Below are 57,671 nucleotides of genomic sequence, written 5' to 3' on the forward strand. Positions count from 1 at the left end.
TAGAATTACGAGGGCCTGGAGAGGTATTTGGCTTCCGTCAATCCGGCTTGCCAGAATTTGCGATCGCAGATCTAGTAACAGATGGGAATGTCTTAGAGGTTGCCCGTGAAGAAGCTGCGGCAATCTGGCAAATCAAAGACTGGCAGTTATTACCTGAATATCAACCATTAACAGCCAAGTTGCAATTAGGCGAACAAGATAATCGTTATTTTGATTAACAGATTATCAATACTTTCAAAATGATGACAAGGAGTGGAAATAATAATGAGAATTGCAGTAGATGCAATGGGCGGAGATCACGCACCACAAGCCATTGTGGAAGGAATCGCTCTAGCACAAAAAGATTTCCCTGAGTTGGAATTTGTTCTTTACGGTAAAGAATCAGAGATCAAAAAATATTTGACAGACGAAAAAAATATCACAATCGTCCATACTGACGAAAAAATCAATAGTGATGACGAACCAGTTAAAGCGATCCGTCGCAAGAAAACTGCTTCAATGGTTTTAGCTGCCCAAGCAGTTAAAAATGGGGAAGCAGATGCGATTTTTTCAGCAGGAAATACAGGAGCCTTACTAGCAGCTGGCTTGTTTATTGTTGGACGCATCAAAAACATCGAACGCCCTGGACTAATGTCCACATTGCCAGTTATTGGCAAAGAAGGCGAAGGGTTTGATATGCTAGATTTAGGTGCAAATGCAGAAAACAAACCAGAGCATCTTTTACAATATGGTATTTTAGGGTCATTTTATGCAAGAAAAGTTCGTGGTATCGGACGACCTCGTGTCGCATTGCTCAATAATGGGACGGAAGAGACTAAGGGCAGTGAATTGACAAAACAAGCCTTTGAACTTTTGCAAAATGAAACAAGCTTGAACTTCATTGGCAATGTGGAAGCGCGTGACTTACTAAATGGTGTGGCAGACGTCGTAGTAACCGATGGTTTTACCGGAAATGCAGTGTTGAAATCCATTGAAGGCACAGCGATGAATATGATGACCTTATTGAAATCTGCCATCTTGAATGAAGGCATCAAAGGTAAAATGGGTGCATTACTGCTAAAAGACGGTTTGCGCTCTTTGAAATCTGAAATGGACTATTCAAAACATGGAGGAGCTGTTTTATTTGGATTGAAAGCACCAGTTATCAAAACGCATGGTGCAACTGGACCAGATGCAGTTCGCTATACGATCCGTCAAATCCATACAATGCTTGAAACCAATGTTGTAGGACAACTGGTGGAGCAATTTGAGAAAAAAGAGGACTAAATTTTCTACGAATTGACAAGCTGATGGAGAAAAAAGGGTGGACATTCCAAAAAATTGTCAGTAAAATTAGCTATGGTGAAGAAAACGTAGTAGTTCTAAGAATTGTGGGGGTGAAAAAATTGACGCGCGAAGAAGTATTTAATAAGGTAGCTAAAATCATTTCAAATCACTTTGAAATGGATACAGACAAAGTGACAGATGAATTGAACATTAAAGATGATCTGAAAGCTGATTCAATTAGTATCATGGAATTTGTTCTTGAACTGGAAGATGAATTCGGTACAGAGATCTCTGATGAAGATGCTGAACAAATCGAAACAGTCGGCGGTGCCGTGGATTATATCAGCAAACACTTGAAATAAATTGAATAAATACACATCAACTGATGAATGAATTGGCAAAAGCCAATTTCAACTCAAAGCCAAGAAGTCAGAAATAGTTTAGCTATTTCATGGTTTCTTGGCTTTTTCAGTCATAATTATTTAAATAAAAGAGTTTTTTTAAAGAGAAGAAATATGTCACAACATTCGATAGAAAGAGGTAGTTTCACAACATATCTATTTCGTATGTATTGTATAATTATGCTTTTATAAAATATGACACCTCTTAGGTTAAAACTGTTTTTTATATAAAAAGTGATTTTTGCAGATTTTTATAATGATTCTTAATTTATAAAAATAGTAGGATAAAGAGAAGGTTAGCCACATACCTCATTTTTTTTAATCTTCTTTAGGAGCTGACATAGCTACGTAAGATTTTTCAGACAATTCTGGCAACAGTGTGAAATAATCTTGCAATATAAAACGGTTTTCTATATAATTATTAATAATTAATTACACACTCCTTAGAATGCTACTTATTTAATTTTTTTTTGCTAAGTTGTTATTCAGTGTAGGATTATTTTTTTTATTAAAAACTTCCATCGAGGGAGCAGAGAGGGGTATTCGATTGTCAGATAACCAATTATTAGATGTTCAGAACCTACACACAGGCTTCCGTCTAAAAGATGAATACTACGATGCAGTAGACGACGTTTCTTTTACTTTAGATAAAAACGAGATCTTAGCCATCGTTGGTGAGTCTGGTTGCGGGAAAAGTACGTTAGCTACAACGATTATGGGATTATTAGATCCTAACAATACAAAGATCACAGGGGAGATCATGTACAATGATTTAAATTTAATTGAATTAAATGAAACATTGTATAACAAGATCCGCGGAAATGATATTGGGATGATTTTTCAAGATCCATTATCTGCACTAAACCCTTTGATGAGAATTGAAGACCAAATCAAAGAAGGTTTGTCTTACCATACAAAAATGACTGCTGAGCAAAGACAAGCACGTGCATTAGAATTACTAGAACAAGTAGGGATTCCGAATCCTGCACGAGTTGGACGTCAGTATCCTCATGAGTTGTCAGGTGGGATGAGACAGCGGGTGATCATCGCGATTGCGATTGCATGTAAGCCACCGATCATTATCGCGGATGAACCAACGACTGCCTTGGACGTAACGATCCAAGCACAGATCCTTGACTTACTGAAAGATTTACAAGAAGAAACTAAAACTGGGATCATCTTGATCACACATGATTTAGGTGTCGTAGCTGAAATGGCGGATCGTGTTGCTGTGATGTATGGTGGACAATTTGTTGAAGTTGCAGGAGTCAAAGAGTTATTTGAAAATCCAAAACACCCATATACACAATCATTGCTAAATTCGATTCCACAAGAAGGAAATCACGAGGCAGAGTTACATGTGATTGAAGGCGTAGTCCCTTCATTAAAAAATATGCCACGAACAGGTTGCCGATTTGCGCCACGGATTCCTTGGATCCCAGCAAGCGCTCACGAAGAAAATCCAGTCTTGCATGAAATCGCACCGAATCATATGGTACGTTGCTCATGTTATAAACATTTCCACTTTAGAGACGAAAAAGGAGAGGTGTAGATGTCAGAATTAATTACAATCAAAGATTTGAAAGTTCACTATCCTATTCGCAGTGGGTTTTTCAACCGAGTAACAGACCATGTCTATGCAGTAGACGGTGTCGATTTTATTATTGAAAAAGGAAAAACATACGGACTAGTTGGAGAATCAGGTTCTGGGAAGTCCACAACCGGAAAAGCGGTTGTCGGCCTAGAAAAAGTGACTTCTGGCCAAATCATGTATGAAGGAAAAGACGTCACGAAAAGAAGTAACCGCAAAAAAATCGGCTACAACAAAGACGTCCAAATGATCTTTCAAGATTCAATGTCTAGTTTAAATCCTAAAAAACGAGTACTGGACATTATCGCTGAGCCGATCCGTAACTTTGAACGCTTGAGCGATCAGGAAGAAAAGAAAAAAGTCAAAGGCTTATTGGACATCGTTGGGATGCCAGAAGATGCGTTATACAAATATCCTCATGAATTTTCTGGTGGACAAAGACAGCGTTTAGGGGTTGCCCGAGCAGTAGCAACGAATCCTAAATTGATTGTTGCTGATGAACCTGTATCTGCCCTAGACTTATCTGTTCAGGCACAAGTATTGAACTTTATGAAACGCATCCAACAAGAATTTGGTTTGAGCTATTTATTCATCTCTCATGACTTGGGTGTCGTAAAACACATGTGTGACAACATCGCGATCATGTACAAAGGTCGATTTGTTGAAATCGGTACACGAGAAGATATCTATAATGATCCGCGCCACATCTACACAAAACGCTTACTATCTGCGATTCCACGAATTGATGTAGACAATCGGGAAATACAAAAACAAAACCGACGAAATGTTGAACGTGAGTATATCGAACATCAAAAAGATTACTACGATACAGCAGGGCGAGTGTATGATTTACGTACACTAACCACTACACACAAAGTAGCGTTGAAAGATGGAGGTGCTAGCTAATGTGGAAAACGATTCTACGAAGAGTTCTTTTGATGATCCCACAAGTGATCATTCTTAGTGTGTTGATCTTTATGCTAGCGCAAGCCATGCCTGGAGATCCGTTTACAGGATTGATCAACCCAAACCAAGATCCAGCTGTGATCGAGCAGATGCGTCAGGCAGCGGGCTTGAATGATCCTTGGTATGAACAATATTTCCGTTGGGTCGGAAATGCCTTACAAGGTGATTTTGGACAAAGTTTCTTGTATAAGCGTTCGGTTTCCTCTTTGATTGGAGAACGAATCGTCAATACTTTATATTTATCTATTTTAACTGTTATTATTACGTACTTGATTGCTGTACCACTAGGTATGTTAGCTGGTCGATACCAAAATTCGATTTTGGACAAAGCTGTTGTTATTTATAACTTCTTCAGTTTTGCTGTTCCATTATTCATTTTCGGTTTGATCATGTTGTTTGTTTTTGGCTATCGTTTAGGTTGGTTCCCAACAAGTGGTTCTCAGACTTTAGGTTTCCAGGGAGGATTTTTCGCTCAATGGATGGATCGATTGCAATACATTCTATTACCATCGATCACACAGGCCTTTTTAGCCACAGCAGTAACGATCCAGTATTTACGAAGTGAAGTCATTGATTCGAAATCCTTAGACTTTGTACGTACAGCTCGTTCCAAAGGGGTGCCGACAAACAAAGTATTCAGTCGTCACATTTTCCGTAATGCAGCATTGCCGATGGCATCTCAAATGGGGTATGAAATTACTTCATTGATTGCTGGTTCTGTCGTTATCGAAAAAATCTTTGGTTATCCTGGTGTCGGAAAATTGTTTATTGACTCAATCGGTCAACGTGATTATACCGTAATCACAGCCTTAGTCTTGATTTTAGGAATCGCAACGCTCGTCGGAACACTGCTGTCAGATATTATCATGAGCATTGTTGATCCGCGTATACGAATCCAATAAAAAAATCAAACAGAAGGGAGAATCGATCATGAGTGATAAAAACAAAGAAGTTGCGCAAGAAAGTATCCCACCAATGGGTATACGAATGATTGCACGAGAATTCAAAAAAGATAAAGTAGCCATTTTTTCACTGGCTTTGTTAGTTGTTTTACTATTAGTTATTTTTATCGGGGCAATCTTTATTGACCAAGATAAAGTAATGTTTGTTAGTATTTTTGATAAGTATGCTGAACCTGGCGCCATCTCTTCTCAAGGATCAAAATTCCTTTTAGGAGCAGATGAAGGTGGACGTGATGTCTTCGGTCAATTGATTATCGGAGCAAGAAACTCTGTGATGATCGGTTTTGCGATTACGATCATTACGTCGATCATCGGAGTAGGACTTGGAATTCTTTCAGGGTTTTATGGTGGGATCATTGATAACGTATTGATGCGTATTGTTGATTTTATTATGATTTTACCGATCATGTTGATCATTATCGTGTTTGTTTCGATCATTTCGCGCTATAACGTTTGGTCATTTATTTTTATCATGAGTGCATTTTATTGGGTTGCTAAAGCCCGATTATTCAGAAGTAAGACGTTATCAGAAGCTAGACGTGATTATGTCAGTGCTTCAAAAACGATGGGAACAAGTGATTTCAAAATCATGTTCCGTGAAATCATGCCAAACCTTAGTTCATTGATCATCACCAACTTAACAATGAACTTTGCGGCAAATATTGGGATCGAGACCACTTTGACTTTCTTAGGCTTTGGATTGCCAGCTAATGTACCTAGTTTAGGAACATTGATCGGTTATGCAAGTAATGGTGAAGTTTTAGTGAATCGACAATGGATTTGGTTACCCGCGTCAATTCTAATTTTAGTGTTGATGTTGAGTATAAACTACGTTGGACAAGCATTTAAGCGCTCTGCAGATGCGCGACAACGTTTAGGATAAGAGAAGTGAAGGGGGAAAATAGGATATGAAGAAAACGATTTTTGGATTTGTCACACTGCTATCTGTGGGAGCATTAGCAGCGTGTGGAAATGGCGGCGGAACTAGCTCGTCAGGTAATAATTCAGCAGATAATGGGGATAAAAGTGAATTGACTTTCCCATTAGCTACAACGAATAATGATGAAGCAATCGAAGATGGACAGCTAGATGTGGCAGTAGCAACAGATAGTCAGTTCAAAGGATTATTCCAATGGGAATTTTACCAAGATGCCTTTGATGCAGCGTTTATGGCGCCTTCACATGAACCATTGTTTACAAATGATGATAACTTCACGATTACAAACGATGGAGCAGCCTCATTAGAATTAGATGAAGATGCAAAAACAGCAACAATCACACTTAAAGACAACGTAAAATGGTCTGATGGTGTCGATGTCACAGCAGATGATGTTATTTTCCCTTATGAAATCATCGGAAACTCTGAATACACTGGTATCCGTTACGATGATACATTCCGTAACATCGTTGGTATGGAAGAATATAACAGCGGTAGTGCAGATACGATTTCTGGAATTACAAAAGTAGATGATAAAACTGTTAAAATCGAATATAAAGAAATGAACCCAAGCATGCTTCAAGCAGGTGGTGGAATTTGGACATATGCAGCACCAAAACACACACTTGAAGGAATTGCTATCAAAGACATGGAATCAAGTGATCAAGTTCGTAAGAACCCTGTGACATTTGGTCCTTACTATATGAGTAACATCGTTGCTGGTGAATCAGTAGAATTCTTACCAAATGAATACTACTGGAATGGTACGCCACAATTGAAGAAAATCACAATGAAATCATTACCAACAGCAAGTGCAACAGAAGCATTAAATTCAAAATTATATGACATGATTTTCCAAATGCCAACAGATACGTATGACACATACAAAGATATCGCTGGTTATACGAATCTAGGACGTCAGCAAACTTCATACACTTACTTAGGTTTCAAACTAGGTAAATGGGATGCTGAAAGTGGAAGTGTAGAATATGATCCAAACTCAAAAATGGCTGACAAAGCATTACGTCAAGCAATGGGCTATGCTTTAGACAATGCGGCAGTAGGTGAACGTTTCTATGCTGGTTTAAGAAGCAATGCAACTTCATTGATTCCACCAGTATTTGAAAGTTTCCACGATGCAGATCTAAAAGGCTTCACTCAAGATCTTGATAAAGCCAACAAATTATTGGATGATGCAGGATATAAAGATGTTGATGGCGATGGTATCCGTGAAGACAAAGATGGTAACAAGTTGACAATCAACTTTGCGTCAATGGCAGGTGGCGAAACAGCACAACCATTAGCAGATTACTACGTACAACAATGGAAAGAGATTGGTTTAGATGTTCAATATACAACAGGTCGTCTGATCGAATTCAACTCATTCTATGATCGTTTGGAAAATGATGATCCAGAAATCGATATCTACCAAGCAGCTTGGAGTACAGGAACAGATCCAAATCCAAGTGGACTATGGGGTGCAAATGCTGCGTTCAACTACACTCGTTTTGAGTCAGAAGAAAACACAAAATTGATCAATGATATCAATTCAAGTGCAGCATTTGATGCAGATTACCAAAAAGAAGCTTACAAAAAATGGCAAGAATACGCATTTGAAGAAGCTTTTGCTATTCCAACATTGTTCCGTAACGAAGTATTACCAGTAAACGACCGCGTAAAAGATTGGAATTGGGCATATGATGCTGTCAATCCATGGGCTGTTGTATCTGTAACTTCAGATTCACGTTCATAATCAACAAATAATAAAACCGAATCAGTTCGAGATAGGATTTTCCTATTCTCGGCTGGCTCGGTTTTTCTGTGTGAAGTATATGGATAGAGTGAGGTTTGACAAGTATTCATAATAAAATGCGACGATCTCACTCCAATAGAAAAGAGATGAGATCGTCGCTCAAGCGTTGCGTTGATTGATCTGTTGAGAGGGAGTGGTTTAGTATTGTACTATTTTAAACATTTTGTTTCATACTTTATCTGTTCTCTAAGGTTGTGCTACTTTAGCTAAGATAAATAGTAGCTAAAAATGATTCTTTTCTTTTATTGTTTTTATTGCTTCAACCAACTCAGTCTCGATTTTACTTTTTGAGCGTAGCAAGCCAATTATTTCATTTAACTGTGTAACGATTTTTATTATACCGACAAAAACAACAACAAAAATAAAACTAGTTACTGAAAAAATTTTAATCACCAACTTACATTATATTTTGACGATATCCTTTGTCAGTTAACGTCACTCAAATGGTTTCTGTACTTTCGTGACTAGACAAAAAATCGTGGATGTTGATTATTCTAACTAATAAATTGGAAATCATGATCATCGATGCGTCAATGCTTATGATCTCGTATGTAACAGCAAAAGCAACTAATCTGATATTGTATAGTGTATTACCTCCAGCTCCCACGGCAAGTGTATCATAGAAGTTATGGATAGACTACTTAGCCCCTATTTATTATTAAGTGTTGGCGAACAACTAAAGGAAGAGACTTCTCAATAGGATAAACATACGACGATCAGAAAACAAAGAGAGCATCTAACGGATTTCGTGTCTGCTAGTCTTAGTTTATTTTTTTTATAGGAGGTTTATTCATATCATTCATAAAGCTTTTCATACCTTTTGTCTCAACCATTTCATATTTTATAAAAAACCAGTATAATAAGGAAGTATTGAAAAAATAGCCATAAAGGAATGTGGGAAATGGACAATCAGCTAACAAAAGAATTGAAAGAAAAGTATAGCATCGTTTTTCACGATTTAAACTTACTTGAACAAGCTTTTACCCATTCATCCTATGTGAATGAGCATCGCAATTTGCAACTATCCGACAACGAACGTCTTGAGTTTTTGGGAGATGCTGTATTAGAGTTGATGGTTTCTGAATATCTGTATCGTTTGTATCCAGATATCCCAGAAGGAAAATTGACCAAAACTCGTGCAGCTATCGTACGTGAAGATAGTTTGTCCAAATTTGCCAAGGAATGTCGTTTTGATCAGTACATCCTGTTAGGAAAAGGTGAGGAGAACTCAGGCGGACGAACCCGTCCAGCGCTTCTTTGTGATCTGTTTGAAGCCTTTTTAGGAGCGTTGTACCTTGATCAAGGATTTGACGCAGCACATGCGTTTATTGAAACGGTGATTTTTCCGAAGGTGCGTGCCGGTGCTTTTTCCCATGAGATGGATCATAAAACAAGATTACAAGAAGTATTGCAAAAAGCTGGAGACGTGTTGATTGAATATCGTTTGATCAATGAAGAAGGTCCAGCACACGAACGTATTTTTTGGATCGAAGTATACGTGGATGATCGGTTGATTGGAACTGGACAAGGAAAATCGAAAAAACTAGCAGAACAAGCTGCTGCTGAGAATGCTTTAGCAGCACTAAGTAAGTGAGGGAAAGACTTCGTGTATTTAAAACGCATTGAAATAGCCGGCTTTAAATCATTTGCAGATAAAACAATCATTGAGTTTGAAAATAGTGTCACAGCGGTCGTTGGACCAAACGGTAGCGGAAAAAGTAATATTACTGAGGCTATCCGTTGGGTACTAGGAGAACAGTCTGCAAAAAGCCTTCGTGGTGGGAAAATGCCGGATATTATTTTTGCCGGTTCTGATTCCCGTAAACAATTGAATGTCGCTGAAGTAACCGTCATATTAGACAACTCTGATCATTACTTGCCACTAGAGTATAGTGAGATCAGTGTAACACGTCGTTACCGTCGGACAGGTGAAAGCGACTTTTTCATCAATAAACAACCTTGTCGTTTGAAAGACATCCAAGAATTATTTATGGATTCTGGCTTAGGGAAAGAATCATTTTCGATCATCTCTCAAGGAAAAGTCGAAGCGATTTTTAGTAGTAAGCCAGAAGACCGACGAGGGATTTTTGAAGAAGCAGCTGGAGTCTTGAAATACAAACAGCGCAAGAAAAAGGCGGAGCAAAAGCTTTTTGAAACAGAGGATAATCTAAGCCGTGTCCAAGATATCATCTATGAACTTGAAGAGCAATTAACTCCTTTGGCCGCCCAGAGTGAGGCTGCGAAGGAGTTTTTACGATTAAAAGAAACATTGACTAACACAGATATCTCTTTGATGATTGCTGAAATCAAAGCGGCAAAAAAAGAGTGGGATGAACGACAACTACAATTAGATCAGTTCAACCAATCACTAACATCCTTAACGACACAGATCCAAACAAAGGAACAGTTATTAGCCGAAAAACGCAAACAAAATAACCAGGCCGACCGTATGATCGAAAAAAATCAACAAACGTTATTAGCGTTGTCAGAAAAATTAAAGCAAACAGAAGGACAAAAAGAAGTATTACTTGAGCGAACGAAGCATACCCAAAAGAGCTCAAAAGAATACCAAGCTTCTTTAACTGAAGTGCAAGAAAAAGTGGCTCATTTTGAAGAATTACAAGCGACTTTGACCCAAGAAGTCAGTCAAAAAGAAGCAGAGATCCGACAGGCTGAAAAAGCACTGATGAGTACGCAACAAGAATTGGAAAAATACCAAAAATCAACCAAAGAATTGTTGGCAGAATTACGCGATCAGTATGTCGATCTGATGCAAGAACAAGCAACTGTCGGCAATGAATTGAAGTACTTGGAGCGTCAATATGTTCAAGAGACATCTAAAAGTCAGCAAACACTAGCCAAACAATCGGAAGTGGAAGCGAATGTTGCGGAAATGTCCGCCAAGCAAATCGAGTTGACAGAGCGACATGAAAAGCTACAACAAGCATTGAATGAGGTCAAAGCGTCACTTGAAGTTGTGCAAACAAAAGGAAAACAAGCACAAGAGCGCTTGGCAAAAGAACAGCCCAAAATGTATCAACTGATGAACCAAGTCCAACAATTACGGGCACGTCAGAAAAGTTTACAAGAAATCCAAGAAAATTACTTTGGCTTCTATCAAGGTGTTCGTTTGATCTTGCAACAAAAGCAACGCCTCTCTGGGATCGTTGGTGCGGTTGCTGAATTGATCGATGTTCCAGCTGATTATACATTGGCAATCGAAACAGCTTTGGGTGGTTCAGCGCAACATGTCATTGTTGAAAATGAAGGCGATGCACGTCAAGCGATCACTTATTTGAAACAACAAAAAGGCGGACGAGCAACGTTTCTACCATTAACGACAATCAAACCTCGTCAATTACCTGCACATATTTTTGCACAAGCGCAAACAGTTGACGGGTTTATCGGGATCGCTAGCGAACAAGTGACTTATCCCGAACAGATCCAGACAATCGTTCACAATCTATTAGGGACGATTCTATTAGCAAAAGACTTAGCAAGTGCCAATGCCATTGCCCAACAGATTCGTTACCAGTATCGTGTGGTCTCACTAGAAGGTGATGTCATGAATGCCGGTGGTTCAATGACTGGTGGGGCGACGAAGCGAGGCAATCAAGGAAGTTTATTTGCACAAAATCAAGAATTAAAACAATTGACGAGTGAGTTTCAACAAGCGGATCAGGAGTTGCAAAGTCAAGAAAAGAAAGTACAAGCATTGCAACAAGAAGTCACGGTTTTGGCAGAAGAACAAGAACTTCTGCGGACACAAGGGGAACAGTTACGCTTTGAAGAACAAGAAGTAGCAAATCAACGACAAAATGTGGCCAACGAACTCACTCGTTTTGAAAAAGAACAGCAAATCTCAAGTTATGAAACGCGTGAACTGCAACAATTCATGGAGAATTACCAAAAACAACAGGCAGAGCTTTTGGCAAAACAGCAAGAACTAGAAGTACAACGCCAAGAGATCGATGCTGAAATCAGTTCATTGAGTCAAGAAAGTGACAAGATGGAAGAACGTCGCGCGCAGATCCAGGAAAAACAAGCACAGGAGCAAGCCTCATTAGCCGTATTGAAAGAGCAATACAATCACTTACAGATCCAACTACGTGGCGCACGCGTACAAAAAAATGAGGCATTAGCCAAACAAGAAGGACTAGAACAACAACTGCATGCATTGACTGCGGACTTCTCTGATCACGAACTGACAGAAGAAAGTTTAGATAAACGAATCGCTGATTTAGCGACAGAAAGAGATCGCTTAAAAGCTTCTCTAGAAGACGCCAAACAGTCACGTGAAGAAATGCAAACGACCATCGATGCGTTGGATGCCGATCTATTAGCTGAAAACCGTAAACAAAAAGAACTTTTGACAGAGCAGTCACAGTTAGAGGTCCAAAAGAATCGTGCGGAAATGATTTTGGACAATCATCTGAATTACCTGCAAACGGAGTATCAGATGAATTATGAAAAAGCCTGTGAATCTTATGAAGAAACAACGGATGTAGCGAACAGCCGGGTAGAAGTTGCTTCGTTGAAACAACAAATCGATCGTTTAGGCACAGTAAATCTAAACGCCATTGAGCAGTATGAGCAAGTGAATGAACGTCATACCTTTTTGGCTGCGCAACGGGATGACTTATTATCGGCTAAGGATCAATTATTTGAAACAATGGATGAAATGGATGATGAGGTACGGACTCGTTTCAAAGAAGTTTTTGAAGCAATCCGCCAAGAATTCAAAATCGTTTTCCCAAATATGTTTGGTGGCGGTCGCGCAGAGCTTGTGTTGACTGATTCGACTGATTTGTTGCAGACAGGGATTGAAATCGAAGTTCAGCCTCCAGGTAAAAAACTACAAAGTTTAAGTTTACTTTCAGGAGGAGAACGTGCATTGACTGCGATTGCGTTGCTCTTTTCGATTATTCGTGTCTGCCCTGTACCGTTTTGTATCCTTGATGAGGTCGAAGCTGCGCTAGATGAAGCCAATGTCAAACGCTTTGGTCGCTATCTCAGCGAGTTCCAAGACGATATACAGTTTATTGTAGTGACGCATCGTAAAGGGACGATGGTTGCTGCGAATGTCTTATACGGTGTGACCATGCAAGAGTCTGGGGTTTCAAAAATCGTCTCTGTCCGTATGGAAGACATCAATGAAGAAGGAAGAATGAGTGAAACGAAAGTGTAGGGGACGAAATGATCAAATTAATCGCTATCGATTTAGACGGAACACTATTGAACGAAGAAAAGAAAATCTCATCTGAGAATAAACAAGCTTTGGCTCAAGCAAAAGCACAAGGGGTAAAAATCGTTTTATGCACGGGGCGTCCGTTAGCAGCGATGGCTCACTATTTACAAGAATTAGGTTTAGTCGAAGAAGGCGATTATAGCATTACCTTCAACGGTGGCTTAGTCCAGAAAAATGATACTGGTGAAATCATCGAGAAAAAAGCGATGTCTGTGTCTGATATCCATCGTCTTTATGCGTTGGCACAAGAACTAGACTTACCGTTAGACGTCTTATCAGATAATGTCGTCTTGCAATTACCTAGTGCGCCTCAAAAGCAATCGATGTACAATGTATTAAACAACTTATTGCAATTCCAACCAGCAGTACTAGCTGATATCACAGATGAGTTTGTGTTGAACAAAGCAGTCATTGCCTATGAGCAAGAAGAACTAGATGCAAAAATCAAGGAGATTCCAAGCGCTTATTATGAGTCGTATGAAATTATCAAAACGCGCAATGTTTTATTAGAATTTATGCCAAAAGGTGTCACTAAGGCATATGGTATTTCTTTATTAGCAAAAGATTTAGGACTTGAACGTAGTGAGATCATGGCAATCGGAGATGAGGAAAATGATCTACCGATGATCGAATACGCAGGACTTGGTGTAGCCATGGAAAATGCGGTGCCTTTTGTCAAAGAAGCCGCTGATCATGTCACAGCAAGTAACATCGAACATGGGGTAGCAAAAGCGATCCAACAATTTGTTTTAGTGTAAAGGAGGTATACTATGGGATTTTTTGATAAGATCAAACGAGCCTTTACTGGTGAAGAAGCACCAGAAGAAGTAGAAGTACAAGAGAAATATGATAAGGGTCTAGAAAAGACCCGTAAAACGTTCGGTGAACGAATGAATGAACTGTTTGCGAATTTCCGTACGGTCGATGAAGATTTCTTCGAAGAATTGGAAGAAACATTGATCGGTGCAGATGTCGGCTTTGAAACAGCCATCAAGATCACTGAAGCGTTACGCCAAGAAGTGAAGCTAAGAAATGCCAAGAAACCAGCTGAGATCCAAAATGCGATCATCGAAAAATTAGTTGAGCTTTATGAGCAAGAAGGCATCGATGAAGTCAATACATTGAACCTCCAAGAAGAAGGATTGACAGTGATCCTCTTTGTTGGTGTCAATGGTGTAGGAAAGACGACGAGTATCGGTAAATTAGCACATCAATACAAAACGGAAGGCAAAAAGGTATTGTTAGCCGCAGCAGATACCTTCCGTGCGGGTGCGATCGATCAGTTAGTCGTTTGGGGAGAACGTGCAGAAGTTGAAGTGGTTCGAGGCAAAGCTGGTGGTGATCCTGCGGCAGTCGTTTACGATGCCATCGAAAAAGCCAAAGAACAACAAGCAGATATTTTACTTGTTGATACAGCTGGACGTTTGCAAAACAAAGTCAATTTGATGAACGAATTAGAGAAGATCAAACGTGTGATCCAACGAGAATTACCAGAAGCACCACATGAGATCTTACTTGTGCTAGATGCGACGACAGGGCAAAATGCCATGGTCCAAGCGAAACAGTTCAAAGAAACCTCTGATGTGACAGGGCTAGTTTTAACAAAATTAGACGGTACAGCTAAAGGTGGAATCGTCTTAGCCATTCGTAATGAATTGCACCTGCCGGTCAAACTTGTTGGTTTGGGTGAAGGCATCGATGATTTAGAAGCTTTTGATCCAAATGACTTTGTCATCGGTCTATTTAAAGGCTTATTGAAAGAAGAATAAACAGTATATGAGCATAAGTTTATCTAAAGAGCTTGTAACAAAGGTGTTCAACTTCAAGAAATAAAAAAGAAGCCACGGGAATCGTTCTTTAAATTTCCGTGGTTTTCCCTTTATTTTTGAAGAGGTTCCGTTTGTTTCAGGCTCTTTTTTCTCCTTCCAATGGACTAGCGATATTCAAGGAACAATATTTCGAATATAAACCAAAAATGAACCAGCGATTTTTTTGACTGTCCTATCTGGCTATGTGCCATCTTGTTGTTCAGTTTGGAGTCATTTTCCTACAATATCAGCTGTTTTTTTAAAAAAACACCCCTTTTTTCTCATTTTCAAACAATTTCATTCTTTTTCTTGGCGGTTTTTACTATAATGAAACATATGAATTGGAGGACATTTAACCATGAACTATAAAGAATTATTACTGCATCCTCGTTCACTACCATTCATTAGTCAAGCCCGTTTTGGGGTTGAACGTGAAGGGCAACGTGTGAACTTCTCTGGAAAGTTGGCAACAACCGATCATCCTGAGATTTTTGGGGATCGTACGTATCATCCATACATCCAGACAGATTTTAGTGAAACTCAAGTCGAATTGATTACTCCGGTCACGGATTCTATCAACGAACTTTTTAAATACTTGGAAGCAATCTACGACGTTGCTTCACGCTCAATGGCAGATGATGAAATGATCTGGCCTTTAAGTATGCCTCCGGCTTTACCTGAAAAAGACGAAGAGATCATGATTGCGAAGCTTTCTAATTTTGAAGATGTCTTGTATCGTCGTTATTTAGCAAAGGAATATGGCAAACGCAAGCAAATGGTCAGCGGCATCCATTTCAACTTTGAGTTTGGTGATGATCTTTTACAATCCTTGTTTGTACAACAAACAGAGTTTACCGACTTTGCAGCATTTAAAACAGAATTATATTTTAAAACAGCACAGAACTTCTTACGTTATCGTTGGTTGATCACTTATTTGTTTGGGGCGTCACCTCTAAGTGAAGACCACTATTTTGTCGGCAAGCCAGCACCAGCAGAACCGGTACGCAGTATTCGTAATAGTTCCTATGGTTATACGAACCATCCGAATGTCAAAGTATCCTATGCGTCAATGCAACAATATTTAACCGATATTGAAAAAATGGTGGAAGAAGGTAAGTTATCCGAAGAAAAAGAATTCTATGCACCGATCCGTTTTCGTGGTGGAAAACGTGTAGCTGATTTAGCAAAATCAGGTATTCGCTATATTGAACTGAGAAATATTGATTTAAATCCTTACGCACGTGTAGGGATCAGTCAAGCACAAGTTCAGTTTTTACAATCGTTCTTAATGTATATGCTATGGATGGAACATGACGTAGCAGTCGATGCATGGGTCGAAGAAGGCGAGCAGCGAAATGAACACGTGTCGTTAGAGAACCCTATGGATCAAACTGCTTTTTATGATGAAGGAATGCTGCTTCTTCAAGGCATGAAAGAGATGCTTGTAGCTTTAGGACAATCCGAACGCCTACCATTGATCGATGACATGATCGCACAATTGGATGAACCACGTGAAACATTGGCAGGCAAGATTTATCAGCAAGCACAACAAACAAGCCAGCATGACTTTGCTTATACTTTAGGAAAACAGTATGAAGAAGAAAGTCATGAACGTTCGTATCAATTAGCGGGATTTCGTGACATGGAGCTGTCGACACAGATTCTGATGTTTGATGCGATCCAAAAGGGCATCGAAGTAAAGGTCATAGATGAATCAGATCAATTTTTACGTCTACAGCATCAAGAGCATATCGAATATGTGAAAAATGCCAATATGACAAGTAAAGACAGCTACATTGTGCCATTGATCATGGAAAATAAAACAGTCACTAAAAAAGTGCTAAAAGAGGCCGGATTCCGTGTACCTGAAGGAGCCGAATTTACTTCAATCGAAGAGGCTTTGAACGCTTATCCACGATTTGCAGAACAAGCCTTTGTTATTAAACCTAAATCGACAAATTATGGGTTAGGGATCACGATCTTCAAAGAAGGAGCATCTTTAGAAGATTACCAGGCTGGTTTAGCAATCGCTTTTCGTGAAGATACTTCTATACTGGTTGAAGCATTCATGCCTGGAACAGAATATCGCTTCTTTGTGATCGATGGGCAAGTAAAAGCGATCTTACTTCGTGTTCCTGCCAATGTTGTGGGTGACGGAAAACGGACGGTGGAAGAACTTGTCGCTGAAAAAAACCTAGATCCATTAAGAGGCAGTCACCATCGTGCACCATTGGAATTGATCCAGTTAGGTGAACTTGAGCAGTTGATGTTAAAAGAGCAAGGACTAACCATCCATTCTGTACCTGAAAAAGATCAAATCGTGTATTTACGCGAAAATTCCAATATCAGTACAGGTGGCGATTCAATCGACGTAACAGATGAATTTTCAGACGCGTATAAACAAATTGCCCAACAAGCAGTGGAAGCCCTAGGAGCGAAAATCAGCGGCATCGATTTGATCATTCCTGATAAAGATATCGATCCTCAAACAGATGACCAAGCCTATGGCATCATTGAAGCAAACTTCAATCCAGCGATGCACATGCACGTTTACCCATTTGCTGGCCAAGGCAGAAGACTGACAATGAATGTCTTAGAGCTGTTGTATCCTGAAGTGATCAACAGACAAGAAGAGACTAAATAAATCATGAACCTGTAGGACAAAAAAATCATCCACATCACTAGATTTATCTAGTTTGTGAATGATTTTTTGTTTTGCCACAGGTACATACGAACGCTGACAAATTTTGATTAGAAACTCAAAGAATCGAGTGAACTTTTAGAAATTATTTGAATAATCGGTCCCAAAAGCTTTTTTTCTTTGGTTGTTCTTCTTCTTGTTTCGTTGGATATTTTTCTTCTACGTCAATAACGGGCTCATTCACCGCTTCTTTGGCCGCAATCAGTAGACCAATACTTTGCGGATCTTCAGAAACATGATCGTTTACAACCGTGAATTTCGTTTGATTTTTCGTTGCCAATTGGATGTATTGATTCTGGATATCCAGGGGTAAGGTCCCGTTTATCAGAATAAATGCTTCTGGTCGTTTCTCTAGTTCTTGTAGGAACTTTTCTTTATTTGTCGGCTCATTCATTTCAGCAACGGTCATACTGAGGTAGCAACGTTCACGAAAGGTACCTAGGTATTTATGCTGTTCTTCTGGGTTGACCAAGGGCGTGCCATACATTCCTTTGTCCAAATGATTTTTCAATTCATCTGATGCCATCCAATTTCCTCCTTTGTTGTTTTAAGTCATTATAACATAGAGGTTGTGACAGAAGCATTTTGACCTGATCAGTAAGCTAGAAAATTGAAAAATAGTTTTTCATATTTTGTCATTTTCTAGCTTGGTGTTGAAGGTTAGCTTTTGGATCACCGTGTAGCCAGGTTGTGAGAAAGTCGTTTAGCTCCAAGCATTAAGGCAGAAATTGAGAAATAGCTTCCCACATTTTTAAGGTCAGAAACAAAAATGAATTTTATTTTTGTATCGTACACGTATTCTAAAATTTATAGGGATTGCTCTTATTTCATTAAAAAACGGTTGCTTTTGTTCAATGCTTCACTTAGAATAAGAATGAGAATTATTCTCAGTTAGCGAGGTAAAGGGAAATGCGCGTGGGTCGCTTGATGGTTTTGTTAGTTATTTTAAGTATATGTTCGCTATTTATTGGCGTGTCTCGAGTGGAATTCATGGAGATTATCCGATTTGAAGGACAGAGTATGCAATTGTTGTTGGCGACACGTTTTCCGCGAACGATCTGTTTAGTACTGGTAGGGGCAACGAGTAGTATTTGTGGGTTGATCATGCAACATCTGACTCAAAATAAATTTGTTTCACCAACGACAGCTGGCACGATGGATAGTGCGAGATTGGGTATCTTAGTGGTGATGCTCTTTTTACCGAATGCTTCTTTGTGGATTCGTTCAGCAACTGCATTTTTATTTGCGTTTGCAGGTACGCTCTTATTTTTATCTTTTGCACGATTTTTTCCACAAAAAAATCAGCTGATGTTACCATTGATCGGCGTGATGCTAGGAAATATTATCGGCTCTGCTGCAACATTTTTCGCCTATCAGTTTCAGTTAGTACAAAATATGTCTTCATGGCTACAAGGAAATTTTGCAACAGTCATGCGGGGAAATTATGAATTATTGTATGTAACGATTCCTTTATTACTTATCTTATCTTTTTTTGCCTATCAATTTACGATCGTAGGCTTAGGTGAATCGTTCGCAGTGAATTTAGGGATGAATTATCGCAACATGCAACTACTAGGGATTGGCCTTGTTTCTTTAGCCAGTGCGATCACTTTGATCATGGTTGGGACGATTCCTTTCTTGGGAGTGATCATTCCAAATATCACAGCAAAGCTCTATGGGGATCAGGTACATAAAACGTTAGGAATTACCGCCATTTTTGGTAGTATCTTTTTGCTTATCTGTGACATGATCGCTCGTCTTGTGATTTTTCCTTATGAAATCCCAGTCAGCGTCATCGTAGGGATCATCGGTGGTTTGATTTTCCTTTACTTGTTAGTAAGGGGGCGCAAACATGGGTAAAAAGATCACTGGTCTATTTTTTATTTTGTCTCTACTCGTGATTGGCGTGACGATCGGCTATTTGACTATCAACACGTATGGTAATTGGGCTTTTGCATGGGCCTTACGAAGCAAAAAAATCATGGCGTTCATTTTAGTGGCACTCGCGACAAGCAGTGCGACCGTTAGTTTCCAAACGATTACCCAAAATCAATTTTTGACACCTTCTGTGTTAGGACTCGATTCCCTCTATGTACTTGTTCAAACCCTCCTCTTTTTCTTGATTGGTGGGGTGACGATGCTTCAGCAAACAGGCACAGCCTTTTTCTTAGTCAACGTGGCATTGATGGTTGGCTTAAGCCAGTTATTGTTTTTCTTTTTATTACGAAAAGAAGCCCCTAACTTATTCTTATTATTGATGACGGGGATGATTTTAGGGACACTTTTCAATAGTATCAGTACGTTTTTACAAGTGGTGATGGACCCGAATGAATATGATTTGTTGCAAGGGAAGTTATTTGCTAGTTTCGGTAATGTCCAGACTGCCTACCTCCTACCTGCTGCATTGTTGATTGGCTGTTGTTGGGTGTTCCTTTTTTATAAAAAACATTTTCTGGATGTCTTTCATCTAGGGAAGGATCAAGCAACGAACCTTGGGATTGAGACAGAGCGTTTTCAATTTTCTATTCTTTGTTGTGTCAGCTTGTTGACAGGAACAGCCACTGCTTTGGTGGGACCAATCACCTTTCTTGGATTTATTGTCGCAAACGTCAGCTATCGTTTGTTTGCAACGTATCGTCATGGTGTTTTGCTACTAGGAAGTTTTTTGATTGCTTTCTTGTTTTTGACTGGGGGACAATTGATCGTTGAGCAAGTGTTTGGGTGGAACACGACGGTCAGTGTGGTTGTAGAGTTCACAGGGGGTATTTACTTTATTACAAAATTGATTCGAGAAAGGAAGGAACTGGGATGATCAATTTGAATAGTGTCGAGAAGTCTTACCAAGGAAAAACGGTCGTCGAGGCCTTGCAATTGGAAATCTCGGATCAACAATTGACAGCCTTCATCGGTCCAAACGGCGCAGGAAAGTCAACCGTTCTTTCTATGATCAGTCGTTTGATTCCTAAAGATGCAGGTGAGATCTACTTGGATCACAATGAAGTAAAAGCTTGGAAGTCCAAAGAGATGGCAAAAAAACTAGCTATTTTGAAACAATCTAATGAGATCAGTATGAAAATCACAGTCGAGGAGCTTGTATCGTTCGGGCGTTTTCCTTATTCGAAAGGAAAGCTGACAACGAAAGACCATCAGATCATCGAAGAATCACTCCAGCATCTAGGGTTGGAAGAACTGAAGGACCAAACGATCGACACGCTTTCTGGGGGTCAGTTGCAACGAGCGTATATTGCGATGATTCTTGCGCAAGATACTGATTACATTTTGCTGGATGAACCACTCAATAATCTCGATATGAATTTTGCGGTACAAATCATGCAAATTTTAAAGCGCCTTGTACAAGAATTAGGAAAAACGATCATCATTGTGTTACACGATATCAACTTTGCAGCGAGTTACGCAGATGAAATCGTCGCAATGAAACAAGGGAAGTTATTTAGACAAGGCAAAACGAACGATATTATTAAAAAAGAAGTACTAGATCAATTATACGAAATGGACATTCGAATCTGTGAAATCGAAGGACGCAGATTTTGTCTTTATTTCTAAAAACTACGAAGGAGCGTCAAAATGAAGAAAATAGTTTTAGGATTTTTAGTCATAGCATCATTAGGATTAGCAGCATGTGGAAATAACGAAGCACAAACGAGTGAAACAACAGCATCAAGTACTGTCGCAACGGATACAATGTTGACAGTCAAAGATAGCAATGGTGAGTCTGTAGAAGTGCAACAAAACCCTGAGAAAGTTGTAGTGTTCGACAATGGATCATTAGATACGCTTGATGCATTAGGTGTTGGAGACAAAGTCATAGGAGCGGCAACTAAAAATTTACCTGCTTACTTAGAAAAATATCAAGAAGTTGAATCTGCTGGAGGAATCAAAGAACCAGATTTGGAAAAAATCAATGAGATGCAACCAGATTTGATTATTATTTCCGGTCGTCAAAGTGATTATCAGGAACAGTTGAGCCAAATTGCCCCAACACTATATTTAGCAATGGATGCAGAAAAGCCATGGGAATCGATGCAAGAAAATGTGACAACATTGGCAAAGATTTTTGATAAAGAAAAAGAAGCAGAAGAAAAATTAACAGATTTAACGAAACAAATCGATGAAGTGAAAGAGAAAGCCAGCGCGCTTGATCAAACAGCTTTAGTTACTTTAGTGAATGAAGGGCAACTTTCAGCATATGGTTCAGGTTCACGTTTCGGACTCGTTCATGATTTATTTGGCTTTAAACAAGCCGATGATCAAATCGAGGCGTCTACACATGGACAAAGTGTTTCTTATGAATATGTTTTAGAGAAGAACCCAGGGATTTTATTTGTGATTGATCGTACCAAAGCAATTGGTGGAGATACAAGCAACGATAACGTAGCTGCCAATGAATTAGTGGCACAAACAGATGCCGGTAAAAATGATCAAGTAATTTCATTGCAACCAGATGTATGGTATTTGAGTGGTGGTGGACTTGAATCAATGAACTTGATGATTGAAGATGTCAATCAAGCGCTAAAATAATTTTTCAATGAATAACTAAGAAAATGAGCCTGGTACATCAGTCATCTTGCATCCTACAACTGAATAAACGGTGTTCCAGAAGTAGCACCTTCAAAAATAAGCCGAGAAACCCAAAATTTGAAAAACAATTTTCGGGTTTCTCGGCTTATTTCTCGGAGCTAGGCACTTCTATCACAACCTCTGATTCAATGGGTGATTGTTTGATCGTTAGGAAAATCTAGTGTAAGGGTAAATTCATTATCGACTTCATAAGGATCGATTCGTGGGGTTGTATCATGGAAAAAGTGAGCAAGCCATTGTCGGAACATAAGATCGCCTCCTTTGATTTGATTAAAGGATACAAGGCGAACCTTAGAGAAAGCTTAAAGCATAGAATCAAGCATGTGTTTCGGCTAATGCTTGATAATTGACGATCTTGACTTGACGATAAAAGTCAGCTGGCAGTTTTGACCAACGTTTCAAAAGTTGATAAAAATAACTATCTTCCGCTTTGATTTTGTACTCACTTAAAATCAATCCGAAGTAGTTTGGTTTTTTCTTTGCTAATTTGTGATAGATCGACAATGCTTTTTCTTTGTCTTCATCAACAAATAGTGTTTTGACTTCAATATAAGATCCTTCAATGTTCTGTGTTTCTTCAATAAAGTAAATGCTTTTTATATACTCTGTCATAAGTAAGACCTCCAGCGCTTGTTTAGTTGTTAAGATAACAATAGCTAAAATTTGTTAATAAATCGTGAACAAATAATTATTCTTTTTCAGCAATTGTTTAAGTTTTTTCGCTTATCTATAGTTAATCTGTTATTTTAAGGAGATATTAAGTTTTGTCTTGCTTCTTTCCGTGAATTTCGATACAGTAATTTAAACTAAAGAAAAAGGTAGGGGATGCACATGGAATTATTGATCAATCGAAACTTAGTGTTTGCAGAAAATCGTGTCATAGAAACGGAACGTCTGATTTTAAGACCAATCACATTGGAAGACGTAGAAGATATATTTGAATATGCCCATGATGTAGAAACGACCCGCTTTGTTTTCCCTCGACATCAGTCGATCGAAGATACAAAAATCAGTGTTGCGAATTTTTTTATGGCATCACCGCTTGGAAAATATGCTATTGAATGGAAAGAAAACCGCAAGATGATTGGTACGATCGATTTGCGGATACAAGAAGGCGATGATACGGCTGAATTAGGTTACGCTTTAAATAAAAAGTATTGGGGAAAAGGAATCATGCCGGAAGCTGGAAAAGCGCTTCTGAAATTGGGCTTTGAAAAAATGGATCTCGTAAGGATCTTTGCTTATCATAATACGAAAAATAGTAAATCGGGACGAGTGATGGACAAGTTAGGAATGAGAGAAGAAGCTGTGATTCCTGAGGCAAAACGAGAAAAAGGAGAAATTATTTCAATCGTTCTTAAAGGAATTACCAAAAAAGCTTGGTTGGAAGGTCACCCAAAAACAAGTTAGTTGCAACTTCGTACAAAAATCATTAAGCTAAAATTGAGGTGATTAAGATGGAATTTATCGTATCAAAAGAAGCGGAAGAACTGCTTCGTGGAAAAGTGAATGACAATGAACAATTATTGCTAGATGTAGAAGACGGAGATGGACCATTTGCGAATAGCCGGATCACTTGCCAAATCGATACTTCTTTTCGTCTGATTATTGTAGAAAAAGAAACATCGGCAGATCTAAGCTTATATTCTGAAGTAGTCGATACCCAAATGGGACCAATCAAAATCAAGAAAAGCGCACTCGTTTATTTGGATAATCCGACGACGTTAGCAGTAGAACCAACTTACAAGAGTCTGCAACTGAAAGGACCAGGAGGAATCATCAAAAATAACCTCCAAATCGTCACATCAACTATCTAAGATTTAGAAGGAAAAAGAATGGGAAATTTAGCGATCATCAGTGACTTACATGTGGATATCAATCAATTTGGCGAAGCTGAATTAATGCTCTTATGGGAAGTCTTACAACAAAAAAAGATTACTCGGCTTCATTTGGCTGGGGATACCGCCAATAAAGTCGATCGTTGTGTCGCAGTCGCTGAATTTTTTGCAGAGCGACTACCAACGACTTTCCATTTTGGCAATCATGAGTTAGCCGATGTTACTGGCGAAGCAATGATCAGTCATTTTCCAGACGTCCATTTTTTGAATGAGCGCTATATTCCATTAAATGAGAAAACCGTGTTATTAGGCATCAACGGTTGGTATGATTACCAATTCTCAGAAGAAAAAGACGTGAAGAAAATCGTTCGGATGAAGCGTTTGTACTGGTATGACCGCTTGATTGAGCGAGATGGAACGGATCTAGAAGTGAATGATCGAGTAGTAGAAGCAACACGATCATTATTGAATACGCTACACAAAAAGAAAATGAATGTGATCTTATCAACACATTTTGTCCCAAAACAAGAATTCATTGTTTACCAAAACGCGCCTTATGAACGTTGGAACCAACTCAATGCGTTCTTAGGTTCAGCTTCATTTGGAAAACTACTCGATCAATACGATAATCTTCAACAAGTTGTCTTTGGGCATACGCATCGACGGTTTGAGGATAAAGTACTCCAAGGAACGACGTATAGTTGTCGGCCGTTTGGCTATTATTACGAATGGCAATTGACACGAGATTTTATCGATAAATATCAATTGATTGATCGTTACAATCCAATGAAATTACGCGTATTATTACGAACGCATCGTCCAGAATTTAAAGAATACCAGTTACAACATTTAAAAAAAGAGTTTGAACAAGCAGTAACAGTGATTGCTTACTGAAAATTTGAAGACCACCAAGTATCGATTTAGATGACACTTGGTGGTTTTTCATATATTTTTTGGTTTTACTTCATCGATCGTGTAATCTAGCGTTACATCAGATAATAAGCTGCCAACTTCTTTTTTCAATTCACTTGTCTAAATGGATTCTTAATCGTTTTTTTGTCTTACTTGTGTCCATAATGATTAAATTCTCTCTTTGATGTACAAACTACGACCCTATCCTACCCTTATTTAGGGGGATATACGATAAGAATATTCTTTGTTACTCTATAGTAGAAACTGCTCCGAAGCGAATGGTTATACACTTCGGTTTTTTGTATTGATTTATCTAACCGAGATTTTATTCTTATTTTTGATAAAGGTAAAACTTATCATGCCAATCACGAAGAGTACCAAGCCAAAAAGTAAAGTATGAGTGATGCCGATTGGCTAAGGTGCCACCTGTCCTTGATTAAAAACAAGTATTGAAGATATCCGATAAACAAAGAAACTGGCATCAAGATGATTTAAAGGATGTTAAGCCAATCAGAGGATGATTTTAGCTTTGAAATCAATAAAAAACGGAAATCTAAGGAATTGCTTCCAAAGATTTCCGTTTTTATAGTACTCATTAATTTTATGCCATAAATAATGCTTTGTAGACAAATACTGCTACAACACCGGCACAAATTGGTGCAACAACTGGAACCCAAGCGTAATCCCATTGTGAAGAACCTTTATGTTTCAATGGTAACAACGCATGAACCAAACGAGGTGCAAAGTCACGTGCTGGGTTCAATCCAGGGCCTGTAGGACCACCTAGTGAAGCGACCAATGTCCAAACTAAGAAACCAAGAGCTAAGTGAGCTGTTCCTAAGTTATCTTGGAAGAAAGGTGCTTTTGTGATACCTAACGCGCCAAAGAATAAAACGAATGAACCGAAGAATTCGTTGACGAAACCATTGAATTTAGAACCAACACTGTTGATAGTTGAGAAAGTTCCTAAGACATGGTTTACATCTTCAGTTTGATCATAGTAAGGTTTATAACAAGCGACCACGATCAATTGTCCAAGAGCTGCTCCAAGTAATTGTGCAACGATATAAGGCACGACTTCTGCCCAAGGGAATAAACCATTAGAGGCTAAAGCGATCGTAAATGCCGGATTGATATGATTTCCGCTAATGCCACCAAAAATCATTGCTGGCATCATCACACCAAAACCATAACCAACAGCAATCAGCATCCAGTCACTGCCATATCCTTTTGTTCCTTTTAAATCTACGTTTGCGACAGCACCATTACCTAAAACGATCAATAATGCTGTACCAAGTAGTTCCGCCGCTAGACGGGTCATAAGTGAATAATCCATAATACCCTCCATTGATTTATTGAAATATAAAAAAGAAACAACAACACAGCGGGTGAAGTGTTCCGTAAGAGGTGTACTTCTGTTGTCGTGATAAGTGCAAAATAAAAAACGACTTCTTTATAGAAAGAAATCCGAGCAACAGTCGACACATTGATAAAACCCTATGACACAAAACACCAACCCTAACTATAAATATATCAAAAATAAATAGTGAATTTTATCAAATATTGTTGCTATCAACAAACATTTTTTGAAAATTTCAGAAAAAATGAAACTGAAATGGAACGAATAATCGCACTATGCACGATGAGTGAATCGTCTACAAAAAGAAGGGGATTACTGTAATTGAATGCCTCCTTAGCTTGTCTGTTTTGGTGTTTCAATAAGGATTATATGCTACAATGAGGAAAATAGTCGCGATAAGGGGTGAAGTCGTTGTATTTGTCTTCTGAGTACTTAAAACGTTTTGACAAAGACTTATATTACAAGGTGCTCTTACTCGAAAGCTTTGAGGATCAGGTAGGGCACACAGCGGCACAACTTGCACAAAAGGTTCAACTAGACGCACGAAGTGTAACCAGATATTTAGCTGAATTGATCAAAAATTATCAATTATTCAGTGGAAAAGAGCAATCTTTATTTACGAAGAATCATCGATCGGGTTATCATTTCTATGATTCTCTGGATCCTATTGAACGTGAACGCTTTTTGATTTACCTCGTGCAAAGTACGCTTAAATACCAGCTATTGCACGACATTTTTTTTGAAGAATTTCATACGCTCTATCAATTCTCACAAAAGCATTATATTAGTGAGTCAACTGCTCATCGGAAAATCAATGATTGGAAAGAACAATTTTCGAGGTATGGTATCCAACTCAAAAGAGGAAGCTATATTGCGTGTGGGGAAGAAGAAATCATTCGATTATACCTACATATGACTTTTTGGCAGTTATTTCGTGGTAAAGTTTGGCCCTTCGAAACTATTCCACAACAGGACGTCAAACAAATTGCTGACCAGATTTTACAGTTTTTTGATGTTCGGTTGAATGAGATCAAGAAACGGCGATTAGAGTATATGTTAGGTGCATTTTTCTTACGTAAATCACAAAAACATTTCGTGGTTTTAAATAATAAAAAACGACAGTTGATTGAAAAAAATCCACTCTTTGAAGCATTCAGTCAGTGGATGGCGCCTTTTTTTCCAAACTATTTCCAAGGGAAAGAAGAATTAGGTGCACTATTTCTAGTGCTGATGACCAGAGAAGAATACTATCAATCGTCAGGAATCCGTAAGCAGATTTTTGCTCTTCACCGAAAACAACAAACCGCTCCTTTTATAGCTCTATTAGAAATGAAGAATGCGTTAGCAGCATACTGCGAAGAAAAGCAGTTGACCGAGGAATCATTCACCAAAGAAGCAGAGAACTATTTGCTAAGTAGTCATCTGTTCGCGTACTTGTTTCCTCATGCGAAGGAAATGGTTGATGGGGAAGGTAGCAATTTTTCTAGACACTTCGTTAGTGAAAATGAGTCATTGAAACAATGGTTGCTGAATTTTTTCAATCGTGCAACACAACGTGCAGACGAGTGGGTCTATGAGAATGCGACTTTCTTGATGCGAAGGTATCTAACCGTGTTAAAAACGATGCGTGTTTTTGATCGACAATTACCAAAAGTCACTATTTTACTGATGACGGACTTTCCTCTTTTTGAAGAAGAATTACTAAAAGAAAACCTAAAGCACTTTTTCAGAGAGGAGTATCAGTTGTACTTTTTACCAGCGGATTATCGAGGAAGAGAGGTCGATCTATTACTATCCACAAGCAAGATCCATCGCAAACCTTGGGCGGATCTAGACTATTTCATCGTCACAGATGAACTTGAACTCTCGGATTATATCCGTTTATTTGATAAAATCAAAGAAATCCAAATAAAGAAAGAGAGAAAAAATCATGACATTTGAAGAAGTATTGCCACAGTTAAAAACAGGTGCAAAGATTATTAGAAAAGGTTGGAGTGGATTTGAATTATATGTTGTTCTAGTATCCGATGATGAATTTGATGGTTGTCCAGTAACGCCTTATTTTCTGATCAAAACGAGCGACGAAGGATTTTCTAGCTTTGCGCCAACCGTTTGCGATATTCTAGCAGAAGATTGGATGATCGTTGAATGACGAATCATTATCCGGACTTAGCGAGTCAAGTCGTCTTTGTGACAGGTGCCGCTCAAGGAATCGGTGCTGCACAAGCAGAAGCTTTTTTAAATCAAGGAGCGAAAGTATTTGGTGTGGATTTGAAATTAGGTAAGATGGAAGAACTAGCCATAAAATATCCTACGCATTTTATCTCATTTATCGGTGATATTTCACAAAAAGAAGTGATTGAACAAGCGGTCACTACGTGTCATGAAAAAGTCGGCGATATTTCAATCTTATTGAATACCGCAGGGATTCTTGATGGCTACAAGCCTTTATTAGACACAGACGAAACACTTTGGGATCGGATCTATGAGGTCAACGTAAGAAGTCTCTTTCGATTAACAAAACAAGTGTTGCCTGATATGCTCGAAAAGCAAACGGGAACGATCATCAATATGGCCTCCATTGCAGGTATGGTGGCTGGCGGTGGTGGGATCGCGTATACGAGTGCCAAACATGCCATTATTGGGTTCACAAAGCAGTTAGCCCTTGATTATGCTGCGCAAGGGATCCGTGTAAAAGCCATCGCACCAGGCGCCATCCAAACACCGATGAATGCAGCTGATTTTGCAGGTGACGGAGAGATGGCCAAATGGGTCGCAGAAGAAACGCCTGTTAAGCGTTGGGCACAGCCGGAAGAAGTGGCAGAATTGACGTTATTTCTTGCGACGCCTCAAGCGAGTTATATCCATGGAGCAATCGTTCCAATCGATGGTGGATGGTTGCTTAAATAGCTGAAAGAAGAATAAGTGGGGGAAACGTATGAAAGTGATCGATTGGTTGATGCCTCTTGGAATGGTTAGTGTAGTTGCTTATTTTGTACATGTGTTTCTTGGGCAATACCTTTGGGAATCATATGATCCAATCACGACAGACATCAGTTCTTTAACCGCCGTTGGTGCGCCAAATGCGAATTTATTGAATATGATCCTGCTTATCTATGGTATAGGCTTTTTACTGTTTGTCATTGGAATGGTCGTGAACGCCTTTGAAAAGTATCATGGGATGACTCGGATCGGTTATCTGATTTTTCTTGTGATGGCAAGCACTACACTGGTAGGCTATAAACTATTTCCATTGACAGGCGATAAGGCGGATATGAATTTCCAAAATACGATGCATATTGTTGTGACGATCATTGTCGTATTTACTACTATATCGTCTTTATTCCTTATTGGATTTGGTTATCTTAAACAAGAAAAACTACGTACGTTAGGAAAAATATGTATTGCTACCGCCATATTGATCACTTTTTTTGGCGCATTGAATCCAATTGGAATGGCACAAGGATGGAATATTTTAGGGTTGACGGAGCGAATGGTGATCTTCCCACTGCAAGCCTTTGTTTTCTTTCTGTCCTTCATCTATACGACGAATAATAAGCTGATAGTGAAAAATGAAATGGTATAACTGGATGATTATAGAAGTGTCTGGCTATGAGAATAAGCGATATCCGCCAAAAAATAGTTGCTCTATTTAGCGGATATCGCTTATTTTTAAAGTTTTTCTTTTTTATCCTATTAATTTTTTAAACTAATTTTTGAATGTTGAATCGTAATCTTTTTCTTAAAGTAGTGCCAACATAAGCTGCTCCCGTACTTTTGAGCAACTCTGGTAACAAGAAGGGGAAGAACCCACTCAATAGAGCAGTTTGAATAGACAAATGACTACTAAACGATAACCAAAGAGTTCCTATAGATAAAGCAAGAAGAGAGCCAAATAGATTGGCACACCAAGCATGGAAAAAGCGAGAATTAGTCTTCTCAATCCACCAACCAATTACGAAAGACTGAAGAATAAAACCAAAAAGGTAGCCACCAGATGGTCCGAATAAGATGCCCATTCCCCCAGTCATGCCAGAAAAGACGGGAAGTCCGATCAAGCCTAATAAGAGGTACATACAAACTGCGAGAGTACCAGCACGTTTCCCAAGAAACGTGGCGGTCAAGCCAATCGCAAAAGTCTGACCAGTAAGTGGAATCAATCCTAATGGAATAACAAATTGTGAGAGAACTGCAATGATTGCAGCAAATTCGGCAACGAGTATAAGTTCTTTTAATGATTTTGTCATCCGTTCTCCTTTCGTTAACCTTATTTATTTTTGTAGTTAACGAAATTATAGAGGAAGAGAAAATAAATGTAAAGTCTCTTTATGATATATTTTGAAAAAGCACATAAGAAGTAAGAGTACAAAAATATTTCCAAATGTGAGAAAAAGTATGAATAGCAAGTGTTTTGATACGTGATATAATTTTTATATAACATAATTAACTATATTTTGGCACATAGAAAAATGAGGATGATCATTCATGATCTTTCTACAGATAGGTGCTCAACCTAGTCAATGAACTGGTTTGTTGGTTGAAACGGCCAGTGAACATTCATCGATTTGCCATGGGTAACAAAAAGCTGTCTGACGAATGAATGTGCCAATAATCAGCAACTGTGAAAGTGATAAGTTAACATGTCTATCCACCATTGATAAAGGAAGAAATTAAGCAGTTGCTTGCTTAAAGGAGACATTTCATTGGAAAAACAATGATGCGAGACAGTTTATGAAATTTGAAGCATCACACTGTAGAGGACATGTTCTTTTCCTCGTCTAAATCAAGTGGGAAGTGGCAGTTAAAAGCTGTATCTTCAGAGAACAATTGAGAACATCAAAAACTTCGCTGTTTTATCACCCAAGTAGCGAATACAAATTGATTTCTCTTGCTATTGTTCGAGTCATGGATGCACCTGAACCTGCTAAAGCCAACATAAAAAGATAGCACTCGACTCAACGAAATACGTACGTTGTTTTGAGGTCTATCTTTTTATGTGTGTCCGAGCGAAGAAAAGACACGGGGACATTATTTCTTATTACTTGGAGCTAATCGGATTTTTTGCAACCTTGATAAACGGTGTTCAAAAAGCAACACTTCGGACATAAGCCAGAAAAATCAAAAATGAAACAGCCATTTTCGATTTTTCTGGCTTATGCCTTAGTGTTGAGCGCTTCTTTCGCAACCTACAAAAAAACCAGCTATCCAAAAGATAGCCGGTTTTTTTGTACCAAAGTTTTTTGAATTATAGGCTTTGGTTGTAGTATTCAACGACAAGTGCTTCGTCGATTTCTGGGTACAATTCGTCACGTTCTGGTAAACGAGTCAATGAACCTTCTAATTTTTCAGCGTCAAAGCTTACGAATGCTGGACGTCCAACAGTTGCTTCAACTGCTTCTTTTACAGTTGAGATGTTTTGTGATTTTTCACGAACTGAAATCACTTGACCAACTGCAACGTGGTATGAAGGGATATCAACACGTTTGCCATCAACCATGATATGACCATGGTTAACTAATTGACGTGCTTGACGACGAGTAGTTGCAAGACCTAAACGATAAACAACATTGTCTAAACGTTGTTCTAGTAAGATCATGAAGTTAACCCCGTGTTTACCTTCTTTGATTTTGCTTGCTTTAACGAACAAGTTACGGAATTGACGTTCGTTCATACCGTACATATGACGTAATTTTTGTTTTTCAGTTAATTGCATACCGTATTCTGATTGTTTGCCACGGCTGTTTGGTCCATGTTGACCAGGAGCGTAAGGGCGACGTGCTAATTCTTTTCCTGTGCCAGATAGTGAAATACCTAGGCGACGAGAAATTTTCCATGATGGTCCTGTATAACGAGACATTAAAATTTCCTCCAATAGATAACTATATTTTTTGGAGTAAAATAATCCGTTAAAAAATTCATAATCGTATAGTTTGTTCTTCAATCTTCACCTTTGCAGCCGCGGTTACACAATTGAACCCGAAGCGGGGCAACAAACTAGGGACGAGTTATTATTTTTCTGCTGCATTATTTTACACAAATTACAGTATAAGCGATATGACCTATCAATGTCAAGAGAATAAGTAGCAAAAAAGCTTTACAAACCCCAGTTCTGTCTATAGAATAAGAGGGTATATGCCAAAAGCATGAAAATAATTGAACAAATCTTAAAGGAGAAAAGAGATGAACCCAGTATCACCGTTGTTTGAAAAGATTGAGGCATCAATCGAAAAGAAAGTTGATTTGATCGGAAATAGTTACGCCCGGTATGCCGTGCGTGCTTTATTAGCCAGTTTGTTCTTGACACTTGGAACTGCTGTTGCTTTTTCGATTGCGATCAAAGGTGAGCATATTGCTCATGGATTTGGAAAGATACTTTATGCGTTTATGTTTAGTTGGTCGTTAGTCATGATTTTATACATGAATGCTGAACTTGGTACCTCAAATATGCTTTATATGTCGGTCGGGGTCCAACGTAAGCGGTTAAAATTAGGTCTAGCTGCAAAAATTCTGTTTACTTGTATTTTATTTAACTTGATTGGTGGGGTATTATTTGGCTTTTTAATTTCCTTGACAACACCATTCCAAGATCTGCCCATGGATAATTATATGTTAGAGTCGATTGCAGTCAAATTGACGAAACCGACAACAACTATTTTGGTGGAGGCAATGTTTGCCAACATTGTAGTAAATACAGCGGTATTGATTAGTATGCGAATGAAAGATGATGCAGGGAAAGTCTTAGCGATTGTTTTCATTATTTTCATTTTTGCTTTTTTAGGCTATGAACACGTTATTGCCAACTTCCCGGCATTTACATTAGCTTATTTTGTTTCAGGTGGGCAGATGGATGCGATGACTGTTGGTAATGTGATCCACAATCTATCCTTTGCGTTGATTGGGAATTACGTTGGTGGTGGTTTAGTCATTGGTTTAGGTTATGCATGGTTGAATCAATCAAAATCATCCTATGTTGACTAGTTCGTTCCTTTAAAAATCGAAGGAGGCCATCCCTTGGAGACAATTGTTTTCCCGAATATTAAAGAAAAAGCTCAGCAGATGGAAGCTTACATGAAGCATCATTTCCGATTTGCAGGAGTTCCTAAGCCAGAAAGAGCGTTACTACAAAAGGCTCTTTTAAAAGAAAGCCAGAAGATACCTATTTCAGACTTACTTTTATTAGTAAAAGATTATTATATGCAGGAAGAACGTGAGTATCAGTATTTAGCGATCGATTTAGTCCAAAAGAACGTCAAACGTCTTTCTTTTGATAACTTAGTATGGTTACTTGAGCTTGTCTCACAGAAGGAATGGTGGGACAGTATCGATTCTTGGCAAAAAGCCTACAGCACGTGGGGAAAACTTCACCAAGAAGTTGAGGCGGTTTTCAAATTATTTGAAGGTCAAGAAGACTTTTGGTTAAGACGAATTGCGATCACCTTGCAACTAGGGTTTAAAGAACAGACAGATGTCGCTCTACTCGAACGAGCGATTGATGCAGATCGTTCAACAAAGGAATTTTTTATTCAAAAGGCTATTGGTTGGGCGTTGCGGGACTATAGCAAAACAAATCCACTTTGGGTAAAAGAACAATTGACAAAAGAATTAAGCAAGCTTGCAACGAGAGAAGCAAGTAAGTATTTATAGAGAGGCGAGATAGAATGACACGCAAATTAATTGCTTTTGATATCGACGGCACGTTGTTAGATTCCAACAAACAGGCGTTGGATAGTACAAGGGAATCCTTGGAAAAACTACGTAAAGATGGACATTTAGTGACGATTGCTACAGGGCGTAGTCGCTTTCACGCACAAGAAGTTATCCGTGATCTAGCATTTAGCAATTATATTCTATGTAACGGTGCAGCCGGATTTTTGGATCATGAACAAGTCTATAAAAATTTGCTGGATCAAGAACAATTACACAAATTTATTCAAGAAGCACAAGAAAAGGCTATTGATACCGCATTTGTTAGTTTAGATTCAATCAAACGCTTTTCATCTAATCGTATCGATATGATGGAAGATGCGATGCATTCATTTGGTGCACACTTACCAGAATTGGACGAATACTTTGTTGAAAAACAGGATGTGTATCAAGCGTTAGCTTTCTTTGATCACTCTTATGACCAACAATTCAGCGCTTACGATCGTATCCGTTTTGTTCGCTGGCACGAAAATAGTGTCGATGTGGTGCCACACGATGGTTCCAAAGCGGTAACGATCATGAACCTAGCCAATCGAGTAGGGATTGCGCCAGAAGACGTCATCAGTTTTGGTGACGGACAAAATGATCGCGAAATGCTTCGTATGTCTGGCATTGGGGTGGCAATGGGGAATGCCGTACCAGAAGTCCAAGCGGAAGCAAAAATGGTGACAGATACGAATGATCAAGATGGTATTTGGAAGGCATTGAAAGAGTTAGCTTTGATTTAGGTCATAAACATCATACAACAATAATTTTAGTTAAAAAGAGGGCATGCAACAGGATTTTTCTGATGGAATGCCCTCTCTTCTTATGGTTTTTGTATGATACATAAACGATAGGCCATCATATTATCATATAGGTACTATCCGACTTCTTTAAAATAGGAGGTGATATCATGGGAGCCATCATCGTACACGTCGTTTTGGTTTTGAAATTGCTGTTTTGGTTCATGTTCTTCATAGGTTTAGCCCTGTCTATTGTTTACTTAGTAAAAAGAATTAAAAAATAAATTTTGATCAATTTACATAGTTAGAGAATAAAGTTATAAAAAGCTGATGCTAGTTAGTTCAAAATACCCTTTCTTGATATTCTAGAAAAGAGCTTCTTTTACAACCTCTTTCCTTTCTTTACTAAAACACTTATAATATAAGATACGTTAGAAGAGAAGAGGAAATCGTGTGCGGGTATTGTTTATTGGTGATGTAGTAGGTGCGATGGGTAGAGAAATGATCACAGAATATCTCCCTCGCTTGAAGAAAAAATATCGTCCACAAATGACGATCGTGAATGGTGAGAATGCGGCTTCAGGTCGTGGGATCACAGAGAAAATCTATAAAAAGTTTCTGCAAGATGGCGTAGATGTCGTGACGATGGGGAATCATACGTGGGACAATCGTGATATTTTTGAATTTATCGATGATGCGAAAAAAATGGTTCGTCCAGCAAATTTTCCAGAAGGAACGCCTGGGCAAGGAATCGTTTTTGTCAAAGTCAATCAATTGGAACTGGCGGTCATCAATATGCAAGCTCGTTCATTTATGGTTGATTTAGATGATCCATTTCGTAAAATGACCGAGTTAGTCGAAGAAGCTCGGAAAAGAACACCGATCATTTTTGTTGATTTTCATGGAGAAACGACGAGTGAAAAACAAGCAATGGGCTGGTTTTTAGATGGAAAAGTATCTGCTGTAGTCGGTACACACACGCACGTTCAAACGAACGATGCGCGAATCTTGCCACAAGGAACGGCGTATTTGACGGATGTCGGTATGACGGGTCCATATGATGGAATTTTAGGGATGCGCCGTGAACCAGTGATTGAAAAATTTTTAACGGCTTTACCAAAGCGTTTTGAAGTGGTGGAACAAGGTCGAGGGCTTTTAAGTGGTTGTATCTTGGACATCGACGACCAGACGGGACAGGCAAAAGATATCCAATTGATCCAAATCAACGATGACCGCCCTTACAGAGAATAGAAAGCGAGAGGGAATGTGCAGGACAAAACGACGATCCAATTAGAAGTCGACCAATTGGCGACTCTTTTAAAGAAGAATGAAACGATCACACGTTATCAGGAATTGGAACATAAAGTGAAACATAGTCGTTACTTGAATCAACAAACAGAAGCATTGAAGCAAGCGCAAAAAGATGCCGCACAATATGCGCATTATGGACAAAAAGAAGCAGAAAAAGAAGCGATCAAACGGATCGAAGTCTTGACGCAATCTATCGACGAATATCCTTTAGTGATCGCTTACCGCCGTCAATTGATGGAAGCAAATGAGTTATTGCAACACTTGACTCAAATGATCCAAAATGAAATCAATGAGTATGTAGAGGAGGAGCATAATGCCTCAAAAAACTAAGAACACTCCAATGATGGAACAATATCTAAGCATCAAGGCACAATACCAAGATGCTTTTTTGTTCTATCGTCTCGGAGATTTTTATGAATTATTTTATGAAGATGCTGTCAAAGCAGCACAAATCTTAGAACTGACATTAACTAGTCGAAATCGTAATGCGGATGATCCAATTCCGATGTGTGGGGTACCGCATCATTCTGCACAAGGATATATCGACAGTTTGATCGAAAAAGGATACAAAGTAGCGATTTGTGAACAAGTCGAAGATCCAAAGACGACCAAAGGCATGGTCAAACGAGAAGTCGTGCAATTAGTGACTCCTGGAACAGTGATGGATAGTAAAGGATTATCAGCCAAAGACAACAACTTTCTGACGGCAGTAGTTAATCAAGGTTCCGCTTTTGGGTTTGCTTATGCTGATTTGAGTACAGGTGAATTAAAAACAGCCCGCTTACTTGATGAAGAAGCTGTCTTGAACGAAACTTCCGCGTTACAAACAAAAGAATTGATTCTAGGAACAGAGATCAGTGAAACGTTATATGAACAACTAAGCACAAGACTTGGCTTAGTCTTCTCAAAACAAGAAAGTGTAGAAGAAAATGCAGAATTCAATTTTCTAACGAGTGAGTTGACGGATGAATTAGAAAAGGAAGCGACTGGAAAGTTACTTACTTATTTAGCAGTCACCCAAAAAAGAAGTTTGGCACATATCCAAAAAGCGGTCGAATACCAACCAGATCATTTCTTGAAGATGGATTATTATTCTAAATTCAATTTAGAATTAAGCCAGTCGATCCGTACTGGAAAAAAACATGGCACGCTTCTGTGGTTATTAGATGAAACCAAAACAGCAATGGGGGGACGTTTGCTAAAACAATGGCTTGATCGTCCGCTGATCCAATCCCATCAAATCAATGCTCGGCAAGAAATGGTGGCATCGCTGATCAATAGTTATTTTGAACGTCTTGATTTACAGAGTGCGTTGACGAAAGTCTATGATTTAGAACGTTTAGCTGGACGTGTCGCATTTGGTAACGTCAATGGTCGAGATTTGATCCAGTTAAAAACATCATTGCAGCAAGTACCGATGATTCGCGGGTTGATTGAAGGCATCGATCAAGGACAATGGTCAGAATTATTAACAGATATGCAGCCAATGGATTCATTAGTGGAACTGATCGAACAAGCGATCCAAGAGGATGCACCTTTACAAATCACTGAAGGAAACGTCATCAAAGATGGCTTCAATGAACAGCTAGACACCTATCGTTCTGCGATGAGAAATGGCAAACAGTGGTTAGCAGAATTAGAAGCGCGCGAACGCCAAAGTACAGGGATCAAAAATTTAAAAGTTGGGTTTAATCGAGTGTTTGGTTACTATATTGAAATCACGAAAGCGAATTTGATGAATGCTGAACTGGAAAAATATGAACGTAAACAAACCTTAGCCAATGCAGAACGATTTATCACACCTGAATTAAAAGAATTAGAAACACAGATTCTAGAAGCGGAAGAAAAATCAGTAGATCTAGAATACCAACTCTTTTTAGCTGTTAGAGAAGAAGTGAAAAAAGCAATCCAGCCATTGCAAACCTTAGCAAAATCATTGAGTACTGTAGACGTCTTACAAAGTTTTGCAACGATCAGTGAACGTTATCAATATGTTCGTCCAGAATTAACGAACAAAAAAACATTGGTGATCGAAGAAGGTCGTCATCCGGTGGTAGAAAAAGTATTAGGACATCAAGAATACATTCCAAATAGTGTGATCATGTCGGAAGAAGAAATGATCTTGTTGATCACTGGGCCAAATATGTCTGGTAAAAGTACGTATATGCGACAGTTGGCATTGACGGTATTGATGGCACAGATGGGCTGTTTTGTTCCGGCGCAAAAAGCAGTGCTGCCGATTTTTGATCGAATCTTTACTCGAATCGGTGCAAGTGATGATTTGATTGCAGGACAAAGTACCTTTATGGTAGAAATGATGGAAGCCAACCAAGCGTTGCGCCATGCGACACCGAACAGTTTGATTTTATTTGATGAACTCGGTCGAGGAACAGCCACTTACGATGGTATGGCATTAGCACAAGCTATCATTGAGTATATCCATCAACATGTTGAAGCCAAGACATTGTTTTCTACGCACTATCATGAGTTGACAGTGCTTGATACGGAATTGCCGCAATTGAAAAATGTCCATGTTGGTGCAGTCGAAAAAGATGGCGATGTGGTATTTTTACACAAGATGATGGACGGTCCAGCAGATAAAAGCTACGGGATCCATGTAGCTAAGATTGCGGGTCTACCAGATGAATTATTGTCACGTGCCTCTGCAATCTTAGCCTTTTTAGAATCAGGAGAAACGACACACCATGTCTCGGCACTTGAAGCATCTGTCACGAAAAAAAGCGACTACCCTAAGTCACAAACCAACCAACCAAGCCAGCAGGTCAATGAAGAGAGTCAACAACTATCTTTATTTGGTGAAGCAACGGAAGCTGAAACGCAAATCATTGCTGCATTGAAACAGTTGAACCTACTAGAAATGACGCCAATGGATGCGTTGAATAAATTGTACGAACTGCAAAAACAATTATAGGAAGAAGGTGCTGATCGATGGCGAAGATCCAAGAATTATCCGAACGCTTGGCCAATCAAATCGCCGCAGGAGAAGTCGTTGAACGACCTGCTTCTGTGGTGAAAGAACTTGTTGAAAATGCCATTGATGCCCATAGCTCTCAAATCGATATTCTCGTAGAAGAAGCCGGTTTACGAAAAATCCAAATCATCGATAACGGTGAAGGAATCTTAGCAGAAGACGTTGAAAATGCGTTCAAACGTCACGCGACGAGTAAAATCCATAACCGTGATGACTTGTTCCGCATTCGGACATTAGGGTTCCGAGGGGAAGCTCTTCCTAGTATTGCTTCTGTCTCTGAATTGACGATCGAGACAGCCAATCAAGATGAAACACAAGGGACCTATCTTGAATTAAAAGGTGGGGAAGTGTTGACACATCGCCCTGCTCCATTGAGACAAGGTACGAAAATCACAGTGAGCAATTTGTTTTTTAACACGCCTGCACGGTTAAAATACGTCAAGACATTACAAACGGAATTGGCAAATATAGGCGATATCGTCAATCGACTAGCATTGAGCCATCCCGACATCGCTTTTCGCTTAGTCCATGATGGCAACAAGATGTTAGCAACAGCTGGTAACGGAGATTTGAAACAAACGATTGCCGGAATCTATGGTTTGGCGACAGCGAAAAAAATGTTGAAGGTTGAAGCAAAAGATCTAGATTTTGAAGTTTCTGGTTACATTTCTTTACCAGAAGTCACTCGTGCGAGTCGTAATTATCTTTCAACGATCATCAATGGTCGTTTTATCAAGAACTTTTCCTTGAACAAAGCAATCGTGGCAGGTTATGGTTCTAAACTGATGGTTGGTCGTTTTCCAATCGCTGTTTTAGAAGTCAAAATGGACCCGTTGCTTGTCGATGTGAATGTTCATCCAACGAAGCAAGAAGTTCGTCTATCGAAGGAAAAAGAATTGACTGAATTGATTGCACAAGCGATTCAACAAGCACTAAGTCAAGAAAATCTGATTCCTAGTGCAGCAGACAATTTACGTTTCAAGAAAAAAATCGCCGATCAACCTAAAACGGAACAAATCGAAATCGATCTTTCTTATGCGTTTGAGGAACCACCAAAGAAACCCCAAAGTTTAAATTTCGATCGCCAGACAGGTACATTTTACGTTGAAGAAAATCCACAAAAATCAACCTATCCTGTTGATAAGTCTGTGGAAAATGTTGAAAACTCTTCTGTTTTTTCTGAAGATACACTGAATTATCCAGAAAAAGAGGAAAAAACGGTGGATAACTCTGGTGAAAGTGTTGATAACTTTGTAGAAAAACTAGTGGATAACTTTCAACAAAATCATTTATCCACTGTTGATAACTACTCAGTACAAGAAGAACGAACAGCATCAGTAGAAGAGAAAAGCATAGAGGAAGAACCAAGATTTGAGCAAGAAGAAACCAAGTTGCATCCCGAGTTTGACATGAGTCAAGATAGCCGAATGTTGGAGAAAGCAATCAGTAAAGTCGAGCAGGAAGTACCAACACAACGCTTCCCACATCTTGAATATTTTGGCCAAATGCATGGAACCTATTTATTTGCTCAAAGCAATGAAGGCTTATACATCATTGACCAACATGCTGCGCAAGAGCGGATCAAATATGAATATTTCCGTGAAAAAATCGGCGATGTTTCAGATGATTTGCAAGAATTACTCGTGCCTTTTGTTTTAGACTATCCTAATAGTGATGCAATCAAGCTAAAAGAGAAGAAAGAACTATTGGAAGAGGCAGGCATTTATCTGGAAGAATTTGGTCAGAATAGTTTTATCGTGCGAGCGCATCCGACATGGTATCCAAGTGGGGAAGAAGAATCGATCATTCAAGGGATGATCGACATGTTATTGACAACGGGTGAAGTAAGTGTGAAGAAATTCAGAGAAGCCACAGCAATCATGATGAGCTGTAAACGCTCGATCAAAGCGAATCACTACTTGAACGAAGCACAAGCGAGGGTCTTATTAAAAGACTTAGCAAAATGTGAGAATCCATTCAACTGCCCTCATGGTCGTCCGGTATTGATCCACTTTACGAATTCCGACATGGAACGAATGTTTAAACGAATCCAAGATCCGCATTGATCCGCGAGATTCGGAAAGGAAGTTTTTGATGAAAATAGTATTGGCTTCACAGTCGCCTAGAAGAAAAGAATTACTCGGAAGATTAGTGCCAGCATTTTCGATCCAACCGGCAGATATTGATGAAACGCCTAAGCTAAAAGAAGACCCAGTTGCTTATGTCCAACGAATGGCAGCAGAAAAAGCAGCTGCTGTACAAAATAATGAAGAAACGTTAGTCATTGCTAGTGATACTACCGTAGTTCTAGGAAACGAAATCCTTGGTAAACCGGAGGATGATGAAGAGGCAAAACGGATGTTACGCAAATTCAGTGGTACGACACACGACGTCTACACAGCCGTCGTAATAACTGATAGGACGCAAGAAGAGTGCATCCTTTCCCAAGCATCAGTCACTTTTTATGAATTGACCGATGAAGAGATCGAGCGCTATCTAGCAACTGGCGATCACCGTGATAAAGCTGGGGCGTACGGCATTCAAAGTTACGCAGGGGCTTTCGTAGAGTCGATTTCTGGCGATTACTATAGTATTGTCGGCTTTCCGATTGGCGCAGTCAATCAGGCGTTGAAAAAATGGCCAGATCTTTTGTCCTAAAATCGTGGACAACTGTATCTAGGTGAATAAAATCAAAAACACATGATCCGAGTAGCAAGAAACGGATCATGTGTTTTTTCTGGTTACATTAGTTCATGACCTAGAGTCAAGCGTATCTGCTAGAAGCTATAAAAAAACATGGTAAACTTAATCTAGTTGAAGGGAGTGGACGAAGTGATTACAACGGATAAGTTTTATCATGGTGAAACGAAAAAAGCGCCGTTCTTTGAAGGTTGGTATTTTAAGCATCAAATCGGCGATGAAGTCTACGCATTTATTCCGGGTTACTCCATTGGAGAACAAGGAGAAAAGTGCCCGTTTATCCAAGTGATCAATCATGAGTCTTCGGAAGTCTTTCATTTTGATCGTGAAGTCTTCATGGCAAGCGAAGATCGTTTATTTGTGAAAATCGGTGAGAATACATTTAGTGAGGAAGGAATCACACTAGCTTTACGTAGCCCCTCATTGACGATTGAAGGAACGATTTCTTATGGAGAGTTTACTCCGTTAAAAAGGAGTCGCTATGCCCCGAGTATCATGGGACCTTTCTCTTATTTATCTTTTATGGAATGCTATCACGGAATTTTAAGCATGAAGCATTCGTTAGAAGGAACGTTGAGTTGGAACGGTCAATTGATTGATTTTACAAATGGAATCGGATATTTAGAAAAGGACTGGGGAAGTTCCTTTCCCGCAACCTATTTATGGGTCCAATGCAATCAGTTTAGCGATTCGGATGCTCGCTTTTTCTTTTCCGCAGCAGAGATCCCGTTTTTAGGTTTTCGTTTTTTAGGAATCATTTCGATTTTGCAAGTCGGTGGGGAAGAATATCGCTTATCCACGTATGATGGAGCTAAAATTTCGGAGATTTTCCGTGAAGAGGAGCATCTGATCATTCGAATACAGCAAAAAAATATTGAACTAGAAATGCAAGTGTTAGCAAAAGAAGGGCATGCGTTGATGGCGCCACAACAAGGTCAAATGAGTCGGATCATCCGTGAAAAAGCGAGTACAGAGATGACCTTGATTGTCCGAGAAAACAAGCAAGAAATCTTTCATCAAAAGGGGAAGGCTGCTGGTTTTGAAGAAGTGGGCAATCTCCATGGGCACGAGTATTAAGGATCTTGATCATATAAAAGTTATAGCGCACCTTCAAAAATAAGCCTGAACCTCCAGAAATTAGAACAATTTCCGGAGGTTCAGGCTTATTTTTCGGAGCGATGTGATTTTATCACATTCGACTTATTCGACAATTGATTTATATTCACTGTAACCAGCAGCATCCATTTCTTCATAAGGGATAAACTTCAAGGCAGCAGAGTTGATGCAATAGCGTAAGCCACCTTTATCTGCGGGTCCATCATTAAAAACATGTCCAAGATGGGAGTCGGCTTCATTACTTCTTACTTCGACTCGGTGCATCCCGTGAGAAAAATCCGCTTTTTCTTTGACGTCTTTTCTGCTGATGGGTTGGCTGAAAGCTGGCCAGCCACAGCCTGCATCATATTTCTCTGCAGAACTGAAAAGCGGTTCGCCACTGACAATATCGACATAGATCCCTTTTTCATAAAAATCGTCGTATTCTCCAGTAAATGGACGTTCTGTGGCGTTTTCTTGTGTCACTGCATAAGAAATCGGAGATAATGTTTCTTTTAAGTCCTCTTTGTTTGTGTCGGTTGGTTTACTCATTGATACAGCCCCCTTTGTCTCCTAATCATACTGCCATCTGAAATAGAAGCAAACAATCTGCTTTAAGTAGGGAGGATAGCCTAGCAATTTAGCGGAAATTTAACGAACAGGTTTTACTTGCTACCTAATTACGTTGAGCTACTGGGCTTTTTCACAACCTTGATAAACGGTGTTCGAAAAGCTGACCTTCAACATTAAGCTAAAAAATTTGAAAAATATGAGAAGCTATTTTTCAATTTCCTATCTTACTGTTCAGGTCAGGACGCTTTTCTTACAACCTTGATAAACGGTGTTCGAAAAGCTGACCTTCAACATTAAGCTAAAAAATTTGAAAAATATGAGAAGCTATTTTTCAATTTCCTATCTTACTGTTCAGGTCAGGACGCTTTTCTTACAACCTTGATAAACGGTGTTCAAGAAGCAACACTTCGGTCACAAGCCAAAAAAATCAAAAATGAAACAGCCATTTTCGATTTTTTTGTCTTCTGCCTTAGTGTTAATCGCTTCTTTCACAACCTAGATAAACGGTGTTCGAAAGCCAACTCCTTCAATAGTAAGTCAAAACGTGAAAAAATATGAGAAGCTATTTTCTCACGTTCCGTCTTACTACTCGGAGCTGAACGGCTTTCTCACAACCTTCTTCTTCGTGCAAATTCCACGAACCGGAATTTGTCGAGGCGGTGGATCGATTCAGTGTATTCGAAGCATTCAGTATTTTCTAAATAAACGAGGCCACGGACAATTACGACATAAGGATCGTCATGGAGGTCCATCGACTCTGAAATACTGGCATCGATTGGTTCGACAGTGATTTCTTTTTGGGCATAGGCAATGGAGAGATCTAGCTCATTTTCAAAGTATTCATAAATCGAATTGGCTGCTTGTTCCTTGGTTAAAGTAGGTACGGTTTCTTTTAATAAATAATCCCGATCTAAAATCACGACTTCGCCATTGATTTTTCTTTGGCGGACTAAATGCCAGACAGGTGTATTGACTGCCCAGCCAGTTACTTTGTGTAATTCGTTGTCGACTACAGTTTCTTCAAGTGTTTTTACGATCGTTTCACTCGGGATATGTTGATTTTCTTGGAGTTCCTTATAACTTGTTAGTCCAGCAATCGGGAAATCAAAACGATTTCGGTCTAAAACGATCGATCCTTTTCCTTGTTTCTTTTGAATATATCCTTCTGTCGTCAATAGATTAAGTGCTTTACGAATTGTTTCCCGTGAAACACCATAAATTTTGATCAATTGATTTTCACTGGGTAGTAAAGTATGAGGAGGATACTCTTTGTCTAAGATTTTCTTTTCTAAGTCTAAAAAAATTTCATTGAATTTGTTCATCGTTCCTCTGCTACTCAAAATATAGACAAAAATACCTATATCGAGATTTCTCTACCACTCACGTAGGTAGAATTACTGTTTCACCGAACGCCGCCTCGTCACTTCGACACTACTACGGTTTGTCTCGTTCTCCACAGTCGTTGATTCCCGACTAAGCCATCGGTACATATACAAAGTTGCGTGCTTATGCAATCACATTGTATTCCTTCACATCTTTCAAATTCATGCTTGCGTTATAATCTCTATCTGCTACGTACCCACAGTTCTCACAACGATAGGTACGCTCTGATAGCTTTAAAGCTACTTTCTTATGCCCACATTCATGACATAATTTCGAGCTAGGATAGAATCGATCGGCCAGTCTTAACTCAATAGTAGAGACTTTACATTTGTCTGCTAATTTTTTACGAAAAGCATAGAAAGATTGCTCTCTCACAGCTTTTGAAAGATGCCGGTTTTTCATCATCCCCTTGACATTCAAATCTTCAATTGTGATATAAGCTGGTTTGGTTTTTACTAGCTCTAACACAATTTTATTCACTCTGTCCCTACGGATATCTGTCAACCGTTTATGAAGTTTTTGTACTTTCAAGACTTGTTTTTCAATATTTTTGCGAGTAGCTTCTCCTCTCTTTGATTGTTTTTCGTTGACACGCTTTTTTTCGCTTTCGTATTTCCTCGACAGCTTGCGTTGTTGTCGTTTTAATTGTTTTTCGATTTTACGAATTTTTCCTGATTTATTGATATTTTTATAGGTTTTCCCCGTGGAAAGAATCGCAAAATCTTTTAATCCTAAGTCGATACCCACGCCTTCGGTAGGAGTATCGTTCAGTACTTGAGCGGTACAGTCCTGTTCCACGATGACCGACAGGTAGTACCGGTTTGCTTGTTGGCTGATTGTGCCACTCTTTATGCTATGTTTGTCATCGTGTTTAGGAATATAGCCTTTTTCGTTCAGTTTTACCCAATTCAAAGAGGGAACTTTTATCCGATGACGCTCACAACGGATGATTGTCTTTTTATCGTTCTTCACGAAATACATCGATACATCTTGGTGCTTCTTCTTTTTAAATTTAGGAAAATTAGCTTTTCCTTGAAAAAAATTTCTAAAGGCTTTTTCTGTCTCCATAATCGCGTGTTTCGTTGACTTCGCATAAACAGCTTTGATCCACAGCTTGTCTGGATGGTTGGGAATGTAGTCGTTATTCAACCACTTTGAAAAATCTATACCTGAGACAAATTTCCCACCTGATTTATAGACTTCTTGGTTGTGGTAAATATAAAAGTTCTTTACAAAACGAGCAACACCAATGGTTCGATTAATGATTTTTTTTGTTCTTCTGTTGGAAGAATTTCTGTTTTGTACGCCACTAACATCTTTATCACCTTCAATCTCTTTATTATACTTATCTATCTTTAAATGTGACATAAATGGCGTCTACATTCTTCGCCATTACTTCGTCTAACAACAGATTCCATGTTTTACACTTGTAATTAAGACCACTGCCAATATCCACGATTACATCATCTAAAATTATGCCTTTTACATTTGCATATTTTCTCAAAAACTCAACTTGATTTTTCAAGTCATCTGTTTGTCCGACATTAGACACTCGAGCGTAAGCAATGTGCTTTTTGCCACTTGTATTATCGCCTTTGATGTAAGTTAAATAGTGATCTTCCGTGTAATATTTTCGATTTTTTGGTGTCCGATGTGCGTTTAACGTGCAATCGTTCGTTCTTCGCTTATAAACTATACTACAGCTATATGGAGATTTCAAACTGGACTTGGATAGAAGGAAGATGTTTCTACGACAAAGATAATAACGATTACAAGTTATTTATGTTTTTAGCATAAAACGCTTGCAATTTGTTGAGAAAAACATTATAGTGTGAGTACAAAGCAACTTGTATAAACAAGTCAAATGAAAGGGGTTTATGTTATGGGGAAATATCAAGCAGATGCCGAGAAGCTGTTAAAGGGAGTCGGCGGGAAAGAAAATATTGCTGCGGTCAGCCATTGTGCGACACGTATGCGCTTTGTTTTAAATGACCCTGCAAAAGCAAATGAAGCTGAGATCGAAGACATCGACAGTGTAAAAGGAATGTTTACCAATGCCGGTCAATTCCAAGTGATCATCGGAAATGATGTCTCAACATTTTATAACGACTTTGTTGCGGTATCAGGAGTTGAAGGCGTTTCAAAAGAACAAAGTAAAGCTGCTGCAAAACAGAATCTTAATCCGTTGCAACGAGCAATTGCAGTTCTAGCTGAAATCTTCACACCATTGATTCCAGCAATCATTGTTGGGGGATTGATTTTAGGGTTCCGTAACGTGTTGGAAGGCATTCAGTTCGAGAGTTTAGGTGGAACGATTGCAGAAAGTTCAACATTCTGGAATGGTGTGAATTCATTCTTATGGCTACCTGGGGAAGCGATTTTCCATTTCCTACCTGTAGGGATCACTTGGAGTATTGCAAAGAAAATGGGAACGACACAGATTTTAGGAATTGTTTTAGGGATTACTTTGGTTTCACCGCAATTATTAAATGCCTATAGTGTCGCTTCAACTGCCGCTGCAGATATCCCATTTTGGGACTTTGGCTTTGCACAAGTACAAATGATTGGTTACCAAGCGCAAGTCATTCCAGCGATGCTTGCCGGGTTCTTACTTGCCTATTTAGAGATTTTCTTCCGTAAGTATATCCCACAATCGATCTCAATGATTTTTGTCCCACTGTTTTCACTATTACCAACTGTTATCGCGGCTAATGTAGTGTTAGGTCCAGTCGGTTGGGCAATTGGTAACTGGATCTCATCAATCGTGAATACTGGCTTGACTTCATCGATCAGCTGGTTATTCAGTGCGTTATTTGGTTTCTTATATGCACCACTAGTTATTACAGGATTACACCATATGACAAATGCCATCGATATGCAGTTGATTGCTGACTTTGGTTCAACCAATTTATGGCCAATGATCGCATTGTCAAATATTGCGCAAGGATCTGCTGTACTTGCAATCATCTTCTTGCATCGTGGCAATAAAAAAGAAGAACAAGTTTCTATCCCAGCGATGATTTCTTGTTATCTAGGGGTAACGGAACCCGCAATGTTTGGGATCAACTTGAAATATGTGTATCCATTTGTAGCTGCAATGATCGGTTCTGGTGTAGCAGGAATGTTTGCGAACTTGATGGATGTTCGAGCAAATGCGATCGGTGTCGGTGGTTTGCCAGGAATCTTAGCAATCCAAGCACAAACGTGGTTACCATTCACGATTGCAATGATCATCGCAATCATCGTACCATTTGGTTTAACTGTAGTATTTAGACGTAAAGGGATCTTGAACAAATTAGATCCAGTCAATCCAGAAGAAGTAAGTGTATTACAAACTGCAGAAGGCGTATCTATTCCTACACAAAACTTTGAAGCCGCAGGAACAACTGCTGTAGCCACTGCCAATGAAGAGTTATTCGCCGTTGCAGACGGAAAAATCAAAGCAATTACAGAAGTGAATGATCCAGTTTTCTCACAAAAAATGATGGGTGAGGGCTATGCGATCGTTCCGGACAATCAAAAAATCTATTCGCCAGTAAATGGTAAAGTAACTAGTGTATTTGAAACAAAACATGCCATCGGTATTCTAAGTGAAACCGGTGTGGAAGTTCTTGTTCACATGGGACTTGATACTGTCGAATTAAAGGGTGCACCGTTCAATGTTCTTGTGAAAGAAGGCGATCAGGTCTCGCCAACGACACAACTAGCAGAGATGGATCTCAGTGCCGTTGAACAAGCAGGTAAACAAACAGATGTCTTAGTTGTTCTAACGAATACGGACAAAGTGGCTGATTTCTCATTAAGTAAATCAGGCCAAGTCCAACATGAAGAAATGATTGGTCAAGCGTCTATCAATCGCTAATACACAGAGAAAATATGCTACGAGTTTGGGTCTTTATCAAAGACCTAAGCTCGTAGTTCTGTTTTTGGGAACACTTTTTTTAAATCGCAAAGTATGCTACAATGGATAGAAATATGGGAACGTATGTGTGCGAAAGAAAGAGGAAATTTCAATGTATGAATATCTAAGAGGCATGGTGACTTTTATCAGTCCGTATTATATCGTTGTAGAAACGCAAGGGGTGGGCTATCAAATTGCGTTAGGTAACCCTTATCGCTATAGTAGTAAGTTAGATAAAGAAGTAAAAATCTATGTCCATCAAGTCATCCGTGAAGATGCACATTTACTATACGGTTTTGATTCACTCGAAGAGAAACAATTGTTTTTACGATTAGTCAGTGTTTCAGGGATCGGACCGAAAAGTGCATTAGCGATCATGGCGAGTGACGATCATTCTGGCTTGATCCAAGCGGTGGAAACTGGCGATGTCACTTACTTGACGAAGTTCCCAGGTGTAGGTAAAAAAACAGCACAACAAATGATCTTGGATCTAAAAGGCAAGTTTGGCGAGTTGAGTATCGATATGCCATTTTCTTTATTTGATGAAGCAACGGTTCAAGATGCAAGTGCCTTATCAGAGGCAATGGAAGCTCTATCTGCTCTTGGTTACAGTGAGCGTGAAATCAAACGTGTAGAGAAACAACTTAAAGAAATCGACAATCAAACAACGGATGAGTATTTAAGGCAAGCATTGAAATTGATGATGAAAAAGTAAGGAGGACGCTTGATGACAGATGAACATCTTCTTTCACCAGAACCTGGTGAGAATGAATTAAGTTTAGAAAAATCTTTGCGCCCTCAATTGCTTGCGCAATATATCGGTCAACATAAAGTAAAACAAGAATTGAGTATCTACATCGAAGCGGCATGTAATCGTGAAGAACCGCTAGACCACGTCTTGTTATACGGTCCTCCGGGATTGGGGAAAACAACGATGGCTATGGTCATCGCAAACGAGATGCAAGTCAATATCCGTACGACAAGTGGACCAGCCATTGAGCGACCAGGAGATCTGGTGGCAATTTTGAATGAACTAGAAGCAGGGGATGTCTTGTTTATTGATGAGATCCATCGCTTACCTCGCGTGGCAGAAGAAATGCTTTATTCGGCGATGGAAGATTTCTATGTAGATATCATGGTAGGGCAAGGGCCGACCGCTCACCCCGTTCATTTTCCGTTACCACCTTTCACGTTGATCGGTGCAACGACTCGAGCAGGGATGCTGTCTGCACCTTTACGTGACCGTTTTGGAATCATTGCTCACATGGAATACTATGAAGAAGAAGATTTAAGAGAAATCGTTTTACGATCTGCCGATATTTTTCAAACGGAGATCATCACCGAAGGGGCTTTAGAAATCGCACGACGTTCCCGTGGGACCCCGCGGATCGCTAATCGCTTGTTAAAACGAGTGCGTGATTTTGCCCAAGTACAAGGAGATGGCAAGATCGATCAGTTGATTGCTGACCGCGCATTGACACTCTTACAGGTCGATCAAGCGGGATTGGATTATGTCGATCAGAAATTGCTACGTACGATGATCGAGCTGTATGGTGGGGGTCCAGTAGGTCTAAGCACTTTATCCGTTAATATTGGAGAAGAGCGAGAAACAGTCGAAGATATGTATGAACCTTTTTTGATCCAAAAAGGCTTTTTGAAACGGACTCCTCGTGGGCGGATCGCTACCGCCTATGCGTATGAACACTTTGGCTATGACTACCAAGTGTGATCACTCTTTTCTATTGAAAGAGCAAATAGTAGAATAATGATTGAAGAGATGGGAGGGATCATTGTGGGAGACGCTTCACATACGAAACAAATGATCAAAAAAGTCTTGGTGTCGCTTTGCGAAACACAGCCTTTTCGCAAAATCAGTGTGCAACAGATCGCACACGAAGCAGGCATCAACCGACAAACATTTTATTATCATTTCACCGATAAGTATGATTTATTGCGTTGGGTGTACTATGAAGATTCATTGCATTACCTAAAAACAGAATCGCTTTCTCTCGACAATTGGGAAGAGCAAGCATTGCTGATGTTAAAAGCCATTGCCGAAAATAAACAGTTCTATTCAAGTACCGTTAGTTCAGAACAGGAGATTCTGCAAAAGCAATTTTCTGCGTTGATCCAACCCTCATTTATTAAAATATTTGAGCAAATGGATGAAGAAAAACAACTAACTTCCAAAGATAAATTATTTTATGCTCGTTTTTTCTCTTATGGCTGTAGTGGAGTCTTAGTCAATTGGATCACACAAGGTTATACAGAAACACCCTTAGAAGTTGCAATGCAGTTCTTTCGTTTAGCCAAAGATACTGAATTGTATTCGTATCGGTTGTACGCATTGGAAGAAGAACAGGAAATAAAAGACGAATGACCTTTTTTCATTGATTCCAAAAATAGGAATACAAAAGGAGAGAATGCTATGACGAAAGTATTATTTGTTTGTTTAGGAAACATTTGTCGTTCACCTATGGCAGAAGGGTTATTAAAAAAGAAAGTAGCAGAACAGGATCTGTTGGATTCCTTCGTCATTGATTCGGCTGCAACAAGTACCTATGAGGTAGGTAGTGCTCCTCATCCAGGTACACAAGCGATCTTGGCAAAAGAACATGTTGATACGCAAGAAATGATTGCTCGCCAAATACGTCAAGAAGACTTCCAAAAATTTGATTGGATCATCGGTATGGATCAGTCAAATGTGGCTGACTTAAAGCAACTTGCGCCGATTGAAGCGCAAGAGAAAATCCAACTATTTTTGAGTCCAGTCATTGGCAAAAAAGCACAAAATGTACCTGATCCATATTACACGAATAACTTTGAAGAAACCTATCGATTGATCAATGAAGGCTTAGAAAAATGGCTTGAATTATGGATGGAAAACGACTTAAAATAACACATGTGTTGTTTTACGGTTTTAGGTAAAAGTTGGTATAAAATAAACTATATTCTTGTTTTTTTAAGAAAAATTGGATAAAATAGGAGTAATTAAGTAACATATTCTTAGCTAGGGGAGGGGTACATTCAATGGATGAAGAAACAGTATCACCAATGAAGAAACTGACAAAGTTAGTGACTAATACTTCGTTTCAACTTTTTGATTCATTTGTGAATGACACAGAAGAAAAAGCTGAGAATGTACGGTTACAAGGGGAGTTCATTCTCGAACTCCAGAAAGCTGCAGCTCAGAATAGTTTAGTGATTCTACAAGTGCGCGAGAATCCACTAAGCAATAAGTACGAAACCTTTTCCGGTTGGGTGGCAACGAAAACAGTTGAGCATGACCGAGTGATGATTCGCTTGCAAAACCAAGAGCAACAAATCCGAATCGTCCCAATTGAACAAATCGAAAAAATCACTAGTCTTTCACCTACGGGAGACCAAGAGCGATTATCTAAATAAGAATAAAAGCTATGAAAAAGTAGATTGCTTTTTCATAGCTTTTTTATATGTTTTTCTTACTAAAGAGAGAATCTAAAGATTCTCAAAGAACTTGATTTGTTGGATCGGTATGAATAAAAAAAAGGACCTGCTAGCCGGGGAGCTAGCAGGAAAGGAGTTAAAAATGAAAAAGTGTTGTTAGGGTTGTTTGTTGGTATACTTATATATTAAAGGTGAGTTGTGAATATTTTGTGACGAAAGTTTACCAAAGTTGTTAATTTTTTTATACAAAAAGTTAAACATCTCTTTTTTTTGTTAGCTAACAATCAAGTCAGACTTTTCTTCATTTTTAAAGAAACTCCAGAGTAATCCGATGATAAAGCCAATCAATGCTGGTGTGATCCAGCCCATTCCCAATGAGAAGAATGGGAGATAGGAATCAGCGAATATTAAAATTCCTTTGACGAAACTTGTTTGCTTAATTGAATCAGGACAAGCATTCAGTCCATCCACGATGGAAGCGAGTAATGTGAAATATGTGGTCATTCGATAAACAGAAGTACGTTGTTTAAATAATGGGCCAAACAATACAAGTAAGATCAAGGTCATTGCCAATGGATAAATAAACATCAAGACCGGTAAAGAGATCTGAATAATATTCGTTAAGCCCACGTTTGCAACTAAACATGCTAATAAACTTGTTCCGGTTACAAAGAATAGATAGCTTCTTTTAGGAAACAATTCAGTGAATGTTTCTGCGAATGCAGTAATCAGTCCGATACCTGTTTTTAAACAAGCAAGAATCACGATAAAGGCTAATAGGATACTCCCGTAAGTTCCTAAATAGTGATCAGCAATTTGTGCCAAGGCGATACCACCATTCGCACTCATTGGGAATGTTCCTAGACTCATTGTTCCTGCATAAGAAAGTAGGGTATAGATGATCCCCATCAAAACGATGCTGATCGCGCCTGATTTGATCGTATCTCTTGCAATATCAGAAGGCTTTGTGACACCCATGCCACGAATCGTCGTGACGATAATGATCCCAAAAGCTAAGGCAGCTAACGCATCCAACGTGTTGTATCCTTGTGTAAAACCAGTGAAGAATGCTTGGTTTTGGTAGTGAGGTTGGACAGGCGCATCCGATACTGAGCCAAGTGGGTTGATAAAAGCAAGTAATAACAAGATACCTAGTAATACTAAAAATGCGGGATTCAAAAATTTACCAACATAATCCAAGATTTTAGTTGGACGTTTGGATAACCACCAAGCAGCTAAAAAGAATAAGAAACTAAAAATAGCTAAAAATAATGTTTGATTTTCTGCTGGAATAAAAGGTGCTAAGCCAATTTCAAAAGAAGTAGTTGCCAAACGTGGTAAGGCAAAAAATGGACCAATGACTAAATAAAGTAAGACAGTAAAAATAAGTGCATAAGTTTTATTGATTCGTTGTGCTAATTCGTAGACACCAGAGGTCTTTGAAACACCGATCGCAATGACACCTAAGAATGGTAAACCGATCCCTGTAACTAAAAAGCCAAGATTTGCCCAGAAGATATCCGCACCAGCTTCTTGCCCCATATGGACAGGAAATATAAGATTACCAGCTCCAAAAAATAGGCCAAATAGCATGGAACCGATGAATAGATTTTCTTTGAATGATAATTTTTTTGACATAGAAAACTCCTTTACTTTTTTGTATTTTGTTAAAAGTAACAAATTATGTGATGAATTGCAACAATTTTCTGAAAATTATCGAATTCTCTAGAATGATGCTACACATTGACGAAACGACTGCTAACCCAGTGAGAGGAATAAGTAGCGTGTTTTCACTGCCTCGAAAAAATGTTAGTCAAAAGATCACTCCAATATCTGAATCTTCTTAATTTGAAGAGGTTTCTCACAACCACATGTTACGTGAGGTTGCGCAAAAGTTCAACTGATAAAGCGATCGGAACAAAAAACAATAAATAAAAAGAAGAACCGCAACTTTTTGAGTAGGATGACCTTGCTCAATCAAGTTGCGGTAGTTTGAATACTAAGGGTGATTTGATACTTTATTAGTTATTCAAAATGCGTGACAAGAACTCTTTCGTACGTGTTTCTTTTGGATGAACGAAGATATCTTCAGGACTTCCTTCTTCCGCGATCACACCTTTATCCATGAAGATCACTCGGTCAGATACCTCTTTCGCAAATTCCATTTCATGGGTTACGATGATCATTGTCAGTCCAGTATGGGCTAGATCTTTGATCGTATTCAATACTTCACCGACCATTTCAGGATCAAGGGCAGAAGTTGGCTCATCGAAGAGCATCACATCAGGGTTCATTGATAGAGCACGAGCGATAGCGACCCGTTGTTTTTGACCACCGGATAGTTGAGAAGGACGAGCTTCGATGTATTGTCTCATACCGACTTTTTCTAAGTTTTCGATTGCCACTTTACGGGCATGCTCTTTCTCTCTTTTTAAGACAGTGGTTTGTCCAGAAATACAATTTTCTAAAACATTCATATTATTGAAAAGATTGAAAGATTGGAAAACCATACCGACATTTGTCCGATACTTTGGTAAATTATATTTTGGTGCTAAGACGTTTTCGTTGTTGTAAATGATCTCGCCGCCTGATGGTTTTTCTAGTAAATTGATACAACGTAAGAATGTTGATTTACCTGAACCAGAGGAACCGATGATGGTCACGACTTCCCCTTTATTGACGGTCATGCTAATATCTTTCAGCACTTCATTGTCGCCGAATTTTTTACTTAAATGATTGATTTCGATGATATTCTCACTCATAGGACTGCCTCCTTATTCCTGTAGGTTCGCGTTGTTGACTTCTTCAATTTTTGTATACGCAGTAGGTCCGTCGATTTTCTTCTCAATCACACGTAGGATTCTTGTGATCGTGAAGGTCATGATCAAGTAGATGATCCCAACGATCGTGAATGTTTGGAAGAATTGGAAGTTGGCACCAGAGGCAGAGTTTCCTTGGAAGAATAGATCTGCTACACCAATGACACTTAATACGGCGGTGTCTTTGATATTGATGACAAACTCATTTCCAGTAGCCGGCAAAATATTTCTCAATACTTGCGGAATCACTACTTTACGCATCGTTTGACTGTGGGTCATGCCGATTGCTTGGGCTGCTTCAAATTGTCCGCCATCTACTGCAAAAATCCCACCACGTACAATCTCAGTCATATACGCACCGGTGTTGATCGAAACGATGAACAACGCAGCAATCGTGCGATCCAGAGAAATACCAAAGGCTAGAGCCAAACCATAGAAGATGACCATGGCTTGAACCATCATTGGTGTACCACGGAAGACTTCGATATAAACAGATAATAAGAAATTAGCTACTTTTTGGAAGAAGCGTGTCACTTTATTATCAGATTCTGGAATTGAGCGAAAGACGCCAATCAATAAACCCAATGTTGTTCCTACAACTGTACCGATCAATGCGATAAATAGTGTCAAACCAGCTCCGCGTAAGAACATGTTGCCATATTGATCCCAAATCGTCTTGAAATCATGGAGCAAGCCAGTTTCTTCTGCATCTCCATCCGTTGACGCAGGTTGGTCTTCAATGGCTTGGTCCATGATAGCAATACGATCATCATGAGAAATGCCGCTTAATATTTGGTTGACTTGTTGAAGATCAGGATCACCTTTACGCATCCCTACAGCAATCTGGACATCTTCGGGATTTGTTTGAAAGCCATTTGCTTCATCTAGTTCGAGCATTTTCAAGGCTGGGTTGACGCTTGTGGCGGTTACCCCTTCTGGACGTTCACTAACATAACCGTCAATCATGCCAGAAGCTAGTGCTGTTCGCATGGCTGAAAAGTTATCCATTGCTTGTTGCTTGTCCACTCCTGGGATCTGATCGATCACGTTATAGTGGAATGTATTCAATTGTGCAGTGATTTTTGCGCCAGAAAGATCTTCTAAGCTAGTCGCATTCGCAAACTTACCATCTTTTTGTACGACAATCACAAGTTCTGATTCATAGTATGGATCAGTAAAGTCGATTTCTTTTTGGCGTTCTGCCGTCGGACTCATGCCGGCAATGATTGCATCGATCTTTCCAGATTGAAGGGCAGGCGGTAAACCGTCCCATTTCGTTTGGACAATGACTAGTTCTTTTCCTAAACCTTCAGCTACCTTTTTGGCAATTTGTACATCATATCCGCCAGCAAAGCTGTTTTGTCCTTGAATTGGATAGGCATTGTTTGCATCTGTTTGTTGAGACCAGTTAAAGGGCGCATAACCAGCTTCCATTCCGACACGAAATTGATCGCTCGGTGTTTTATCATCTGCATGAGCCAAAGTGGTCAAGCTAAAGATCGATAGAATAAACGTAAAAATTAGAGTGAGTGTAACTGAATTTTTTTTCATCTGTCTTCTCCTTTTTGTTTGTTCACGTACGTGGTCCTTCAGGCATATACTGATAAGACCAACGTTCGCTCAGCTTCTTTGGCTGATAACCAAAGCGCCTTGACACGAGTGGTCGAATACATGCATTGCAGTTGCTTATCAAGGAGAAATAAAAAACGACCGCTTTGTAGGTACAAAAGGGCCGCTAAATTTCACAGAGTGATAAACCTCTCACAAAACATAGCGCAACTTAGCATCACTGCTAAGACAGTCCGTAAGCTGTTAACTTACGTCCCAACATACTTTTTAAGCAAAAAAAAGTACATTTCGGCGATCCTCCCTAGCCCTGCTTCCACATGTTTGCTTCACTCCACAGGTTTAATGATTCTCGCGACCTCTACCTCATTGATTGAGGCATCTCGTATTCAGTTATTTATACAAAAAATAGTCTACGATAGAGTAGCCACTTTGTCAATGAGAAACTACATTTTTGCAGAAAAAAGTTGATAAATAAAGAAATATCCTGTTTATTTAATTTCTTTCATGAAAAAAGGAAAAGAGAATGTTTTCAAAAAAAGAATAATTATACATTTTATGCAACACTTAAATGATAGTAAAATAACGAAAAACAGACTGCAAAATCACGCAGTCTGTTTCCTTTTTTATCTAAAAGTATTTTAAGCTGTAGCTTTCTTAGGTTCACGACCAAGAATGGCTTGTAAAATAACTGTTACCCCATAAATAGCTAAAACGAGATAGATCAAACTAGAGTATTGTGTGATCCCCCAGCCCCATGTGCGATAAACAACTAATGTAATTGCTAGAACAATTGCTGCCAATACATTGAAAAAGGCAAACGCCCATAGATTTCCATTTTCTTTACGTACTAGATAGAAGATAGAGAAATAAATACTTAATGCTAACCAAGCGATACATGCTAAAATAACGCCCCAATAAATTAAGAATGCAACCATATTGATTCACCTCATTTCATACTCAAAATATACAGATCATTGGTATTGTAGCACGTTTTCATTGTTTTGTCAGTGATGTTTGTGAGTATTTTCTCAAAAAAAATCTCTGAATTTTCATTCGATTGAGGGTATGTTT

Annotated in this window: 52 protein-coding genes, 1 pseudogene and 1 riboswitch (1 of these 54 cut by a window edge); of the genes and pseudogenes, 39 read left to right on the forward strand and 14 right to left on the reverse strand. The window is 39.1% G+C overall.

The window, feature by feature from the left end; translation table 11 throughout:
* From recG to gshAB, 13 genes are all read left to right on the forward strand, one after another.
* A protein-coding gene (recG, locus tag IGJ49_RS00585; RefSeq protein ID WP_438722175.1) for an ATP-dependent DNA helicase RecG crosses the window boundary here: on the forward strand, positions 1 to 218 show its 3' portion. It extends 1,819 nt beyond the left edge of the window; the window shows 218 of its 2,037 coding nt (coding positions 1,820-2,037); its start codon lies off the left edge, out of view; it ends in the stop codon at positions 216 to 218.
* A gap of 46 nt (positions 219 to 264) precedes the next feature.
* Positions 265 to 1,266: a phosphate acyltransferase PlsX gene (gene plsX, locus IGJ49_RS00590; protein WP_010734439.1), complete on the forward strand. Its 1,002-nt coding sequence runs from the start codon at positions 265 to 267 to the stop codon at positions 1,264 to 1,266.
* Between the two features lie 119 nt (positions 1,267 to 1,385).
* Positions 1,386 to 1,628 carry an acyl carrier protein gene (gene acpP, locus IGJ49_RS00595; protein WP_023518907.1) on the forward strand — a complete coding sequence of 81 codons (243 nt, stop codon included), beginning with the start codon at positions 1,386 to 1,388 and terminating at the stop codon, positions 1,626 to 1,628.
* 586 nt (positions 1,629 to 2,214) lie between these two features.
* Positions 2,215 to 3,219 (forward strand): ABC transporter ATP-binding protein, encoded by a 1,005-nt coding sequence (locus tag IGJ49_RS00600; RefSeq protein ID WP_010734437.1) that lies wholly within the window; start codon positions 2,215 to 2,217, stop codon positions 3,217 to 3,219.
* Complete coding sequence (locus IGJ49_RS00605) at positions 3,220 to 4,164, forward strand: ABC transporter ATP-binding protein (protein WP_010734436.1); 945 nt, start codon at positions 3,220 to 3,222, stop codon at positions 4,162 to 4,164.
* Entirely contained in the window at positions 4,164 to 5,126 is a 963-nt protein-coding gene (opp4B, locus tag IGJ49_RS00610; RefSeq protein WP_010734435.1) for an oligopeptide ABC transporter permease, read from the forward strand. Before IGJ49_RS00605 ends, opp4B begins: the two co-directional genes overlap by 1 nt.
* 28 nt (positions 5,127 to 5,154) lie before the next feature.
* Positions 5,155 to 6,069, forward strand: a complete 915-nt coding sequence (locus IGJ49_RS00615) for an ABC transporter permease (protein ID WP_010734434.1) — start codon at positions 5,155 to 5,157, stop codon at positions 6,067 to 6,069.
* A gap of 25 nt (positions 6,070 to 6,094) precedes the next feature.
* Positions 6,095 to 7,876 (forward strand): oligopeptide ABC transporter substrate-binding protein, encoded by a 1,782-nt coding sequence (locus IGJ49_RS00620; protein WP_023518908.1) that lies wholly within the window; start codon positions 6,095 to 6,097, stop codon positions 7,874 to 7,876.
* Positions 7,877 to 8,837: 961 nt separating this feature from the next.
* A complete protein-coding gene (rnc, locus tag IGJ49_RS00625) occupies positions 8,838 to 9,530 on the forward strand; it encodes a ribonuclease III (protein ID WP_010734427.1) in 693 nt (230 codons plus the stop codon).
* 12 nt (positions 9,531 to 9,542) lie between these two features.
* On the forward strand, positions 9,543 to 13,124 hold the full coding sequence (smc, locus tag IGJ49_RS00630) for a chromosome segregation protein SMC (protein WP_438722176.1): 3,582 nt from the start codon (positions 9,543 to 9,545) through the stop codon (positions 13,122 to 13,124).
* Positions 13,125 to 13,132: 8 nt separating this feature from the next.
* Positions 13,133 to 13,942 (forward strand): Cof-type HAD-IIB family hydrolase, encoded by an 810-nt coding sequence (locus IGJ49_RS00635; protein WP_010734425.1) that lies wholly within the window; start codon positions 13,133 to 13,135, stop codon positions 13,940 to 13,942.
* 12 nt (positions 13,943 to 13,954) lie between these two features.
* On the forward strand, positions 13,955 to 14,953 hold the full coding sequence (gene ftsY / locus IGJ49_RS00640; RefSeq protein ID WP_010734424.1) for a signal recognition particle-docking protein FtsY: 999 nt from the start codon (positions 13,955 to 13,957) through the stop codon (positions 14,951 to 14,953).
* Between the two features lie 397 nt (positions 14,954 to 15,350).
* Complete coding sequence (gene gshAB, locus IGJ49_RS00645; protein WP_438722177.1) at positions 15,351 to 17,636, forward strand: bifunctional glutamate--cysteine ligase GshA/glutathione synthetase GshB; 2,286 nt, start codon at positions 15,351 to 15,353, stop codon at positions 17,634 to 17,636.
* A 142-nt stretch (positions 17,637 to 17,778) separates the two neighbouring features.
* On the opposite strand, the gene IGJ49_RS00650 is transcribed toward gshAB, so the two are convergent.
* Complete coding sequence (locus tag IGJ49_RS00650; RefSeq protein WP_023518915.1) at positions 17,779 to 18,219, reverse strand: YueI family protein; 441 nt, start codon at positions 18,217 to 18,219, stop codon at positions 17,779 to 17,781.
* 383 nt (positions 18,220 to 18,602) lie between these two features.
* Here IGJ49_RS00650 and IGJ49_RS00655 point away from each other — a divergent pair, with 383 nt between their 5' ends.
* From IGJ49_RS00655 to IGJ49_RS00670, 4 genes are read left to right on the forward strand one after another with little or no spacing between them, the layout of a single operon-like run.
* Positions 18,603 to 19,553 (forward strand): ABC transporter permease, encoded by a 951-nt coding sequence (locus IGJ49_RS00655; RefSeq protein ID WP_077151266.1) that lies wholly within the window; start codon positions 18,603 to 18,605, stop codon positions 19,551 to 19,553.
* Positions 19,546 to 20,505: an iron chelate uptake ABC transporter family permease subunit gene (locus IGJ49_RS00660; RefSeq protein ID WP_077151265.1), complete on the forward strand. Its 960-nt coding sequence runs from the start codon at positions 19,546 to 19,548 to the stop codon at positions 20,503 to 20,505. Before IGJ49_RS00655 ends, IGJ49_RS00660 begins: the two co-directional genes overlap by 8 nt.
* On the forward strand, positions 20,502 to 21,257 hold the full coding sequence (locus IGJ49_RS00665; RefSeq protein ID WP_062805880.1) for an iron ABC transporter ATP-binding protein: 756 nt from the start codon (positions 20,502 to 20,504) through the stop codon (positions 21,255 to 21,257). Before IGJ49_RS00660 ends, IGJ49_RS00665 begins: the two co-directional genes overlap by 4 nt.
* Positions 21,258 to 21,278: 21 nt before the next feature.
* Entirely contained in the window at positions 21,279 to 22,232 is a 954-nt protein-coding gene (locus tag IGJ49_RS00670; protein WP_019723617.1) for a siderophore ABC transporter substrate-binding protein, read from the forward strand.
* Positions 22,233 to 22,417: 185 nt separating this feature from the next.
* Here IGJ49_RS00670 and IGJ49_RS00675 read toward each other — a convergent pair whose 3' ends face one another.
* Both IGJ49_RS00675 and IGJ49_RS00680 read right to left on the reverse strand, forming a co-directional pair.
* Entirely contained in the window at positions 22,418 to 22,540 is a 123-nt protein-coding gene (locus tag IGJ49_RS00675) for a hypothetical protein (protein WP_010734417.1), read from the reverse strand.
* A 67-nt stretch (positions 22,541 to 22,607) separates the two neighbouring features.
* Positions 22,608 to 22,904: a hypothetical protein gene (locus IGJ49_RS00680; protein WP_010734416.1), complete on the reverse strand. Its 297-nt coding sequence runs from the start codon at positions 22,902 to 22,904 to the stop codon at positions 22,608 to 22,610.
* 219 nt (positions 22,905 to 23,123) lie between these two features.
* Here IGJ49_RS00680 and IGJ49_RS00685 point away from each other — a divergent pair, with 219 nt between their 5' ends.
* From IGJ49_RS00685 to IGJ49_RS00695, 3 genes are read left to right on the forward strand one after another with little or no spacing between them, the layout of a single operon-like run.
* On the forward strand, positions 23,124 to 23,702 hold the full coding sequence (locus IGJ49_RS00685) for a GNAT family N-acetyltransferase (protein ID WP_077151264.1): 579 nt from the start codon (positions 23,124 to 23,126) through the stop codon (positions 23,700 to 23,702).
* Positions 23,703 to 23,749: 47 nt separating this feature from the next.
* Entirely contained in the window at positions 23,750 to 24,109 is a 360-nt protein-coding gene (locus tag IGJ49_RS00690; protein WP_010734414.1) for an iron-sulfur cluster biosynthesis family protein, read from the forward strand.
* Positions 24,110 to 24,127: 18 nt separating this feature from the next.
* Positions 24,128 to 25,024 (forward strand): metallophosphoesterase, encoded by an 897-nt coding sequence (locus tag IGJ49_RS00695; protein WP_077151263.1) that lies wholly within the window; start codon positions 24,128 to 24,130, stop codon positions 25,022 to 25,024.
* A 619-nt stretch (positions 25,025 to 25,643) separates the two neighbouring features.
* On the opposite strand, the gene IGJ49_RS00700 is transcribed toward IGJ49_RS00695, so the two are convergent.
* Positions 25,644 to 26,378 (reverse strand): MIP/aquaporin family protein, encoded by a 735-nt coding sequence (locus tag IGJ49_RS00700; protein ID WP_019723412.1) that lies wholly within the window; start codon positions 26,376 to 26,378, stop codon positions 25,644 to 25,646.
* Between the two features lie 435 nt (positions 26,379 to 26,813).
* Between IGJ49_RS00700 and IGJ49_RS00705 the strand changes: the two genes are divergently transcribed.
* Genes IGJ49_RS00705 through IGJ49_RS00720 form a run of 4 tightly spaced genes read left to right on the forward strand, consistent with a single transcriptional unit; the run spans position 26,814 to position 29,988 of the window.
* Entirely contained in the window at positions 26,814 to 28,343 is a 1,530-nt protein-coding gene (locus IGJ49_RS00705) for a helix-turn-helix domain-containing protein (RefSeq protein ID WP_438722178.1), read from the forward strand.
* Positions 28,333 to 28,554, forward strand: a complete 222-nt coding sequence (locus tag IGJ49_RS00710) for a DUF2829 domain-containing protein (RefSeq protein ID WP_077151261.1) — start codon at positions 28,333 to 28,335, stop codon at positions 28,552 to 28,554. Before IGJ49_RS00705 ends, IGJ49_RS00710 begins: the two co-directional genes overlap by 11 nt.
* Complete coding sequence (locus tag IGJ49_RS00715; protein WP_169058189.1) at positions 28,551 to 29,312, forward strand: 3-oxoacyl-ACP reductase; 762 nt, start codon at positions 28,551 to 28,553, stop codon at positions 29,310 to 29,312. The genes IGJ49_RS00710 and IGJ49_RS00715 overlap by 4 nt, the downstream gene beginning before the upstream one ends.
* A gap of 28 nt (positions 29,313 to 29,340) precedes the next feature.
* Positions 29,341 to 29,988, forward strand: coding sequence for a DUF998 domain-containing protein (locus tag IGJ49_RS00720; protein ID WP_077151259.1), 648 nt, complete (start codon positions 29,341 to 29,343; stop codon positions 29,986 to 29,988).
* 118 nt (positions 29,989 to 30,106) lie between these two features.
* Here IGJ49_RS00720 and IGJ49_RS00725 read toward each other — a convergent pair whose 3' ends face one another.
* Both IGJ49_RS00725 and rpsD read right to left on the reverse strand, forming a co-directional pair.
* Positions 30,107 to 30,649, reverse strand: a complete 543-nt coding sequence (locus IGJ49_RS00725) for a biotin transporter BioY (protein ID WP_062805875.1) — start codon at positions 30,647 to 30,649, stop codon at positions 30,107 to 30,109.
* A gap of 998 nt (positions 30,650 to 31,647) precedes the next feature.
* A complete protein-coding gene (rpsD, locus tag IGJ49_RS00730) occupies positions 31,648 to 32,259 on the reverse strand; it encodes a 30S ribosomal protein S4 (RefSeq protein WP_010734406.1) in 612 nt (203 codons plus the stop codon).
* 323 nt (positions 32,260 to 32,582) lie between these two features.
* Between rpsD and IGJ49_RS00735 the strand changes: the two genes are divergently transcribed.
* The 9 genes from IGJ49_RS00735 (at position 32,583) to IGJ49_RS00775 (ending at position 42,911) form a co-directional block, all read left to right on the forward strand.
* Positions 32,583 to 33,380: a formate/nitrite transporter family protein gene (locus tag IGJ49_RS00735; protein ID WP_010734405.1), complete on the forward strand. Its 798-nt coding sequence runs from the start codon at positions 32,583 to 32,585 to the stop codon at positions 33,378 to 33,380.
* Positions 33,381 to 33,413: 33 nt separating this feature from the next.
* Positions 33,414 to 34,046, forward strand: coding sequence for a DNA alkylation repair protein (locus IGJ49_RS00740; RefSeq protein ID WP_349520736.1), 633 nt, complete (start codon positions 33,414 to 33,416; stop codon positions 34,044 to 34,046).
* A 14-nt stretch (positions 34,047 to 34,060) separates the two neighbouring features.
* Positions 34,061 to 34,834 (forward strand): HAD family hydrolase, encoded by a 774-nt coding sequence (locus tag IGJ49_RS00745; protein WP_438722179.1) that lies wholly within the window; start codon positions 34,061 to 34,063, stop codon positions 34,832 to 34,834.
* Positions 34,835 to 35,284: 450 nt separating this feature from the next.
* Positions 35,285 to 36,082 (forward strand): TIGR00282 family metallophosphoesterase, encoded by a 798-nt coding sequence (locus IGJ49_RS00750; RefSeq protein WP_023518925.1) that lies wholly within the window; start codon positions 35,285 to 35,287, stop codon positions 36,080 to 36,082.
* Between the two features lie 15 nt (positions 36,083 to 36,097).
* Positions 36,098 to 36,472, forward strand: a complete 375-nt coding sequence (locus IGJ49_RS00755; RefSeq protein ID WP_023518926.1) for a YlbF family regulator — start codon at positions 36,098 to 36,100, stop codon at positions 36,470 to 36,472.
* 13 nt (positions 36,473 to 36,485) lie between these two features.
* Complete coding sequence (gene mutS, locus IGJ49_RS00760; protein WP_375148587.1) at positions 36,486 to 39,074, forward strand: DNA mismatch repair protein MutS; 2,589 nt, start codon at positions 36,486 to 36,488, stop codon at positions 39,072 to 39,074.
* Between the two features lie 17 nt (positions 39,075 to 39,091).
* Positions 39,092 to 41,200: a DNA mismatch repair endonuclease MutL gene (gene mutL / locus IGJ49_RS00765; RefSeq protein WP_023518928.1), complete on the forward strand. Its 2,109-nt coding sequence runs from the start codon at positions 39,092 to 39,094 to the stop codon at positions 41,198 to 41,200.
* Between the two features lie 28 nt (positions 41,201 to 41,228).
* The gene (locus tag IGJ49_RS00770; RefSeq protein ID WP_349520739.1) at positions 41,229 to 41,792 is read left to right on the forward strand and encodes a Maf family protein; all 564 of its coding nucleotides are present in this window, start codon (positions 41,229 to 41,231) and stop codon (positions 41,790 to 41,792) included.
* Between the two features lie 174 nt (positions 41,793 to 41,966).
* Positions 41,967 to 42,911: a tocopherol cyclase family protein gene (locus IGJ49_RS00775; protein ID WP_010734396.1), complete on the forward strand. Its 945-nt coding sequence runs from the start codon at positions 41,967 to 41,969 to the stop codon at positions 42,909 to 42,911.
* A gap of 123 nt (positions 42,912 to 43,034) precedes the next feature.
* Here the strand turns inward: IGJ49_RS00775 and msrB are convergent, their stop codons facing one another.
* The 4 genes and pseudogenes from msrB to IGJ49_RS00795 all read right to left on the reverse strand — a co-directional run.
* Entirely contained in the window at positions 43,035 to 43,481 is a 447-nt protein-coding gene (msrB, locus tag IGJ49_RS00780; protein WP_010734395.1) for a peptide-methionine (R)-S-oxide reductase MsrB, read from the reverse strand.
* A 629-nt stretch (positions 43,482 to 44,110) separates the two neighbouring features.
* Positions 44,111 to 44,824, reverse strand: a complete 714-nt coding sequence (gene treR, locus IGJ49_RS00785) for a trehalose operon repressor (protein WP_010734394.1) — start codon at positions 44,822 to 44,824, stop codon at positions 44,111 to 44,113.
* A gap of 184 nt (positions 44,825 to 45,008) precedes the next feature.
* Positions 45,009 to 46,253, reverse strand: a complete 1,245-nt coding sequence (locus IGJ49_RS00790; protein ID WP_023518930.1) for an RNA-guided endonuclease InsQ/TnpB family protein — start codon at positions 46,251 to 46,253, stop codon at positions 45,009 to 45,011.
* Positions 46,234 to 46,545: pseudogene (locus IGJ49_RS00795) on the reverse strand (recombinase family protein); the annotation flags it as partial. The gene IGJ49_RS00790 and the pseudogene IGJ49_RS00795, both read right to left, overlap by 20 nt.
* A gap of 222 nt (positions 46,546 to 46,767) precedes the next feature.
* On the opposite strand from IGJ49_RS00795, the gene treP reads away from it, so the two are divergent.
* The 6 genes from treP (at position 46,768) to IGJ49_RS00825 (ending at position 52,191) form a co-directional block, all read left to right on the forward strand.
* A complete protein-coding gene (gene treP, locus IGJ49_RS00800; RefSeq protein ID WP_023518932.1) occupies positions 46,768 to 48,747 on the forward strand; it encodes a PTS system trehalose-specific EIIBC component in 1,980 nt (659 codons plus the stop codon).
* A 151-nt stretch (positions 48,748 to 48,898) separates the two neighbouring features.
* Entirely contained in the window at positions 48,899 to 49,501 is a 603-nt protein-coding gene (gene ruvA, locus IGJ49_RS00805) for a Holliday junction branch migration protein RuvA (protein ID WP_010734391.1), read from the forward strand.
* A 12-nt stretch (positions 49,502 to 49,513) separates the two neighbouring features.
* On the forward strand, positions 49,514 to 50,515 hold the full coding sequence (gene ruvB / locus IGJ49_RS00810) for a Holliday junction branch migration DNA helicase RuvB (protein WP_023518933.1): 1,002 nt from the start codon (positions 49,514 to 49,516) through the stop codon (positions 50,513 to 50,515).
* A 36-nt stretch (positions 50,516 to 50,551) separates the two neighbouring features.
* A complete protein-coding gene (locus IGJ49_RS00815; protein WP_010734389.1) occupies positions 50,552 to 51,166 on the forward strand; it encodes a TetR/AcrR family transcriptional regulator in 615 nt (204 codons plus the stop codon).
* A 48-nt stretch (positions 51,167 to 51,214) separates the two neighbouring features.
* Positions 51,215 to 51,685, forward strand: coding sequence for a low molecular weight protein-tyrosine-phosphatase (locus tag IGJ49_RS00820; RefSeq protein WP_010734388.1), 471 nt, complete (start codon positions 51,215 to 51,217; stop codon positions 51,683 to 51,685).
* Between the two features lie 131 nt (positions 51,686 to 51,816).
* Positions 51,817 to 52,191: a hypothetical protein gene (locus IGJ49_RS00825; RefSeq protein ID WP_019724219.1), complete on the forward strand. Its 375-nt coding sequence runs from the start codon at positions 51,817 to 51,819 to the stop codon at positions 52,189 to 52,191.
* Between the two features lie 294 nt (positions 52,192 to 52,485).
* On the opposite strand, the gene brnQ is transcribed toward IGJ49_RS00825, so the two are convergent.
* The 4 genes from brnQ to IGJ49_RS00845 form a co-directional block, all read right to left on the reverse strand.
* On the reverse strand, positions 52,486 to 53,850 hold the full coding sequence (gene brnQ / locus IGJ49_RS00830; protein ID WP_023518935.1) for a branched-chain amino acid transport system II carrier protein: 1,365 nt from the start codon (positions 53,848 to 53,850) through the stop codon (positions 52,486 to 52,488).
* Positions 53,851 to 54,233: 383 nt separating this feature from the next.
* Positions 54,234 to 54,974, reverse strand: coding sequence for an amino acid ABC transporter ATP-binding protein (locus IGJ49_RS00835; RefSeq protein WP_010734385.1), 741 nt, complete (start codon positions 54,972 to 54,974; stop codon positions 54,234 to 54,236).
* 12 nt (positions 54,975 to 54,986) lie between these two features.
* Positions 54,987 to 56,582, reverse strand: coding sequence for an ABC transporter permease subunit (locus tag IGJ49_RS00840; protein ID WP_010734384.1), 1,596 nt, complete (start codon positions 56,580 to 56,582; stop codon positions 54,987 to 54,989).
* 212 nt (positions 56,583 to 56,794) lie between these two features.
* Positions 56,795 to 56,969, reverse strand: a riboswitch (Lysine riboswitch).
* A 269-nt stretch (positions 56,970 to 57,238) separates the two neighbouring features.
* Positions 57,239 to 57,535 (reverse strand): hypothetical protein, encoded by a 297-nt coding sequence (locus IGJ49_RS00845; protein WP_010734383.1) that lies wholly within the window; start codon positions 57,533 to 57,535, stop codon positions 57,239 to 57,241.
* Positions 57,536 to 57,671 lie beyond the last annotated feature (136 nt).

The organism is Enterococcus sp. AZ171, assembly GCF_051714005.1.
Lineage (GTDB): Bacteria > Bacillota > Bacilli > Lactobacillales > Enterococcaceae > Enterococcus_B > Enterococcus_B pernyi.

Coding starts and splice junctions, on each gene's coding strand:
- IGJ49_RS00685 (WP_077151264.1), top strand. CDS start 23,124: ATGGAATTATTGATCAATCGAAACTTAGTGTTTGCAGAAAATCGTGTC.
- IGJ49_RS00615 (WP_010734434.1), top strand. CDS start 5,155: ATGAGTGATAAAAACAAAGAAGTTGCGCAAGAAAGTATCCCACCAATG.
- IGJ49_RS00745 (WP_438722179.1), top strand. CDS start 34,061: ATGACACGCAAATTAATTGCTTTTGATATCGACGGCACGTTGTTAGAT.
- IGJ49_RS00725 (WP_062805875.1), bottom strand. CDS start 30,649: ATGACAAAATCATTAAAAGAACTTATACTCGTTGCCGAATTTGCTGCA.
- IGJ49_RS00845 (WP_010734383.1), bottom strand. CDS start 57,535: ATGGTTGCATTCTTAATTTATTGGGGCGTTATTTTAGCATGTATCGCT.
- IGJ49_RS00675 (WP_010734417.1), bottom strand. CDS start 22,540: ATGTTCCGACAATGGCTTGCTCACTTTTTCCATGATACAACCCCACGA.
- IGJ49_RS00605 (WP_010734436.1), top strand. CDS start 3,220: ATGTCAGAATTAATTACAATCAAAGATTTGAAAGTTCACTATCCTATT.
- IGJ49_RS00665 (WP_062805880.1), top strand. CDS start 20,502: ATGATCAATTTGAATAGTGTCGAGAAGTCTTACCAAGGAAAAACGGTC.
- mutS (WP_375148587.1), top strand. CDS start 36,486: ATGGAACAATATCTAAGCATCAAGGCACAATACCAAGATGCTTTTTTG.
- IGJ49_RS00650 (WP_023518915.1), bottom strand. CDS start 18,219: ATGGCATCAGATGAATTGAAAAATCATTTGGACAAAGGAATGTATGGC.
- IGJ49_RS00635 (WP_010734425.1), top strand. CDS start 13,133: ATGATCAAATTAATCGCTATCGATTTAGACGGAACACTATTGAACGAA.
- IGJ49_RS00840 (WP_010734384.1), bottom strand. CDS start 56,582: ATGAAAAAAAATTCAGTTACACTCACTCTAATTTTTACGTTTATTCTA.
- mutL (WP_023518928.1), top strand. CDS start 39,092: ATGGCGAAGATCCAAGAATTATCCGAACGCTTGGCCAATCAAATCGCC.
- ruvA (WP_010734391.1), top strand. CDS start 48,899: ATGTATGAATATCTAAGAGGCATGGTGACTTTTATCAGTCCGTATTAT.
- IGJ49_RS00670 (WP_019723617.1), top strand. CDS start 21,279: ATGAAGAAAATAGTTTTAGGATTTTTAGTCATAGCATCATTAGGATTA.
- IGJ49_RS00715 (WP_169058189.1), top strand. CDS start 28,551: ATGACGAATCATTATCCGGACTTAGCGAGTCAAGTCGTCTTTGTGACA.
- IGJ49_RS00695 (WP_077151263.1), top strand. CDS start 24,128: ATGGGAAATTTAGCGATCATCAGTGACTTACATGTGGATATCAATCAA.
- IGJ49_RS00660 (WP_077151265.1), top strand. CDS start 19,546: ATGGGTAAAAAGATCACTGGTCTATTTTTTATTTTGTCTCTACTCGTG.
- IGJ49_RS00680 (WP_010734416.1), bottom strand. CDS start 22,904: ATGACAGAGTATATAAAAAGCATTTACTTTATTGAAGAAACACAGAAC.
- IGJ49_RS00690 (WP_010734414.1), top strand. CDS start 23,750: ATGGAATTTATCGTATCAAAAGAAGCGGAAGAACTGCTTCGTGGAAAA.
- IGJ49_RS00835 (WP_010734385.1), bottom strand. CDS start 54,974: ATGAGTGAGAATATCATCGAAATCAATCATTTAAGTAAAAAATTCGGC.
- IGJ49_RS00815 (WP_010734389.1), top strand. CDS start 50,552: ATGATTGAAGAGATGGGAGGGATCATTGTGGGAGACGCTTCACATACG.
- treR (WP_010734394.1), bottom strand. CDS start 44,824: ATGAACAAATTCAATGAAATTTTTTTAGACTTAGAAAAGAAAATCTTA.
- msrB (WP_010734395.1), bottom strand. CDS start 43,481: ATGAGTAAACCAACCGACACAAACAAAGAGGACTTAAAAGAAACATTA.
- IGJ49_RS00825 (WP_019724219.1), top strand. CDS start 51,817: ATGGATGAAGAAACAGTATCACCAATGAAGAAACTGACAAAGTTAGTG.
- IGJ49_RS00700 (WP_019723412.1), bottom strand. CDS start 26,378: ATGGATTATTCACTTATGACCCGTCTAGCGGCGGAACTACTTGGTACA.
- IGJ49_RS00710 (WP_077151261.1), top strand. CDS start 28,333: ATGACATTTGAAGAAGTATTGCCACAGTTAAAAACAGGTGCAAAGATT.
- gshAB (WP_438722177.1), top strand. CDS start 15,351: ATGAACTATAAAGAATTATTACTGCATCCTCGTTCACTACCATTCATT.
- ftsY (WP_010734424.1), top strand. CDS start 13,955: ATGGGATTTTTTGATAAGATCAAACGAGCCTTTACTGGTGAAGAAGCA.
- opp4B (WP_010734435.1), top strand. CDS start 4,164: ATGTGGAAAACGATTCTACGAAGAGTTCTTTTGATGATCCCACAAGTG.
- IGJ49_RS00820 (WP_010734388.1), top strand. CDS start 51,215: ATGACGAAAGTATTATTTGTTTGTTTAGGAAACATTTGTCGTTCACCT.
- IGJ49_RS00770 (WP_349520739.1), top strand. CDS start 41,229: ATGAAAATAGTATTGGCTTCACAGTCGCCTAGAAGAAAAGAATTACTC.
- IGJ49_RS00655 (WP_077151266.1), top strand. CDS start 18,603: ATGCGCGTGGGTCGCTTGATGGTTTTGTTAGTTATTTTAAGTATATGT.
- IGJ49_RS00790 (WP_023518930.1), bottom strand. CDS start 46,253: ATGTCACATTTAAAGATAGATAAGTATAATAAAGAGATTGAAGGTGAT.
- rnc (WP_010734427.1), top strand. CDS start 8,838: ATGGACAATCAGCTAACAAAAGAATTGAAAGAAAAGTATAGCATCGTT.
- brnQ (WP_023518935.1), bottom strand. CDS start 53,850: ATGTCAAAAAAATTATCATTCAAAGAAAATCTATTCATCGGTTCCATG.
- plsX (WP_010734439.1), top strand. CDS start 265: ATGAGAATTGCAGTAGATGCAATGGGCGGAGATCACGCACCACAAGCC.
- IGJ49_RS00620 (WP_023518908.1), top strand. CDS start 6,095: ATGAAGAAAACGATTTTTGGATTTGTCACACTGCTATCTGTGGGAGCA.
- IGJ49_RS00720 (WP_077151259.1), top strand. CDS start 29,341: ATGAAAGTGATCGATTGGTTGATGCCTCTTGGAATGGTTAGTGTAGTT.
- treP (WP_023518932.1), top strand. CDS start 46,768: ATGGGGAAATATCAAGCAGATGCCGAGAAGCTGTTAAAGGGAGTCGGC.
- ruvB (WP_023518933.1), top strand. CDS start 49,514: ATGACAGATGAACATCTTCTTTCACCAGAACCTGGTGAGAATGAATTA.
- IGJ49_RS00735 (WP_010734405.1), top strand. CDS start 32,583: ATGAACCCAGTATCACCGTTGTTTGAAAAGATTGAGGCATCAATCGAA.
- rpsD (WP_010734406.1), bottom strand. CDS start 32,259: ATGTCTCGTTATACAGGACCATCATGGAAAATTTCTCGTCGCCTAGGT.